We start from the raw sequence: 56,775 nt of genomic DNA on the forward strand, positions 1-56,775 counted from the left end.
CTCCGCCGGATACGGAGACTTACGTCCCACCAGGACACCCTTCCTCGGATCGAAAGATCCATTGTCAGAGTGTCCACACCACCGGGGTCACCTCGTGGTGGTCCGCCACCACCCGAAGACACATGTTTTCTGCCCGGCCTCTCAGGATACGGAGAGGCCCTTTCCCGCCTGGGTGTTTTGAGGGCACTGCATGCCTTTTGCCAAGCCTTGGTGCATAAATGCCTATTTTTGTTTGCCGACGGCAACAAACCTATCTACGGTTGCCTCAAGCAAAAAAATCAGGAGGTAGGTACCCATGGCGGAGAGGACGCAGTACGAAGAGCTGGTGCGTCAGTTCAGTGCTTTCGGCGCTGTGAAGCGGGAGTTGGGCCGCAATTTGCCGCCCGACTGCCTCGGCGGTTCCGTCGCCGTACTGACACTGATCGGTCGCCAAAGTAACATACGTATGAGAAGACTCGCGGAGCTGCTCGCCGTTGACATGTCGGTGACCAGCCGACATGTCACACATGCGGTCGACCGCGGTTGGATCGAACGGTCCCCCGACCCCGCTGACAAGCGCTCGCGCATCCTGCGTCTGACGCCTGAGGGACAGGAGCGGCTCGAAGAGATCGCCGAGCGGACCACTCAGCTGCTCTCTCACCGGCTGAGCGACTGGTCCGACGACGAGGTCGGCCAGCTGATCCTGCTTATGGCCCGTCTCAGGGCCAGCTTCGACGACCACGGTCCGGTCCCCGTACAGCCGGCCAGGAGCGCACCGTCCACCCGTACACCCTTGATCATCACGTGAAGAAGAGGAAGCCCGTGGCAACATCCACACCAGACGGTGTGCGGGCACACACCAAGCACGGAGGAGGCTCCTCCGACGCTGCTCCGATGACGCACCGGCAGATCATGGAGGCGCTCTCCGGGCTGCTGCTCGGCCTGTTCGCCGCCATCCTGTCGTCGACCATTGTCACCAACGCCCTTCCCGAGATCATCGGGGACCTCGGTGGCGGCCAGAGCGCCTACACCTGGGTCGTGACCTCCTCGCTGCTGGCAGTGACGGCGTCCACTCCCTTGTGGGGCAAGCTTGCCGACCTGTTCAGCAAGAAGACCCTGGTCCAGATAGCCCTGACCGTCTTCGTCCTCGGCTCAGTCGCAGCCGGCCTGGCACAGAATCCGGCGACGCTGATCGGCGCGCGGGTGATTCAGGGCCTGGGCGGTGGTGGTCTGTCGGCCCTGTCGCAGATCATCCTGGCCTCGATGATCGCCCCCCGCGAACGCGGGCGCTACTCCGGCTACCTCGGTGCCACCTTCGCCGTCGCCACCGTGGGCGGCCCGCTGCTCGGCGGCGTCATCACCGACACCAGCTGGCTCGGCTGGCGCTGGTGCCTCTACGTCGGCGTGCCCTTCGCAGCCGTCGCACTGGTCGTCCTGCAGAAGAGGCTGCACCTGCCCGTGGCCAGGCGGAAGGTCAAGGTCGACTGGGCCGGCGCCTTCTTCGTCACCGCGGCCGTCTGCCTGCTGCTGGTCTGGGTCACCTTCGCCGACGACAAGTACGCCTGGCTGTCCTGGCAGACGTACATCCTGGTCGGTGCCTCCGTGGTGCTGGCGCTGGTCTTCCTGTTCGTGGAGACGAGGGCCTCCGAGCCGATCATCCCGCTGCGCCTGTTCCGCAACCGCACCATCGCGCTGGCCTCGCTGGCCTCGCTGTTCGTCGGTATCGCGCTCTTCGCGGGCACCGTCTTCTTCAGCCAGTACTTCCAGCTCGCCCGCGGTGACTCCCCGACCCGGTCGGGCATCATGACCATCCCGTTCATCGGTGGTCTTTTCGTCTCGTCCACGCTCTCCGGCCAGATCATCACCAAGACCGGCAAGTGGAAGTCCTGGCTGCTGGCCGGCGGTGTTCTGCTGACAGCGGGTCTGGGTCTGCTGGGCACACTCCGGTACGACACCCCGTACTGGCACATCGCGATCTTCATGGCACTGATGGGTCTCGGCGTCGGAATGACGTTGCAGAACCTGGTGCTGTGCACGCAGAACCAGGTGGCTCCGGGTGACCTGGGCGCCGCCTCCTCCACGGTCACCTTCTTCCGGTCCCTGGGTGGCGCGGTGGGTGTCTCGGTGCTCGGCTCGGTCATGTCCACCCGGATCAGCCACTACGCCGCGGAGACCATCGGGCAGCTCAGCCCCCAGGAGCAGGTTGCGGCCGCCAAGGCCTCCGGCAGCGGCGCGATCCCCGACCTGGACCTGCTGCCGCCGGGGGTGCGCACCTGGCTGGAGAGCGCCTACGGGCACGGCATCGGCGACATCTTCCTGTACGTCGCGCCGGTCGCGCTGCTCGCGTTCCTGGTGACGCTGTTCATCAAGGAGGTCCCCCTGCGTGCCAAGGGCGCCCTCTCCCAGACTGCGGATGCCACGTCCGTGATGGCCTCCTCGGCGGCTCCGCTCCCGGCCGACGGGGCGTCCGAAGTGGCCTCCAAAGCTCCGGCCGAGCAGTCGGCGGCCACGCACCGTCCTGCCGCGGTCGACTCGACGGCCGGCCCGGAATTGGCCGGGGCTGCGCACGACTCCGGCGGCATCACGGTCGGAGGCTGCGTACGCGGCGCCGCGTACGCCCCCGTGCCGGGGGCGATCGTCACGCTGGTCTCCCAGGAGGGCCGACAGCTCGGCCGGTCGGTCGCCGAGGCCGACGGCTTCTACGCCGTTGATGTGCCGGCCACGGGGTCGTACGTCCTGATCGTCGGCGCCGACGGCTATCAGCCCCAGACCTCCAGGATCGCCGTGGTCGACGAACCAGTCGCCCACGACATCCTCCTCACCGACGTCAGCGACGCCGGCCACTGAGCGACGGGCTCCGCGCCCGAGCGGTCTGCGGGACGCGGCACGGGTTGCGGAGACCGACGCCGTATCCGTTTCCATCCCGTTCCTCCCCTCGGCCGACGTCGTTCGACTTCGGCCGGGGGGCGTCGCGGGCCACGGAAAGTGGACCCAAAGGTTCGGTTACTATGAACGGACTTAAAAGTCCGATTGTCACTCCGCCATGAACGGCGGATGTCCGCCCGGCGCCACACACCCGAGAGGGGCGGCATGAGATCTCCGGCGCACCACCAGGGTCCACCATGCGCCGACCTGGGTGTCACGCCCGCTTGACACTGCATCGGGCAGATCGGCCGAGTGTGGCGTTCACCGCGCCGAACTGCCGCACCGAGCCGGGACGCCACAACAGGCCGGGCCCCTCCGTCCCCGTCGGCGGGGCCCACCGCGAGACAATTACGTCACCGGTTAAAATGGTGACGAGGGTTCGGGTGTGCGACGCCGTAGCAACACGTAGTGAAAGGCGAAGGTCGGCTGCGAGATGGACGCGACAGTGCGCTACTCGATCCTCGGTACCGTGCGGGTACTGAGAGGCGACACCGAACTCGAGCCGGGTCCGCCGAAGCGACTGTCCCTGCTGTCCCTGCTGCTACTACGCGCACCCGGCCCCCTCACGCTGAGCGAGGCCGTGGACATACTGTGGGACGACGACCCCCCACCCAGTGCCGTCAACGTCGTACACCGCCACATCGGCGCGCTGCGCCGGACGCTGGAGCCGGAGCTGCGCAGCCGGACACAGGCGAAACACCTGGTACGCGCCGCCGACGGATACCGCCTGCAAGTCGACACCTCCACCTCCGACCTGCTGCGCTTCCGTGCCCTCCGCGCGCAGGCACAGCTCGCGGTCAAGGGCGGCGACCCCGCGCAGGGCGCCCAGGACTTCGTCGACGCGCTGCGTCTGTGGCGCGGCCCCGTTGCCGCCGCCGGCACCCACGTGTCCCAGCACCCCGTCTTCACCTCGGTCGGACACGAGTTCGTGGCGACGGCGAAGGAAGCCGCCGACGTCGTGCTGAGCGCGGCGCCCGCGTTGATCGAGGAGGTCCTGACGGTGCTACGGCGTGCCTTGGACTGCCACCCGTTCGACGAGGCCATCCACTCCCGGATCATCGCTGCCCTGGCGGCCACCGGCCGCCAGGCCGAGGCACTCCAGCAGTTCGAGAGCATCCGCCGCACGTTGGCCGAGGAACTCGAAGTCGAGCCGGGCTCCGGGCTGCGGGCCGCGCAGCAACATCTGCTGCGCCGCAGAGTGGGGCCGCGCAAGGACGCGCCGGAGCCACAGCCGAGGACGGTCCTCAGGCCGGCCCAGCTGCCCGCGGGCTGCGTGCCGTTCGCAGGCCGCCAGGAGGTGCTGCGGCAGTGCCTGGAGCTGCTGCCACTGGAGGACGAGAGGCGCCCGGCGACGATGACCGCAGCCATCTGCGGGATGGCGGGGGTCGGCAAGTCGACCTTGGCGGTGCACTGGGCCCACATGGTCTCCGACCGTTTCCCCGACGGGCAGATCCACATCGACCTCCAGGGCTACCACGCATCCCGGCCGCCCCTCGACCCGAGCCGGGCCATGGCCGAAGTGCTCGATGCGCTCGGCATCGTCCACGGCCCGGCTCAGACTCCCACCGCCCTCGGCGCGGCGTACCGCACCGCACTGGCCGGACGACGCCTGCTCATCGTGCTGGACGACGCCCGTGACTGCGAACAGGCACGTCCGCTGCTGCCCGCCACGCCGGGCTGTCTCGCCATCGTCACCAGTCGACGGCGGCTGGAGGGCCTGGCCGTCACGGACAACGCCCGAGTCATCACGCTGGATCCCATGACCTGCGAGGAGGGTCTCGAACTCCTCGACCGCCGACTGGGCGCCGACCGGATCAGGAACGAACGCCCCGCCGCCGAGGACATAGTCAAGCTGTGCGGAGGCCTGCCGCTCACGCTGGCCGTCGCCAGCACGCGGTCACTGCTTCAGCCGCGGTTCCCCCTGGCCTCGCTCGTGACCCAGCTGCGGGAGGACCGGAACAGCCTCGCCGCCCTGTCCAGTCGCGACGCCCGTACGGATACCCAAAGTGTCTTCTCACGCTCGTACGGAGCTCTGAGCAGTGGTGCCGCGCTGCTGTTCCGGCTGCTCAGCCTTCATCCCTCGCGGGACATCTCCGAGCCAGCCGCCGCCAGCCTGACCGGCACCGACCTGCGCACCGTGCGTGAGGACATCGCCGAACTGGCCGATCACCACATGCTCGTCGAACTCGTTCCGGGCCGTTACACCTGCCACGAGCTGCTGCGCAGCTACGCGGCGGCGTTGAGTGAGGTCCTGGACCCGCCGGGCCTGCGCTCCGACGCCCATGCCAGGATGTTCGAGCACTATCTGTACAGCGCCGATGCGGCGACCGCACTGCTCGCACCGCACCGCAGCACCGTGGTCCTGCCGCCTCCCCGCCCGGGGGTCCGGCCACAGCGGTTCCACGGACGCACGGAGGCCGCCGAGTGGATCGTCGCCGAGCAGCACCTGTTGCCGGCGCTCATCCAGGACATGGGGAACTGCCCCCGAGCCGAATCGTTCCGTCGGCAGCTCACCTCCACGCTGGAGATGTGTCTCGACGAGCCGACGCCGGCTCAGGCGACCTCGTCGAGCGGCTGCGCGGTACGGAGCTTGCGCAGCGCGTTGTGCTGACGGGACTTGACCGTTCCCGTCGGCACGCCGAGAATCCCTGCGGTCTCCTGTATGGTCCGGTCGCACAGGTAGATGTGGACCAGTACTGCGCGGTGTTCGGGGGAGAGCCGGCGCAGTAGATGCTTGGCCACCAGGGCGTCGCGCACCACCTTGGTGCCGTCGCCGCCGGACGCCGGGTCGTTGTAGGTGGTGCCCACTACCTCCCTGCGTGCGTGAGGTTTGCGCACCCAGTCGATGACCAGGTGGCGGGTCACGGTGAAGAGCCAGCCCCGAACCGAGCCCTCCATCCGCATCAGCCGGTCGATGTTCCGCCACGCACGGATGACCGTCTCCTGGACGACGTCCTCCGCGAGCCCGTGGTCGCCCAGCATCTTCTCGGCGTACGAGACAAGCCCGTCCCGGTGTTCCCTCATGATGGTGCCGAGCAGTTCTGCCCGGGTGGTTGTCGTGGGGGGCGTAACCATGGTCCTCTGAGCCGTCCTGGTTCTCTGTCATGCAGCGACCGGAGGCCGATGTAGCCCCCGCGTGCGCAATGTATGCAGAGCCGGCTGTCAGAAGAGTGCCGCACAAGTGACGCGGTGGTACCGCCCCAGCCAGATACCGGAAACACTCGGCAGGGCGGCCGGCCGCACACCCGAAGGACCGGCTGCCACCAGGCGACTTCCCGTCCTGACACTGTTCCCAGTGCACCACCACCGAAACCCGTCGGCCGCCAGGTGTCTCACGTCACGGCCACCGGGTGTCTCCCGTCGCCACGGAACGTCCGGCCGCACACACTCCTGGACACCGCAGGTCCCGCCCCCGAGGCCATCGCACACGGCGTCGCACACGCACAGGGCGACGATGGCGTCGCGGAGTTCCGCGGGCAGCGGACCGTTCCGGCCGGTGGACGGCGCCCCGGGGCGGCCCTGGCCCCACAGCGGCCGCTGCGGACGTGGCCGCTGGGGGACCGGGGATGGCGGCGCGGCTTCGCTTTCGGTGTGTGCACCACTCTCGACGACACCACTCAAGGCCGTGAACGGGCCGTCACCGACCGGGGTCCGGACACGCCGTCCGCGACCGCCTCGCTCCACGGCACCGGCGCCAGAGACTCCGCCAGGCGGGGCTCCACGGACATGACGATGGCCGTGGCACGTGCGGCGGCCTCGGTCCGAGCCGTCCTCCGGGCCTCCAGAACACTCTCGGCGAGATCCCGTGCCGACATCTCCCTGAACCGGTGACCGGTGAAGTGAACCGCCGAGACCCTGCCGTCCGCACCTACGGTGATCTCCACCGCTCCGTTCCTCGACTGTGCGGTGACCGTGAGCCCGCTCAGCTGCTCCCTGGCCCTGCTGAGGGCACGGTGCTGCGCGGCGAACTCGGCGAGGACCTGCTGCAAACGGCCTCCTGGTGACGGGTCCATCTCTGCTCCTGTGCCGGTGAAACCGCCCGGGGACGCCATGCCGTCACAACGGCCGTGCGAGGGCCCGTCGGCGTACTTCGCGGCAGGGTCGAGGGACGTGACGTGCCGCTCGTACCGACGCCGAGGCCGGTGCACCGGCCAGGTCGCGCCGGCGGCTGTGCGCATCGGCTCCCATATGGTCTCGCCTCTCCTCACATCCACTCGGGCGTCCGGCTTCCTGGGTCTCCGCCTGAGCGGAGGAAGGGGCGGGACGAGCGCGAGGTGCCGTGACGCCGGCAGCCTCCCGCTACAGAGGGGAAACGAGATATCGGCACGCCTGGTTCACACCTTCGGCCTCCTGGGGGCCGTCGGCAGGGCTTCGGGGCATTCTCCGGGCTCCGGCCGTCCGCCTTCCTGGCCCGCTCCGACAGGTATGCCCCGTGCCGATACATCACACGTACCATCGGCCTCGGATATGGGACACCCTTGCCCGGCATCACTTCACGGGACCGCATGGTGGCCGCCCGCAGCCCCGGCAGCGGGGCTTCGGCCCCGCGCAGCGCAGACACGGAGCCACGTTGGCCGTGGACGCCACCTTCCTGAGGGCCGAGCTGGACGCGGACGCCATCGTCGTGGGTATCGGTCCGGCGACCACGGAACTCGGAACAATGCGGACAGGAAGGGAACCGCCCCGGTCGTCCTTCCGGTGACCGGGGCGGCCCTTTCGGCGTCGAGTGCCCCTCCCGGCAAGCTTTGCCCCGTCGCGCCGCCCAGCACGCACGCTCGCTGCGTTGGCCAAAAGCCCTGGTAGCTCCGCTACAAGGACTTCCGGCCGCCTTGCGATCGCACGCACCGGCCGACGCTCCTGCCGGGCAAACATCGCCGGTCGCGGCACTAGCCGCGGGCCGTGGCCGCAGGCGCGTTGTACCCCTCCACCCGCAGGGCCGGCCGGCCCGAGGGCAGGGCGGTGGCGGGCCAGGACAGGGTGACCGTGCGGGACTCGCCGGGCAGCAGCCACAGGTAGTTGTCGCCGTAGAGCGTCGGCAGGACCCGGTCGCCGCCGTCGGCGTCCAGCAGGGACAGCCGCACCATCGCCGCGACCGCGGAGCCACGGTTGTGGACCGTGGCGGTGGTCTCCCGGCGGTTCCCGACGCGAGACACGTGCCCGATGGAGGCCCCGACCCTGACCTGCCGGGCGTGGTTGAGGGCGCGCATCGCCTCCGGAGTGCGGTAGCGCCAGTAAGTGTTGCGGGACAACACCCGGCTCGCGCCGTCCTCCAAGGTCAGCCGCAGCAGATGCAGATCGGGCAGGGCATCGGTGAAGGCCACAGTGAACGCCTCCGCCGTGGCCGCCGGTTCGACGTCGACGCGGGCGCTGCGGGCACTGCCGATACGCCGGCCGGCGAGGTTGAACACCTCGGCGGTGACCCTCGCGTGCCGCAGCGGCCGGCGGCCGTGGTTGACCGCGATGACCTGTCCCGAGACCGGGTCGGCCTGGACGTGCAGGGGCTCGCAGGCGACGCGGGCCCCGTAGTAGGCGCCGTTGACGTCGAAGTCGTAGTCGTAGGTCTGCCAGACGGTGCTGTGCCAGGCCGGGTGGGACATCCAGAGCATCAGCCCGCTGGCGTTGTCCCACAGGTGGGCGTTCCATGCCTCGAACATGGCACGGAAGTTCTCGTAGTTGACGAATTGCGCCTTTCGCGCGAAGTCGTCCAGGCCGGACGCGGTGCCGAGGCGCTTCTCGATGGCGGCCTTGTAGTTCTGCGGCGCCTGGTTTCCGCGTTCGCTCCAGTCGTGGTGGTACCAGGCCCCGCCGATCGGCCACTCCTTCTCGTCGCCCACCATGTTCCGGGTGCTCGCGGCGGTGGAGACGACCGGCATGCCGATCTCGGTGTGGAAGCCGAAGTCCTTGCTGCCGTAGGTGGCGGGATCGAAGTACCTCTCCGGCTCGACCCAGCCGTACGGGCCGCCGCCGGTGGCGATGCCGCCCGCGGAGTTGTTCTGGTAGAGGATGCCGGGCGCCTGCCTCTCGACCGCCTGCCGCATGCCCTCGTCGACGGCGGCCGGCGGGTCGCCCTCGTTGGCGCCGCACCAGACGGCGACGCTCGGATGGATGCGGTAACGCAGGACGGTGTCCCGGGCGACGGAGGTGAAGGCGTCGTGGTCTGGCGGGTCCATGGCCCAGGCGTTGGGAAAGTCGTTCCACACCAGGATGCCGTGCTCGTCGCAGGCGGCGTAGAACTCCTCGCGGTTGCTGCTGCCGACCCAATTGCGGATCATCGTGAAGTTCATGTCGCGGTGCATCCGCACGGCCGCGTCCATGCGGTCGGCGGGCATGCGGCGCAGCAGTTCGTCCCAGCCCCAGTTTCCGCCGCGGACCAGGACGCGGACGCCGTTGACGCTGATCTTCAAGGGGTCGGGGGTGTTGGTGACGGTCGTGACGTCGCTCCAGGAGTCCCCGTCGTCGGAGACCTGGATGGTGTACGTCTTCGGGTAGGCCTGCTCCCACAGGACCGCCACCCGGTCGAAGCGCTGCGCGGAACCCAGATCGACCTGGATCCACTGTTGGTCCTCGTATGCGGAGGCCCAGCGGGTGCCGGGGTTCCCGTCGGTGGCGTGAGCTGCCGGGTGGTCGGCCTCCTCGGTGGAGGCGTTCACCGTATGGCGCAGAGCGAGGTCGGTGCCCGGCCGGTCACTGTCGATGACGGTGAGGGACCACAGCGAGTTGCCCCAACTGGTGTGGCGCAGGCCGCAGGCGATACGGACGTGGCGGGCGGTGCGGGGGGCGAAGTCCGTCACGCGCAGGCTGGCGTCGCCACTGTTGAAGGGCAGCGGCACCGCGGTGTTGTCGACGGACTTCGCGTCCCGCCACTGGTCGCCGTCGTCGGAGACCTGCACGACGAAGGTCAGCGCGTACGCCTGTTCCCAGACCAGGTCGACCCGGTCGAAGGACTGCGTGGTTCCGAGGTCGACGCGGATCCACTGGTCGTCCTCGAAGGCGGAGGACCAGCGGGTGCCGGGGTCGCCGTCGGTGACGTTGCCCGCCGCGTGACCGTCCTCGTCGGTGCTGGAGGCCTCGGCCGGCGCGTGCAGGGCGAGGTCGGTGCCCGTGCGGGCACCGTCGAACACGGAAAGGGTCCACAGGGAACTCCCCCAGCCGGTGGCCCGGGTCAGGCAGCGGACCCTGACGTGCCGGGCGCGCTGCGCGCCGAGGTCGACGCTCTGGGTGCAGGCGTCCGCAGACGGCATAAAGGGCAGCGGGGTGTCGTACTCGTAGCCGAACTGACGTATGCCGAAGCGGGTGGTGCGCCGGTCGCTCTCGGCGCCGTCGGACTCGACGGTCAGGGTGAGGTCGTGCAGGGCGGGTTCGCCCAAGCCGTTGGGCCACCACAGGCGGGGGTCGCGCACGCGCAGCCGGCTGAAGGCGTCGGGGGTGAAGGTGACCTCGGTGTCGCCGCCCGCAGGGACGGTCACCGTGCGGGAGACGCGCACGCCGTCGAAGGAGGCCGAGACGGTCACCCGGTGCTCGGCGGAGTCGGCGTTGCGGACCGGGACGGTGATCGTGAGCTCGGCGACCGACAGGTCGGGCAGGCCGGGCAGCGCGGTGTCCACGCGGGGGTCCCCGATCACGAGGTGACCGGTGGAGCGCAGCCGCACGTGGTTCCAGATGCCGGCGCCGCGGTCGCGGACGGCGGGCATCCAGTCCCAGCCCGAGGACGCCAGGTACGTCGGCGAGTTGGAGTTCATCTGGTTGGCACCAGCATCCACCCATGCCTCGCCCGCTGGACCCTTGTCACCGGGGCTGCCGGGCACCGGCATCGGGGTGATCCGCACGGCTAGGGCGTTGCGGCCCCGGTCGGCGAGGATGCGGGTGACGTCGTGCGCGGAGCGGGCGAAGGGGAACGTCACCTCGCCCACCGCACTGCCGTTGAGCCAGACCTCCGCCTTGTGGTTGACGCCGTCGAACTCCAGCCACAGGTGCCGGCCCTTGCCGGTGCGCAGTCCGCGGGGCAGGTCGAAATCCCGCTTGTACCACCAGGAATGCCGGGACAGCGCCTCTGGGACGTGCAGGTTGTTCAGGCCGGCGACGGGGTCAGGCAGCATGCCCTGCTCGACGAGGGAGCCGAGCACGGTGCCGGGGACGGTGGCGGGCAGCCAGCGGCTGGTGTCGACGTCCGGTCCGGACAGGCTCGCGCCGTCGACGCCGGCCCAGTCGTCGAGGGTGAGCGTCCATCCCGACTCCAGCGGCACGGTGCCGTCGGCCGCGACGGCCAGCTCGGGGGCCGCGCCGCGGTGCGTCCCCCAGTCGGTCCAGCCGGTGGCACCGGGACGGTGACCCGCCACGGCGCCGTACACCTCGAACCCGTTGAGGCCGAGCGGATTGGGGTTGGAACGTTTGCGGGCGGTCATGCGCACCCAGCGGGCGGCGACCGGCTCGGGCAGCGGGATGTCGACGATGCCGCCGGTTCCGGCGGTGGTGCGGTACACGCCGGTCCAGGAGTGGTGGTCCCGGGACGTCTCGACGACGAACTCCGTCGCGTAGCTGGAGAGGAGTTCCCTGCCGGTGGTCCCCTGGCGCGGGTTGCCTTCGGAGCGCGGGGTGAACACAGGGTCGCTCGCGTCGGCCTCGAAGGTCAGCCGTATCCGGTCGACCCGGCAGTCGGCCTGGAGATCGACCGAGATCCACTGGGGGTCGCCCGCCTCCGCACGCCAGCCGGTCCCGCGGACGCCCTGCGCGGGGATGCCGTCCACCGCGAACTCGGCGGGTGCGGGCGCGTAGGCCTGGGAGGAGACTTCGACGGGGCGCCAGGCGGCGATCTCCCCGGACGCCGCCGGGGCCCCGGGTCCCTTCGCGGTGCGTTCGGCGGCCCCTGCGGCCGTCGAGAAGCCCGTACCGAGGCCGAACCCGGCCAGCAGTGCTGAGCCGGTGACAACGACGGAGCGCCGGGAGGGGCGCGCGGGCGGCCTCGCCTGATCAGCCATGGGTGAGTCGTCCAATCACAGGTCGGTCCGAAGGACACGCGTGGCACGGCCAAGCGCCTCGTGCAGCCCTGACAACGTTGCCATAGGCTCCGACGGCAAAGGATCCCTGTCAAGGCCCTGGAGAGGCCGGGCTGTTTTTGCCTGAGGTCGGGAGTATTCGCTCCCGTGTGACCGGGTACATGCGTCTTGTCACACACATATGCCGCTGCGTCTTCGTCGCTCCGGCCGCGCACCTGGATTCGCGGCTGTTCACACATATCTCCGACCGCCGAGCACTGGACGAGAAGGGACGCCTGAACGGTCAGGACCGGCCCAGGCACCCTCATCTCGGCGGGGCCGGCTACGTCGCGTTCGCCTCTCCCCCGCTCTTCAGCTACCGGCGTTTGCCGGGCATGTCGCCGTACGCACGGGCAAGACCGGCGGAACGCAAGGCCGCCGACCGGCTCCACAGCCGGGCCTCGTTCGGCTTGCCGGCCTATGACACGTCCGCCGGTCCGCGCTGCGTCTGCGCCACCCCACAGGAGCGATTCGGCTACTCGTGACCCGAGTCCGGGCGGCTTTTGCGGATCGAGGACGTGACGGTGCGGGGGCCTGATCGACGAGCAGGAACCCCTGTACCCGTGGGCCTCTGCGACGGGACCGAGGTGTGCGGGCCCGGCGCCTCGTCCCGGGCGGACCTCACTCGGACAGACCGGGGCAGATTCGGGCCGTGGCACCCTCCCTGTCACACGTATGCACATTTTGGGTGTAGGGTCCCACCATCCCCGAGGCGCTCTTGGATGTCCCTAGCGTTTCGCGTGCCCGCGCGGCGTCCGTGCGCCGCCCCGCCCTCGCAGAATCCCTCTTCCAGGAGCTGTTCACCATGAGCGAGTTCCCCTCGCCGCCGCCCGTCCCCCAGGACCGTCAGTTCGTCCTCGGCCAGCATCTGAGCCTCTCCATCCTCACCTCAGCGGAGGAGACCGACGGCCGTCACGACCTGTCCGACATCACGCTGCCCAGTGGCGCCGGGACGCCGCTGCATCTCCACACCGGCTACGAGGAGCGCATCTGGGTCGTCTCCGGGGCCCTGACAGTCTGGGCCGGTCCGGACACCTTCACGCTGCGGTCCGGCGACTTCTACGCGATCCCGATGAACACGCCCCACACCATCAAGGCCGGAGCGGACGGCGCGCGGACACTCAACATCACCTCGCCCGGCAAGTTCGCGGAGCTGATCCGCCGCAGTGGCACACCCGCTCATCTGGCCACGGCGGACACCGAGTGGGACATGGGCCTGTTCCAGGCCCTCACCGAGGAGCTGGGGGACGTCATCCTCGGCCCGCCCGGAGCCACGCCGGCCGACCTGGAGCGCGCCGCCGAGTGACACGGCCGGGCGTGCGTCACCGCCGGAGCGGACGGTTCTCGCCTGGTGCCCGCCCACCGCACCTGCCTGCGTCCCCCCGCGACACGCAGGCACGTGCACGCATCGACAGGAACGGAACGCCATGCCCAAGGTACTGCGCGACCACATCGTCCGCGTCGAGGCCGAGGTGTACTCGGTCTCGGGCAGCAACACCAACTGGGTGATCGTCAAGGACGGTGACAGCTGCACCCTGATCGACACCGGCTACCCCGGCGACCACGAGGCCCTGCTCGCCTCGCTGGACGCCGTCGGGATGACCCCGGAGTCCGTGGCCGCGATTCTGGTCACCCACGCCCACAACGACCACATCGGCTCGGTCGAACGTCTGCGGGCCACCCACGGTACGCCGGTGCTCATGCACAGGGAGGAGGTACCGCACGCGCGTCGCGACTTCCTCGACCAGGTGTCCATCGGGCAGGTTCTCGCCCAGGCGTGGCGGCCAGGTGTGCTCCCCTGGGCCGTGCACGCCCTGCGCGCCGGGGGAACCACCCCCGTACCCGTGCACGGCCCTCGCCGCTTTCCCGCCCCGGGGGCGCTCGACCTGCCCGGAACGCCCGTGCCCGTGCACACGCCGGGTCACACCAGAGGGCACTGTGCGTACTACCTCCCGGGCAGCGGCATCCTGGTCAGCGGCGACGCCCTCGTGACGGCCCACCCCACCTCGCGTGTCACTGGTCCCCAGTTGCTGCCTGCCATGTTCCACGCCGACCGCGTCCGGGCGCTCGACGCCCTGACCGTCATCGAGGGTGTGGACGCGGATGTCCTCGTACCCGGCCACGGGCCGGTGCACCGCGGCTCCGTGAAGGCGGCGGCCAGCGCAGCACGTGAGCGTGCGGCGCGATAGCTCCGGGACCGGAAACGGCCAGTCGAAACCCGGCAACGGGACGGTGGGTAGCCGCCCAGGGCCCACTCCCCGGGTTGGCAGCGTCTCGGCGAAAACACCGGAATCCGACATGTATCCCGTGAAGGACTGATGCGGGCGGTTCGACGACACCGTTTCGCGGGCATGTCTCTTCTGGAGGTCCATATATGTGCATGAGCCGATCACGGGCACCGAGCGGGCCAGGCAGGGTATTGCCTCCCCGTACGGCACAGGGTGTACCGGCGATTCCTGTCACCGAGACATGCGCAGTCGGCTGTCTGGCGGCGTTGCACTTTTCTGCATATCCGCTACTGCGTGGGTACCATGCGCAGCATCATCCAATACGAGGGAGTGAACGGTTGTGACCAGCCAATCAGCCGCCACGCTCCGAACGCGGTACGTCGAACAAGCCGCGTCGGACCTGGAGACAAACCGTCGTCTGCAGCAGGAACTTGCCGAGAAAATCACTGCGCTGAAGGAGGAGGAAGCCCTCCTGTCGGACATCATGCATCTCGCCGAGCGGTACGAAGGTTCCTCGGACCCGTCCCGTCTGCCCGAGCAGGCACAGCACGAGCCCGCGCTCACACAGGCGAAGCGAGGTGCCGCGGGCACCTCCTCCCTCGGCAGGACGGCGCCCCGGCACTCCGCGCCGGCCAAGGCCTCCGAGAAGACGGCCGCGAAGGGGAAGTCGCGCCAGCCTCTGCTCGGAGATCTGTTGATGGACCTGCTCCGTACATATGAGGAGCCTCGTCTCGCCAATGAACTGCGTGACGAGCTCCTGGAGAGGCACCCGAACCGGACGCCGACGCCACAGGTCGTACGCAACACCCTTGAGTCGCTTGTTGCCAAGGGCCGTATCCGCCGCCACAAGCAGCAGCGCTCGGTGATGTACTCCCCCGTCGGTGACTCCCGAGGCTAGACCGCCACCACGGGGGCCGAGGCTGACCCTCACACCGGTCACCAGGACTGAGTAGGACGGCGTGGGACCGGGCTGAACACGTACCTTCCCTCGTACCAGGGCAGCGCGCGGGAGCGGGTTCGGCTTCCTTTCCCGGGACGGGCCGGAAAGGAAGCCGCTTGTGGGGCACGGGCAGGACGTAGAGGAGCGGTGGGCGAGAACCCGTGCTGTGGCCGAGGAGGGTGGGAACGGGAGCGGCCCAGCCGTCGAACAGAGCCGGAAGGTTCGATCGCACAGCCTCGGTCCGGGTCCGGGGACTTGCGGACCCGGGCGTACACCCCTGTCGTGGCCGCTGTTGCACCGGGCGACGGGGGCTCGGTTCACACCCTGCACGGCCACGGAGCCGTTGCCGACGAGCCGGACTGGGCCAGGGGGCGGGTGGGGACCTCCCCCCGAACGGTAGACACCCAAGATCCGGCTCTGATGAGAGTCGGGAGAGGGTGACCCTTTATGGTGATGAAGGCCTACCCGTCCGAGTTCAAGGCTGACGCCGTCGCGCTGAACCTGTCGGATCCGGACCACACCTAATCCTCGGTGGGGCAGGACCTGGGGATCAGCCGGGAGACACTGCGCAACTGGGTACGTACGGCCCGGGCCCGCGGTGATCTCCGCAGTACCACCGGGAAGAACGTGACCAGCACCACCGCCGAGACACACGAGGCGTCTTCCCGCCGATCGTTGCGTGGGCGCGAACGCCCACGGCATGGTTGCCGCTGCCCCCCGCAGGTGACACACGTATGCCGCGTAGGATGTCTGGCGACTGCGCTGGTCGTCTGCCTGTCTGGTCCTGCGTCCACGCTCTCGTAGAAGGCAGGAACCAGCCTCGGTGAGATGTCAAACGTATTCTCTGAGGCACACCCACCCGATGATCCCCGTGCGCGAGGTGACACTGCGGCCGGGGGCGTGACGTGAATCACGCACCGGATCTCGAACTCTGGGCCCCCCTTTCCAACGTCGTTTCGGTGTCAGGCAGACCCACACAGATGGGGAGACCCCCATGCGCACCACGGCATATTTGACCGACGGCCCCCGGTCGAGCACCGGCCCCCTCCTCCAGGGCACTCACTCCTTCGGAGTGGGGGGGATCCTCCAGCGTTACCACGTCCACGGCACCGGCCCGGTGTGCCTGGTGCACTCGGGAGGCCCTGGCATCTTCTGGGACTACCTGCGCATGCCGGCACTCGAGGAACACTTGACCATGGTGTATCTGGAGCCGATAGGCACCGGTGAGTCCGGTCGGCTCCCGTCACATCCGCATGGCTACACGAGAGAGCGGTACAGCCGCTTCGTTGAGCAGGTGATCAACCGGCTCGGGGTGCCCAAGGTGCATCTGCTGGGGCATTCGCACGGCGCGTTCGTCGCGGCTCACCACGCCCTGACCCGCCCGGGACGGCTGGCCGGCGTCATTCTGTACGAGGGTGCGCCCGTCACGGGCGCGGAGCACGGCACCGAGGCAGCGCGAAGGGTCGAGGAGTTCGCGGCCCGGCACGCCGGTCATCCCGGCCTCCCTGATGTGCTCGCCGCATTCAGCGCGATGTCCTCGATCTCCGACGACGAGTCGACCGTGATGGTCGCCCGGGGCGTGCTGCCGTCGTACTTCGCAGACTACTGGGGCCAGGAGGGGCGGCTGGCCCCGTTCCGGGACGCGGTGCGGGCCACGTACATCTCAGGGCTGGACGAGTGTCTCTCCCCCGAGACCATCGACGACCGCGCCGCGCTCAGGGAGCTGGCTGTGCCGGCACTGGTGGTCGTGGGCCGGCACGACGTGATCTGCGGTCCGCGCTGGGGCGAGGAACTGCACAAGCTGATTCCCGGCTCACGGCTTCGGGTGCTGGAGAACAGCGGGCACATGGGGCACATCGAGGAGCCCGAGCTGTTCGCCGGCACGGTCCGTGATTTCGTCAGTGAGACCGCTGGGCCGGGGGCCGGTGCCGCGTAAGGACGTGGGGACGCACCATCGTGCGGGGACCCTGGCCCGGCGGAGCCGACCCGGCGCCGCCTCTCCGGGAGTTCAGGGCGCCGATGTGGCTATGGCCACCGAACCGCTCTGTGAGCGCGGGGTCTTCGACCCCGGTTTCCTGGGTTCGACGGTGCGTGGGTCGACCGCTTCTCCGGGGGCACCTTCGCGGTAGAGGCCGGCGGGAGAACGCCCGGCTGAAGGGGACAACGAGATCCTCCGGAAAGCCGCCGCCTATTTCGCGCGGGAGACCGACACGGTGATCCGCTTCCGTTTCGTCGACGAACACAGAGGCGCCCACAGGGTGAAGCGGATGTGTGATGTTCTCGGCTGGGACCGCTCCGGCTACTACGCCTGGCACCAGAACAAGGAGGCGCGGCAGGAGAAGGTCAATACGGAGGAGGGTCTGGCCTGCCGTATCCGGGAGATCCATACCGATTCCCGGGGGAGCTTACGGGCCCTACGGATCACCCGGAAACTCCGGGACCAGGGTCACGTGGTGAACCGCAAGCGCGTCGCCCGGATCATGCGGGAGCGTGAAATCGCCGGGATAACGCGACGGAAGTCGCGGTCGCTGACGCGACAGGACCGCACGGCGCCGCCGCACCGGATCTGATCCTGCGGGACTTCACCGCGCCGCAGGCGAGGATCCGCTGCCATCAACGGCTGGACCTCGCGGCATATGACGGAAGTGTCGGAACCTGAGGGGTCACTTCAAGGTGACTTGCCGCAGGGCCGGCGGACCACGAGTCGTATGGCTCAGCACTCCGGGCGAACCAGTGTCATCGGACCGTCATGTGACTGATGTGGGCACACCCCGTCGCACGGCACAGTGGGCGTACCGAGTCCGGCCACCGGGTGTGCGTGAACAGAACAACCGCGCGCAGACTGGCCGTCCGGTCCCGGCCGGCGACGGCCCCGTACTGGATTCGTGTGAAACGTTCCGCAACACAGTTCTAAGTCTTCCGAAGGGTGATTGTCATGTTTGGTGTGATGGGTAAGAGCAGGGGTCGTGTGGTGGCCGGTGTGGTGTCGTCGGTGGCTGCGGTGGGGACGGTAGGGGTGTTCGCGCTGGCGAGTCCGGCCAGTGCGCAGCCGGAGGCCGGTGGGAGCAAGGACCGGCCGAAGCCGACGATCGTGCTGGAGCACGGCGCGTTCGCGGACTCCTCGAGCTGGAACGGGGTGGCCAAGGAACTGCGGGCGGACGGCTATCCGGTGGTGGCCGCGGCCAACCCGCTGCGCGGCCCCGCCTACGACGCCGCCGCCCTGCGCAGCGTCCTGGACCACATCAGGGGCCCGAAGGTGGTCGTAGGACACTCCTACGGCGGCAATGTCATCAGCGAGGCCGCCACCGGCCATCCCGACGTCAAAGCCCTCGTCTACGTCGCCGCCTTCCTCCCCGCCCCCGGCGAGACCGCCCTGGAGCTGACCAACAAGTTCCCCGGCTCCACCCTCCCCGACGCCCTCGACCCCGCCCCCTACACCCTGCCCGACGGCACCAAGGGAACCGACCTCTACATCCAGCAGGACAAGTTCCGCCACCAGTTCGCCGCCGACGTCCCCCGCAACACCGCCGCCCTCGCCGCCCTCGCCCAACGCCCCGTCAGCCAGGCCGCCCTCGAGGAAAAGGCCACCACCGCCGCCTGGAAGACCATCCCCACCTGGGACATCATCACCACCCAGGACCTCAACATCCCCCCCGCCGTACAACGCTTCATGGCCCACCGCGCTCACGCCCACACCACCGAGATCGCCGCCAGCCACTCCGTCGCCGTCTCACACCCCCACCGCGTCGCCCAGGTCATCGAACAAGCCGCACACACCACCACCCACCACTGACCCACACCAACACCAGCAATCACCGGACGAAACCCGCTCATCAGGAACCTGGAAGTGAGATCCCCTCGATGGACATGAAGCTCGAGGTCCTCGTCATACCTGTGTCCGACGTCGATCGTGCGAAGACCTTCCGCACAGAGACACTGGGGTTTCGTCCCGACGCCGGTCGCCGAGCGCCCGCCCGGCCGCTGACCACCGAGTCCCCCGGGGGCGGCCGGGACCGCCCCCGGGTTCCCGTTCGTGCCTGCCCCAGCGCGGCGTATTCACCGGAGGGTCCATGACCGAGAACATCCGCACCTACGACGTCGTGGTAGTCGGCGCCGGCCCGGTCGGGGAGAACGTCGCCGAACGCACCACCGTCGCCGGCCTGAGTACGGTCATCGTCGAGAGCGAACTCGTCGGCGGCGAGTGCTCGTACTGGGCCTGCGAGCCCAGCAAGGCCCTGCTGCGCGCCGCGCTGCTGCGCGCTGACGCCTCGCACGTACCAGGCCTCGACCCAGCCGTCGCCGGACCGCTGGACAGCGCTGCCGTCCTGGCGCACCGGGACCGCATGTCCGGCGACTGGAACGACGAGGGCCAGGTCGGGTGGCTCAAGTCGGCCGGGATCGAACTGCTGCGCGGGCACGGGCGGCTGTCCGGACCCCGTGAGGTGGTCGTGCACACCCCGGAAGGGGACACCATACGTCTGCGTGCCCGGCACGCCGTCGCCCTCTGCACCGGCAGCAGCGCGGCCCTGCCGGACCTGCCGGGGACGGACGGCCTGCGCCCTTGGACCAGCCGGGAGGCGACCAGTGCCAAGGAGGTGCCAGGTCGGCTGATCGTTGTCGGTGCCGGGGTCGTTGGCACAGAGATGGCCACCGCCTGGCAGGCTCTGGGCAGCCGGGTGACGATGCTTGCCCGCGAGGAGCGCCTGCTTCCGCGCATCGAGCCCTTCGCAGGCGAGCTGGTCACCGAGCGCCTGCGGGAAGCCGGTGTGGACATCCGGTTCAGCACGAAGCTCTCCACCGCGAAGCGGGTGGGCGGTCCGGACGGCGAAGTGGTGGTCACCCTCTCCTCGGGCGAGGAGATCACCGCGGACGAGATCCTGTTCGCCACCGGCCGGGCTCCACGCACCGAGGACATTGGCCTCGAGACGGTTGGCCTGGCTCCGGGGGGCTGGCTCACCACGGACGACGCCTTGACCGTGTCCGCCGTACCGGGGGAGTGGCTCTACGCGGTCGGGGACATCAACCGTCGTGCACTCTTCACCCACCAGGGCAAGTACCAGGCCCGGATCGCCGGCGCGGTGATCGCCGCCAGGGCCGGCGGCACGGCCCCCGACACCACTCCCTGGGGGCCGCACACCGCCACGGCCGACACCGGCGCCGTCCCTCTGGTCGTCGTCACCGACCCGGAGGTCGCGGCGGTGGGCCTGACCGCCCAGGAGGCCGTGCGCACCGGTCGTGCCGTCGACGTGGTCGACTACGAGATCGGTCACCTCGCCGGCGCTGTCCAGTACCGCCCGGACTACCGCGGCAGGGCCCGCATCCTCATCGATCGCGACCGCCGTACGGTCGTCGGGGCGACCTTCGTGGGGCCGGGTGTGGCAGAGCTCGTGTACTCGGCCACCGTCGCCATCACCGCCGAGGTCCCCCTGGAGCGGCTGTGGCACGCCGTACCGGCGTTCCCCACCATCAGCGAAGTGTGGCTGCGCCTGCTGGAGACGTACCGCGACCGAGAGGACCAGTAGTCGGCTGCGCCTGTGCGGCCTCCGGTCGCTGCCGTCTGCGACTGAAGCGGCTGAAGGAACAGCTACTGAAAATCTCTTCGGTCGTTTCAGTCACTTTTTGAGGTGGTCAGTCCCCGCTGACCTGCACTTCTTCATGGCGTCCCCAGTCAGCGACGGAGGGCCCAGTCGCTGGCCCTCTTCCTTCGGTCGTTGACGCACTTCTCGCTGATCGCATCATCGACACGGAAGCACGCTCCTTTCGCATGTGCTCCACGCCCTCAAGGGTCGCGCTCGCCAGTCTGTGCCCATCGTTGAGTCGCTGCGGTCGCTGGCAAGGGGTGTACATGGCTGCTGGGCTGGGCTTCTCTCGCAGCGACCCACGCCTGCCCGCCCTGACAGCTTCAGCTGCCGGACAGTCGCTGGTGGACACCGGTCGCCGCCGGATCCGGCAGAGTGGTGGTGGCGCCACCCGCAAATGGGCGTAGGCGTCACCTGCAGCGATTCTGCCCGGCATCCCCATCACCGACGACGTCTACCTCACCGGCCTGGCATCGCTGTGCTCGCAGCCCTGCGCGGACAGCGGAGCCCCCGCGGACGACTCGGCCACTCTGCGTGTGCGCACCCCCTCCGGCGGGTTCCACGTCTGGTACCGGGTCGCGGACCACTGTCACTGGCAGCCCTCGGTCGGAACCAGCCCCGGCCGGGCCCTGGCCTGGCAGGTCGACATCCGTGCCCACGGCAGCTATATCGTTTCGCCCGGTAACCTCGCCGACGCCGGTCCTGTACCCCGTCGGCGACACCAGACCGAACGTTCCGAAGGCGGCACCCCCCTCCAAGCCATGCGGCAACTGGGGATAATGCTGCCGCTGTGACGTCGGCCCGGCGCCTGCGCCGCCGCTCCCCGGGATTCCCCTTTACCAGGCCGCTGGCGTACCGGGGAGACAGAGTACTCGTCGAAATCTGGACATCTTTTGTCCAGGGTGATTGCATGGGCCGTACCGAGCCTCGAGCGGGCATGGCTAGTCGGCGGACACCACCGGGCCGCACTTGCATCGTGGCCGTTGGAGGTAGCCCGATGAACGACCTTGACCCGAGAACCTCCCGAGAATCGATGGCGTTGATCGGCCGGGACAGCGATCTGGAATTCGTTCGCTCCTTCTTCAACGACGCCGTTGTGCAGGGGGGAGCGCTGCTGCTGTCGGGCGAGGCCGGAGTGGGCAAGTCCGCGCTGTTGGACGCGGTGGCCGTGGCAGCGACGAACGACGGAGCGAGGGTCCTTCGCGCGGAGGGTGTTCAGTTCGAGGCGGACATCAGTTACGCCGGCCTGAATCAGCTTCTCGTGCCTTTGTTTGATTCCTTCGACGTGCTGGACCCGGTGCACCGGGACGCGTTGCAAGTGGCGGTGGGGATCGGTGGTGGCCCCACGCCGGACCGTCTGCTGACGTCCACGGCGGTGTTGCTGCTGTTGCGTGAGACCGCGGCGAAGAAACCGTTGCTGCTGATCGTCGACGACCTGCCATGGCTGGACCGGGCCACGAACGCCGTGCTCGGCTTCGTCGCCCGGAGGCTGGTCGGCAGTCGCATCGGCTTTCTGGCGGCCTCGCGCACGGGAGCCGACAGTTTCTTCGACGCCAGCGGCCTGACCGAGTACCGGGTACAGCCCCTGGACGCCCGGGCATCGGCCCAGCTGCTCGCCCACGCCCACCCTGATGTCTCTCCCGCGGTGCGGCGCCGGGTCGCGGCGGAGGCGCGCGGCAACCCGCTGGCACTGGTGGAGCTTCCGGCGGCGCTGACCGGTGCGCAGCGGAAGATGCTGGCCGCTGTCCCGGCCGTGCTGCCCCTGGGGGAGCGGTTGCAGGCGCTGTACGCCTCGCGGGTGGCTGCGTTGCCCGAGCGGGTCCGTCAGCTGCTGCTGATCGCGGCGCTGGACGGAACCGGTGATCTGGCGGTGATCGAGGCGGCCGGGGCGGGGCGGGCCGTGGCGGACGAACTCGGACCCGCCGAGCGCGACCGGCTGGTGACGATCTCGGACCTGACCCGGCGGCTGAGCTTCAGGCACCCGCTGATCGGTTCGGCGGTCGTGGAAGAGGCGACCACCGCCGCCCGCAGGAAAGCGCATCGGGCGCTCGCCGACGTCCTGACCGACCAGCCGGAGCGCCGCGCATGGCACTTGGGGGAGGCTGCCCCCGGTCCCGACGAGGCGGTGGCGGCCCTGCTGGAGCAGACCGCACGGCACCGGATCCGGCGCGGTGACGCTCTGGGGGCGGTGGCGGCGCTGACCCGGGCGGCCGGGCTGAGCCCCGCGGCGCCCGACGAGAGCCGGCGCCTGGCGGAGGCTGCCTACATCGGTGCCGACGCCGGCGGCGAGCTGGAGGACGCCTCGCGGCTTCTCGCGGGGGCGCGGCTGGTGCACCCCACCGGCCGGGACTCGCTGCACGCCGCGGCGGCGTCAGCGTTCCTGTTGATCAACCGGGACGGTGACATCGATACCGCGCACCGTCTGCTGGTCGGCGCGATCGAGGCCGGCGACCACGGCTACGACGCCAACGACAGCGCCCTCGGTGAGGCCCTGCACACCCTGATCCTGCTGTGCTCGTTCAGTGGTGACCCCAAGATGTGGGAGCCCTTGTTCAGGGCGGTGGACCGGCTCACGCCCGAAGTACCCGAACTGCTGTGGGTGACCATCCGGACCTTCGCCGATCCCGCACGCACCGGAGCCGAGGCACTGCCGCGGCTCGGCGCCCTGCTCGCCGGGATCGAGTCCACCTCCGACCCCGCGCGTGTGATGCGCATTGGTATCGCCTCGCTCTACGCGGACCGGCTCGCGGACCTGCGGGACGCGTCGCGGCGCGTGGTCGAGCAGGGCCGGGCCGGCACGGCTCCTGTGCGCCGCCACCTGGGCGCGCTGATGGATCTGTGCCTGGACTACTACCACCACGGCCGGTGGGACGCCGCGGCGGAGCTGGCCCAGGAGGGCCTCGCCCTGTGCGCGGAACACGACTACCGGTTCTTCACCTGGTACTTCCACTACGCGCAGGCGCTGCTGGCGGCCGTACGGGGCGACGCCGAGACCAGTGCCGCGCTTGCCGACGAGATCGTCAGATGGTCGGCGCCGCGCGGGGCGCGGGGCGCCGTACACTTCGCCTGTCACGCCCGGGCCCTGGCCGCCATCGGCCGGGGCGACTTCGAGGCAGCCTTCCGGCACGCTTCCGCCCTGAGCCGGCCCGGGACCCTCGCCCTCTACGTGCCGCATGCCATGTGGGCTTCCATGGACCTGGTGGAGGCAGCCATCAAGACCGGCCGGAACGAGGAGGCCGCCGCACACGTGGTGGCGATGCGTGATTCCGCGATGGCCGCGCTCTCACCCCGCTTGGAACTGCTAGTGCGGGCCGGTGAGGCGCTGACCACGCCGGGTGACGCCGCTCTCGAAGCGTTCGAGCGGGCCCTGTCCCTGCCGGGCCCGGAACGCTGGCCCTTCGACGTCGCACGTGTGCGCCTCTTCTACGGCGAACACCTAAGGCGCAAGCAGGCGCCGATGGAAGCCCGGCAGCACCTGGCCCGGGCGCGGGACGAATTCGAACAGCTGGGCGCGGCGCCCTGGGCGGCGCGCGCGTCTGCCGAGCTGCGGGCGAGCGGTCAGGCCGACCCGGCCGCGGCGACAGCGGGCCCGGTGTCTCTGACGGCCCAGGAACGGCAGATCGCGACCTTGGCGGCGACCGGACTGACCAACAAGCAGATCGCCGAGCGGATGTTCCTCTCCCACCGGACCGTGAGCACCCACCTGTACCAGATTTTCCCCAAGCTCGGCATCTCCTCCCGGGCCGCACTGCGCGACGCCCTCGCCGATCTCGACGCGAACGGCGGGCGCTGAGCCCACGATGCCCCCGTGCAACAGCGCCCCGCCGGGGCGCTGTTGCACGGGGGCATTCCGTCTTACGCCCCTTCGGAACGGGAGACGGTGACGGCCGGACGGGTGCTCTGAATTTCCGCGAGCTCGGCCAGGGTGCCTTCGCGTCTGGCCTTTCGCCAGCCTTGCTTGGCGAACATGCCGTTGAAGAACAGCTGGACAGGTTTGACCGGCGGGGCGGTGAAACCGGAGGTGGTGTGGGGGGCGTACACGATGGTGCCGCCGGTGACCTTCAGCCATCCGGTGCAGATGCGGTTGGACAGCCCGACGGCCTTCGGGCCGAAGGAGTGCGCGGTGAAGCCGGCCCGGCGACCCCCCTCCGGCAGCAGCCCAGGGGCGGTCTCCAGGCGCAGGCCCTGTGCGTCGTGGCCGGCGACACGGGCGGGCACGACACACGGGTAGCCGTCCGCCCCGCGCCAGGACAGCAGTTGGTGGGGCAGCTTGGTCACCTGCCCGTACAGCTTCCGGGTGTCGACCCGCGGACCGGTCCCCTTCGCCGGTGCTTCCTGCGCATCCGGCTGCTGCCCGGGCCAGGAGGCACCGGACACGGACAGGCCGCCTGCCGCGTGTCCGTCGGGCCAGGAGGCGATGCGCCGGACCGCGATGTCGATGACCACGCGGTTGTCGAGGTAGTCACCGAGTACCCAGTCCCAGAACCGCCCGGTGGGCATAGCCCCCAGGAAGCGCTCGATTCGTGGCTTGAGGGCGTCGAGGACCTCGGGTGAGGGTGTGAGGGGGACAGTGGCGGTGCCCTGCGCGAGGACGAAACCGTCGGTGGTCGCGAAGCCGTGCTCACGTGTGTGGTAAGCCATGGCCACGTGCGGGTCGCGCAGGATATGTCGCAACTTGCCGTTGAAGGCCAGCGACGTGGTCACCCCGACGGATCCCAGGTGCCGGTCGACGAGCCCGGTCGGGGAGACCGGAATGGTCACAGTGCCTCCGGCCGGAGTCCCGTACGCGAAAGCGGTGACCAGGTCGCCCGCCATCACTTCCTGTGCCTCGTCGGACCAGGGCACCACATAGGGCCGCTTCTGAGCGGGGATAGGTTCGACCATGAGCGAAACTATAAGCCCTCACGGACACGTATGAGCTCACCGGCGGCCGTGCACAGGACAGTTGGATCACACGTTGCCCGCTTCCCGAGTGTGCCGTTCCCCGCGAACGTGTCGTAGTCGTAGCCGGTGCCCGGCCGGCCGGACTGGCCGAAACCGCGCCGGTCGTAGGTGATGACGCGGTGGCCGGTCGAGAAGGGCCGCGGACCGCTGCTCCTACGACTGTCCACTGGGCGGATAGCCGTGGATGAGGACGACCGGCCGCCCGGTGCCGTGGTCCTCGTAGTACAGGTCGATGTTGGTGGAGTTCGCCTGGCCGACGGTGATGGGCATGGTGTTCCCTTTGCAGATGGGTCACAGGCCCGGAGCGGTGTCGCTGACCGTGCCGCACGCCGAGCATGACCTGGGACGGCACGGCTTTCCCCCACGGCCGCCCTTCTTTCTGGTGCGGTGCCCCCTGTGTGCAGTCAAACGAGGGATCAGTAGAGCGTGTGTGGGAGCGTCGGTGCCACACATGACCGCGGGCGCTCGTGCCGTGCCGCCCGCGGTGCCTCCTGCTCCTCCGATCCGTACCTCCGGGCTACTTGGCCTTGAGCGGCCCCTGGAAGGACTTGCGGAGGGACGAAGGGCCGACGAGCGGCAGCAGCGCGGCCAGCATCTTGCCCTTGAACGCCGCGGGTTCCCGGGTCAGTTCGACATCGACACGGGTCCCCTCACCCTCGGGAGTCGTGCGGAAGACCCATCCGCCGCCGGCGCCGAAGAGCTTGGAGTCGAGGGTGGTGACGGTGACCTTGCCCTTCTCGGCGTCCCACTGGTAGCGCGCCCGCTCCCAGGCCGCGCTGGTGCCCTCGGTCACCTCGGCCCAGGTGTCACCCAGCTCGTGGACGATGAAGTGTTCCGCGTCGATCGATGGCCAGGCCTCGGCGCGCGTGGGGCTGAAGTCCGTCAGCACAGCCACTACGTCCGCAGGGCTGAGCGTGGAGTTGAGGTGGAAGCGAGTGACAGACATGTGAGCCCCTTCGGGGAAAGTAACCGGCTTGAACGGTGATGACTTTGGCATGAGGGAAAGTAACCTGTCAAGGAGGTGACTTCGATTGGGTGCCGATGAGGCCCCGTCAGGGGGCCGGTCGCTCGGTACCGGTGTGGCCTTCCGGAAAGGCCAGGTACCGCAGGGGGTGTGGTAGTTCTCCGGGGCGCCGGTCGCGTCGGTGGCTGCGATCGAAGGTCAACCACCTCTGCAGAGAGGTCGCGCGGTGTCGGGGAAGCGTACATCGGCGCCGGATCCATCCCGGTTTCGCCGGGCGTGTCGATGGGTCCCTCGGTATCCATGCTCATGCGCCGGAGCGCGGGGTGCATCCGTCATATGACGGCGAAGTGTGTGCTGTGAGGTGTCGAGAAATTCGTCACCCCTTTGACTGGTGACTCAAATGGATGCACGCTGATGTCACCGGGACGGCCCTGGCAGGCAGTCATATGCTGGCCCACTCGTCGGTCAGATGACCGATCCCGTGGGCCTCCGGCCGGCCGGAGAATGGTTCGTCAAGACGTAGAACAAAGGGAGGCCCGGCCCAGCATGTCCATCATCAGGAGTTCACTCTCGCCCGAGGACCGGCGGGTGACCGGGGACGCCCTCCAGGGCACCCTGGTCGACCTGCTCGATCTCTCCCTGCTGGCCAAGCAGGCGCACTGGAACCTCTACGGGCCGCGGTTCCGCTCGATCCACCAGCAGCTCGACGAGGTCGTGGCCACCGCCCGGGACTACGCCGACCAGGTAGCCGAGCGTGCCGCGGCACTCGGGATCAGCCCGGACGGACTGGCGGCGACCATCGCGGAGACCAGCGGCCTGCCCGCCTTCCCACCGGGCTGTGTCCCGGACACCGACGCGGTGCGTGCGCTGGTTGCGGCGTTCTCGACGTTGATCGCACGGATGCGGGTCCGCATCGAGGGGACCGGGGCGTCGGACGCGGTCAGTCAGGACCTGCTGATCGGTCTCACCGGCGCGATGGAGAAGCAGCACTGGATGTTCCAGGCCGAAAACAGCGGGTGACCCACGGCGCGGTCCGCGCCCCCGCGGAACACGTACACGAAACCGCGTAACCAGGAGGAGTCATGGGAATGAAGGGCCAGGACCGCAGGCGCAGGCGCCGGGGCCAGGACAAGGACGCCGCGGCGTTGCAGGCCTTCCTGAGCCGGGTCGACCACGATGGCCGGCGCTCACCCGACACGAAGATCGAGGAAGCGACCCTGAGGGCCGGTCAGCTCGCGGCCGTCGCCTGTCTCAGCGCGGCCCTCTGACCGACGCGTCCACATCAGTCACCCCTTGCCGCTCCCTGGTCCGGAGCGGCATTTCTGCTCTCCCGGCCGGTAAGCGCAGCAAGCGTGAACACATGTGAGGGGCCGGCCGTCACGCCTGCTGGGCAAGGAGGGGCAGGCATCGACGCGCTCTCTGGCGGCCGCCTCGCTCCCGGCCGGACGACATCGTGGTGGACGGACCCGGCGCGCGCGGGGACCGCTGAGCGGCTGGACCGGGGAACACCGGGACGTACCGGGGCGGGTGGCGCCGGCAGACCCCGCACGGCTGCGACAACCCGGCCGTGCCCGAGGTACCGTTGTTGTCCGGCGGCATGGCTCAGGCCCCGTTCGCCCGCGTTCCCGCGTCGCCCGGTCCGGCCGGGGCCACATCGGCCCGTGCCCCCTGCACGTCTACGTCGGCGACTTCGCACCGCCGCTCGGCATCACCCTGGTCGCCGACCGGCTGTCCGGACTGATGCTCACGGTCTCGTCGGCCGTCACCCTCTCCGTCCCGGTCTACTCGCTGGGCCAGGGCACCGCAGGACCGCGACCGCGAGGAGCGCGGCCGGCTGCGGGCCGACCGTGCTCTGCAGGACAGAGGGCGGGATGCCACGTACTGCCTTCCGCCGCAGGCCCGGCTTCGGGCACCTCGGCGCCGACGGGCTCGTACTCGGTCCGACCACCGATGTCATCGCCCAGGTGACCCGAGCGGGGGGCGGTTCTGAAGGCGGGCTCTCATCTTCCGGCCCGACCTCCGGCCGCACCGCCCGGCCCCGGGTCTCGGGCGGGCGGGCGGGCCAGTTGCCGCCGGCCGCGGTCGGCCGTTCAGATGGTGATCGTCTTGTATTCGGTGTAGGTGCCGAGGCCGACCGCGCCGTACTCGCGGCCGATGCCGCTGGCCTTGAAGCCGCCGAACGGGCCGTCGAAGGCGACGGAGGCGCCGTTGACCGTGACGGTTCCGGTGCGGATACGGCGCGCGACCTCCAAGGCGTGGGTCTCGTCGGAGGACCAGACGCCGCCGGAGAGGCCGTACTCGGAGTCGTTGGCGATACGGACGGCGTCGTCCTCGTCCTCGTACGCGATGACGACCAGGACCGGGCCGAAGATCTCCTCCTGCGCGATCCGCATGGAGTTGTCGACGTCGGCGAACACGGTGGGCGTGACGTAGTTGCCCTTCTCCAGGCCCTCGGGGATCTGCGGGCCGCCGGTGACCAGGCGGGCGCCCTCCTCGATGCCGAGCCGGATGTAGTTGCGTACCCGCTCCTGCTGGTCGGCGCGGATCATCGGGCCGATGAAGGTGTCGGGGTCGTTCGGGTCGCCCACCTTCAGCGACTGCACCAGCTCCTTGAGGGCCGTCACGACCTCCTCGTACCGGCTGCGCGGGGCCAGGATCCTGGTCTGCGCGATGCACGCCTCGCCGTTGTTGAGCAGCGAGCCGAACTTCAGGCCCGCGACGGCCTTGTCGATGTCGGCGTCGGGCAGGATGACGGCGGCGGACTTGCCGCCCAGCTCCAGACTGACCCGCTTGAGCTGCTCGCCCGCGATCGAGGCGATGCGGCGGCCGGCCCGCGTCGAACCGGTGAAGGCGATCTTGTCGACCTCGCGGTGCGACACCAGGTACTCGCTGGTCTCCCGGTCCGCGGGCAGAACGCTGATCACACCCTCCGGCAGACCGGACTGCTCCAGCAGTTCGGCCAGGAAGCCCAGGCTCAGCGAGTTCTCCGGGGAGATCTTGAGGACCACAGAGTTGCCCGCGAGCAGGGCGGGGATGATCTTCGAGGTGGCCGCGGAGAAGGGCGAGTTCCACGGGATGACCGCTGCCACGACGCCGATCGCCTCACGGCGCACGACGCTGCGCGAGGGGGACGCCGGGTCGGTGGGCACCAGGGTCTCCTCCCAGGCGAACTCCTCCGCCGCCTTGAGGTAGGCGTTGGCCTGCCGGGTCAGACCCGGCTGCCCGGCCCGGGTGAACCATCCCGCGGAACCGTTCTCCAGCGAGATCAGGTGGGCGGCCTTCTCCGCGTTCTCCTCGCGTAGCGCGTTGAACCGCCGCAGGACCGCGACCCGCTCGGCCGGCGGGGTCGTACGCCACACACCTGCCTCGAACGAGGCGCGCGCCGAGGCGACCGCGCGGTCGACGTCAGCCGGCCGCGCCTGCGCCGCACGGCCGACCACGGACTGGTCGTGGGGCGAGGCGATGTCGAGCAGCTCCGGGTTGCTCGGCTCCACCCAGGATCCACCGATGAAGAGCCGGTCGTAGGTGATCATGTGCGTTCCCTCTTTCGCGGTTTCCTGCAGCTTCGCTAACAGCCACTTAAGTGTAGCACTTATATCGATAGAGCGCACATGTCTGTGGTTTTAAAGGAAAAATGTTCCCCATGAGAGTTACTCTTGAAGGTATGAGAGCCGACGCAGCACGCAATCTGGAAGCCGTTCTGACCACGGGTGCGCGCATGCTCGCCGCCGATCCGGGCGTGAGTATCGCGAGCATCGCGGCGGAGGCGGGTGTGGACCGGCGCACGGTCTACCGGCGTTTCACCTGCCGTGAGGACCTGCTTGCCGCTGTCTACGAAGCCCGCCTGTCGGCCATCGAGTGGGCCGTCGAGGACGCACGGCTGCGCGAGGCTCCGGTTGCCGTGGCGCTGCACCGCTACGTCGAGAACATCATCGGCGTCAACCGTGCCTGGCCCGTCGATCTCACCCGCATGCTCGCCGACGACTCCGTACGGGTCCGTCGCGACGCCGCCGTCCGCGAGGTGGGCCTCTTCCTCCACCGGGCCACTGACGAAGGGCTGCTGCGCCCCGGGCTCCCGGAGGGGTGGGCGAGCGTGCTGCTGCCCGAACTTATCAACCTGGCGTCGCACCAGCAGGCGCATCTCGGCCCCGGCCAGGCGGCCGACGTGGTGATCGACACGTTTCTGCGCGGCACGGGAGTGTGAGTGCGGCGAGGGCTGTCCGCGGCGGGGCGCCGCGGACGACGCCGACGGCCGGCACCCGTGCGGGTGCCGGCCGGTCGCATGTGCTTCCCGGTGGGTCGTGTGCGCGTCGCCGGGTGGGTCAGGCGGCGGGGGCGGCTACGTTCTCGGCGATGTCCTCGGCTGCGGGGCCGGCTGCGGTGCCGGCCTCCTGGCTGTTCTGCCGGGACGGCTTGAGGTACAGGGCGAGGAGGATGCCGACGGCGAGGGCGGGTGCGATCCAGAGATACCCGGCGGCCGTGGCGTGCGCGAAGGCGTCCAGTGCGGTCTCGCGCAGGCCCTCGGGCAGCCGGGCGATGCTGTCGGGGCGGGCAGCGTCGAAGCCGCCGGCGGTCGGCAGTCCATGGGTGCGGCCGGCGAAGCCGCTGCTGAGCAGGGTGCCGAAGACGGCGACACCGAAGGCCGCGCCGATGGACCGGGCGAAGGTGACCACGGCGCTGGCGGCGCCGAGGTCGGCGGTGGGCACGCTGTTCTGGACGGTGGTCAGCACCACCATGGGCACCATGCCGATGCCGACCCCCGTGATCAGGAAGTAGATGCTCAGGACGAGGGTGCCGGTGGCGGCTCCGAGGGTGCTCAGGAGGATCAGCCCGGCGAGGTTGGCGAGCAGGCCAACGAGGAGGATCGGGCGCAGCAGACCGGCGTGCGCGGCCCAGCGTCCGGCCAGGGACTGGCTGACGACCAGGCCCAAGACCAGGGGCAGCAGGTGGACGCCGGAGAGGGTGGCCGAGACCCCATGGACGATCTGCAGATAGGTGGGCAGGTAGACCAGGACGGCGAACATGGCCGCGTTGGCGACGAACCCGATCAGCGAGGAGAAGACGACGGTCCGGGAGGCGAACATGGCCGGCGGCAGTACCGGGGCGGCGGCACGCCGCTCGACGGGCACCAGGAGTACGGCCAGCGCCACGGTGATGACGATCAGGCCGATGACGGCCGGGGAGCCCCATCCCCAGCGCTCACCGAACGACGCGACCAGGACCAGTCCGGTGGCGATCGCGGCCAGCATCAGGGAGCCCAGGTAGTCGATGCGGAGCTTGGCCCGCTTGCTGATCGAGGGCAGCGCACGGGCGGCGATGACCAGGGCGACGGCGCCGACGGGCAGATTGATGAGGAAGGCCCACCGCCAGGAGAGCTGGTCCGTGAAGACACCGCCCAGCAGAGGGCCGACGATGCTGGCGACGCCGTACACCGAGCCGAACATGCCCTGGTAGCGACCGCGTTCACTCGGGGCGACGATGTCACCCACCAGCGCGAAGGTGAGCACGATCATGCCGCCGCCGCCCACGCCCTGCAGCACGCGGGCGCCGATCAGTTCGGGCAGGTTCTGCGCCAGGCCGCAGGCCGCCGAGGCGATCAGGAAGATTGTGGTCGAGACCAGGTACAGCCGCTTGCGGCCGAACATGTCGCCTAGTTTGCCCCACAGCGGAGTCACCGCGGTCGACGCGAGGAGATACGCGGCACTGACCCACGCGATGTCGTCGAACCCGTTCAGGTCCACGGCTATCCGCGGCAGTGCCGTCGAGACGATTGTCTGGTCGAGGGCCGCGAGGAGGACCGCCAGGATCAGGGCGCTCATGGCGGCGGCCGCTCCTGGCGCCTTGGGTGACGCGGAATTTGCCTTCGGCATCGGGCGTGCCCTTCCGGAAGTGGTGGTGAGGTGGGGCCGAGCGCGGCAGGACGGTCACGACTACAGCCGACTGAAGCTATCTGTCACTTCACTGTAACACTTAAGGTATTAGGCTCCACATTGGTGACGCTTTAGAAGTCTCAGGCTTCGCATCTCGCCACTGGGCTCGGTGCTGTGAAAGCTCCCGTGGCGGCCTGAAACGGGAAGTGACACGAAGTTGCACAAAGTGGAATGACCGATTGGAGAGGCAGTTGATGAAGCTGTCGTCCGCGACGGCCTCGGCCGCACCGTCCAGACCCTGCCCGCCCACCTGCGTGGCTCCCTCACCTGGGGCCAGGGCAGCGAGATGGCGCGTCACAAGCAGTTCACCATGGCCACCGGAATGCCCGTCTACTTCTGCGACCCCGCCTCGCCCTGGCAACGCGGCTCGAACGAGAACACGAACGGGCTGTTGCGGCAGTACTTCCCGAAAGGCACCGATCTGAGCTGCCACAGTCCCGAAGACCTCGAACACGTCGCCCAGGAACTCAACGGCCGCCCACGCAAGACGCTCGACTGGGATACCCGAGCCGAGCGTCTACGTGATCTACTCACCACCTGAAACCAAGTGGTGTTGCGACGACCCGTTGAACCCAAGATGTTTCCCGGGGGTCGTCGTTCTTAACCTCGGCGGTGGGCGTGCCGCCGTTCCTCACCCTGGTCAGCGACCTCGCCGGGTCGGTGCAGCAGAAGCGGGCCGTGCCCGGAGCCGTACGACGCGCCGGGCGGGTTTCGCCACGGGCGCCGCGGCGGGGCGGACCGTCAGGCGGTGCGGTAGCGCACCGGCAGCGACAGGAGGCCGCGCATCATGCCGGAGGGGATCCACGCGAGGGAGTCCACAGGGACGGCCAGCTCCAGTTCGGGTACGCGGGAGAGCAGGGCTCCCAGTGCGATGGAGACTTCGAGGCGGGCCAGGGGAGCGCCGAGGCAGTAGTGGATGCCGTGGCCGAAGGCCAGGTGGCGGGCGTTGGGCCGGGTGACGTCGAGTACGAGGGGGTTCTCGCCCCGGGCCTCGGAGGCGCCGTGGCCGGCGGATCCCAGGGCGATGGTGACGACGCTGCCCCGGGCGATCGTCACACCGCCCAGCTCGAAGTCCTCGGCCGCGTAGCGGTTCGTGGAGCGCTCGACGGAGGTGTCGTGGCGCAGGAACTCCTCGACCGCGCCGGGCAGCAGTTCGGGCCTGGCGCGCAGCAGCCGGAGCTGGTCGGGGTTCTGCAGCAGGGCCAGGGTGGCGTTGCCCAGAAGGTTCACGGTGGTCTCGTGGCCGGCGATGATCAGCAGCATCGCCGTGCCGACCACTTCGGCCTCGGAGAGCCTGCCGTTCTCCTGGTCATGGGCCATGACCAGTGCGGACAGCAGATCGTCCTCGGGGGCGCGCCGTTTGGCCAGCAGGAGGTCGCGCAGCAGTCCGCGCAGCCCGACCAGTGAGGAGCGGTGCTCCGGAGAGGCCACCTGCAACGCGTGGGCCGACCAGTTGCGAAAGTCCTCGCGGTGTTCCTGAGGGATGCCCAGGAGTTCGGCGATGACCGTCACCGGCAGCGGCCCGTTGAACGCCTCCACGAGGTCCGTCTCGCCGGCGGGCGGCAGGGCGTCGAGCAGGTCGTGGGCGATCCGCTCGATGCGCGGCGCCAACTGTGCCGTGCGCCGGGGCGTGAAGGCACCCGCCACCAGGCGACGGAGCCGGGTGTGCTTCGGCGGATCGGCGTCCAGCATGTGATCGACGAGTCCGACGCCCGGCTGGTTGAGGATGAACCCGGCGGCGGCGAGCTGTTCGGCAGCGGGTCCGGAGTCCTTGAGCAGGGCCGGGTGGGTGAGGGCCTCCCTGGCCAGGTCGTGGCCGACGACCACCCAGCCGGTAAGACCTCGGTGGTATTCGGCCCGGTGGATGGGGCCGAGGGCCCGTAGCCGGGCGTACTGTCCCGGCGCGTCCGCCTTGAAGGCCGGGTTCAGGACCACTCTTTCGTCCGCCATCGGGCACTGCTGCTGTTGTGGGCTCATATGGGTCTCCCCGATCGGCGGCGCCGGTTGGTCTGGAGTGGCGCGGTGAGTGGCGCCGGTGTGTGCGGCGGCGTGGTCCGGCCGCTGTCTTCAGAACGGTTGTGGTCTCGGGGGAGTTCACTCCGGCGGGTGCCCCGTGCCCCCGGCGGTCAGTTGTCGCTGTTGAGGATCGACAGGACGCGCAGCGCCTCCAGGTAGATCCACACCAGTGTCAGGGTGAGACCGAAGGCCGCCAGCCACGACTCCTCGCGCGGGGCGCCGTAGGCGATTCCGTCCTCGATCTGCTTGAAGTCCAGGGCGAGGAAGCAGGCGCCGAGCAGGATGCCGGCGATCCCGAAGACGACGCCGAGGGCGCCGCTGTCGAAGCCGAGGCCGTGGCTGGCTCCGAAGGCGGAGAAGAGCAGGTCAGCCACCAACAGGATCGCGAAGCCGGTCGCGGCGGCGAGCACGAACCCGTAGAACCTGCGTGTGACACGGATCCAGCGCATCCGGTACGCGATCAGCACACCCGCGGAGACCGCGAAGGTGCCCAGCACCGCCTGGACGACCACACCTGGCGAGATGTAGGTCGATGTGACGCTGGAGATGACGCCGAGGAAGACACCTTCGAGCGCGGCGTACCCGAGGATCAGCGCGGGGGAGGGGCGGCGCTTGAAGGACTGGGCGAGTGAGAGGACGAAGGCGACCAGGGCCGCGCCGACGGCGATACCGTACGACCGGCCGATGTTCGCCTCGTCGACGGGCAGCAGGACCCAGGACAGTACGGCCGCCACGGCCACCGTGCCCAGTGTGGCCGCGGTGCGGACGACGACGTCGTCGATCGTCATCACGCCGCCGGCGGCATGGGGATCGTCCTTCACCGGGCTCGGGAAGCCGTCCGTGACATAGGGGTTGACCGAGAGGCCGGTCTGCCGGGCGCCGGCGGCGAACGGTTCTCCCGCGATGACGCCCCCTCGGCTGTCGTCGCGTTCGAAGCCTCGCCGGGAGAAGATCGGGTTGCTGCTGTTCACGTCGTTCCTCCTTGTCCGCCGCCCGCGGCGGCGACAGGTGTGCGGTGACACGCACGTTCTTCGGGCGGTTCGACGGAAGGCGGTGGCCGGCCCGGGCGGAGAGGGACTCTCCATTTGTCACCACTCTGGCAGGTGACGGATGGGAAGGCAAGCGATATCACCGCTTCTACCGGTGACGATTTGGCCCACCGGTGTCAGGAGAGCGCGTCGACCTCCCGGACCGCGGAGGCGAAGGCGTCGGGGCGTTGCTGGGGGAGGTTGTGTCCGGCGCCCGGGACCACGTGATGCACACGGGTGCCCGGGAAGTGGGGCGCCGAGGACGTTCCGTCGGTCCACGGGGTGACCCCGTCGGCCTGGCCGTCGAGAGTGACGGTCGGCACGGTGATCGGTGGCTGCTCGGCGAGTCGTGCCTCGATGCTGTCGTACCGGGGGTCGCCGGGCACGGCGCCGAGCCGGTGGCGGTAGCTGTGGATCACGACGTCCACGTAGTCGGGGTTCGTCCACAGGGCCGCTGCGACGTTGGCGGCGCGCCCGCCCCAGTCGTAGCCGGCGTAGAGGGCCCGGCGGATCCCGAGCGCGTCCAGGAAGGCGATGTGGTCGGCGCCGAGAGCGCCCTGCTGGCCGGAGCGGAGGGTGTCCCCGTGCCGGAACCGGGTCTCCCCGTGACCGCGTAGGTAGGGGACGAGGCGGCGGTAACCGTGCCGGGCCAGGGCGGGGGCCACTTTGCTGTAGGACCCGACGGGGTCGAACGGCCAGCCGTGGCTGAGGACGACGGGGGTGCCGTCCGCGGGACCGACCTCGTGGTAAGCGATGTTCAGGAGCGGTGTACGGACATGACGTACCGGTCCCAGTCCCCGGTTCCGCCCGCCGGTTTCGCCCCGCCCTGCCCCGGCAGCCGGGGCGCCGCCCGCAAGGACGCCGCCGAAGCCGGCCGCCACCGTGGTCATCGCCTGGGTGAGTGTTCGCCTGCCGATCATGTGGGTCGTCTCGCTCTCGTCGCGGACTGGGGGAGAGGCGGACAGTTGTACCCGCGTCACCTGTCTGATCGGTGACGAGATTGCCGGGCAGCGCAGCCCCTGTCAAGGAAGTGAGGGTTCTTGCGTCGCTGCTCGTCCGCCGTACGTGCGACGGGGCGGAGGGTGTGTGGTGGAACGCCGGGGCCGCGTGGCCGGGCTTGCCCTTCCGCGGGACATGTGCGCAGGCGGGAAGCGGGGGCGTACCGAAGCGGTCGCCCGCACAACGGGGGAAGTGTGGGCGACCGCCTCTTCCCCGCTGCCAGGGCCCAGCCAATCACTGCCCCGGCAACAGGAGTCGTCACCGGGGCAACGGGCTTGGACCGGTGCAAGGTTCACGGTCCGGTCAAGAAATCCGGCCGCGGCAGCCGGCCCACTCCCGCCCCACTCTTCGGCGCGGCGGCCGGACCACGGGCAGGGAGGCACATGCGGCGCCGGCAACTGCTGGCTTTTCCGGCATCCTGAACCTGCTGAGCCCCGGAGTGACGGATGACGAACGGACTGTCGGTCACGGGTGGTCCCGGGGCGTCCGCCACGACGTGCCCTGGACACTGGACTTCGAGCGCCTCGCCGCGGTGACCTCGGCCACCGCGACGACAGCCGTCTCCTGGCCCGGCGGGGCAGTCCTTAGGGGACGCCCGCCGTAACGGGCCGCGATCAGCGCCATAGCAGGGCGTCGGCGGCCTTCTCCCAGGGATCCCCCAGGATGATGTCGGCCAGCGCCTGCGCACATCCGGCCAGGAGCCGTTCGCCCTTCTCCGCGGTCGCCGCGCGCGCGTTGCCCGCCACACCGGACTCGGTGATCCGGTCGAAGGACACGGCTATGTACACCGGGTCGGTCGACTCCGCGGGCAGGGTAATCCCCGGACCCCAGGCCGCGTCCAGGTTCTCGGTGCGCACCAGTTCCGGGAAGGCGGCCATCATCAGCGAGGTCTCGCCCTCACAGGCGTGCATCAGGCCGGGCTGGGCCTCCAGGGTGTCGTGCACCACCTCCCGGCCGGCGGTGAAGTAGCTCGTGCACGCGAGAGGGACGGAGAGTTCAGCGGTCAGTTCGGTCGTCAGGGCGTTGAGGGCGGTCATGTTCCCGCCGTGGCCGTTGACGATCAGGATGCGGGAGAAGCCCGCCCGCAGAACGGACCGGCAGATGTCCCGCAGCAGAGCGTGCATGGTGGACAGGGACACGCTGAAGGTGCCGCCGAAGCTGATGTGGTGCTCCGACAACCCTGACCAGACGGACGGCGTCACCACGACCCCGGTGTGCTCGGCGGCGATGACGGCTGCCCGGCGGGAGACCTCCGCCGCGAGGAGGTCGTCCACGCCGGTGGGCAGATGAGGGCCGTGCTGCTCGGTAGCTCCCACAGGTAGCAGTACGACCGCGTCCCGCGCCGCGAGCTCCCGCAGTTGTGGGGCTGTCAGTCGGTTCCACAGGACTTCGTTCATCAGCGGGGTGATGCCTTCCTTGAGCGGCCCGCAGGCCGGGGCTGACACGGGCGGTGTCTGCTGGAGGGGCGGCGAAGCGCTCCGGGTCAGAGGTGGTTGGCGTCGACGACGGCTTGGGCGAAGGCGGTGGGGGCTTCCTGGGGGAGATTGTGGCCGATGCCCTTGAGGGTGCGGTGGTCGTAGGGGCCGGTGAAGTGGGCCCGGTAGGAGGAGCCGTCGCCGGGGGGCGGAGTGAAGGGGTCGAGCTCGGCGTCGAGGGTGATGGTGGGGGTGTGGATGGGGGGACCTGTGAAGAGGCGCTTCTCGTAGCGGTCGTAGCGGTGTTCGCCGTCCGCGAGGCCCAGGCGCCAGCGGTAGTTGTGGATGACGATGGCGGGGTAGTCCGGGTTCTTGAAGGCCTCGGCTGTGCGCTCGAAGGTGGCGTCGTCGAAGTTCCAGGTGGGGGAGACGAGGTCCCAGACCAGGCGGCACAGTTCGGGGCGGTACTTGTCGTCCTCCATGGCGGCGCGGCCGCGCTCGGTGGCGAAGTAGTACTGGTACCACCAGGTGTGTTCGGCCTGGGGGGCGATGGGCGCCTTCTGGGCGTCGACGTTGGTGATGATGTAGCCGCTCACCGAGACGAGGGCTTTGACGCGTCCGGGCCACAGGGCGGCGATGATGTCGGCGGTGCGGGAACCCCAGTCGAAGCCGGCGAGGACAGCCTTGTCGATCTTGAGGGCGTCCATGAGGGCGATGATGTCGAGCGCGATGGCGGACTGCTGGGCGTTGCGGAAGGTGCGCGCGGACAGGAAGCGGGTGGGGCCGTGGCCGCGGAGGTAGGGGACGATGACGCGGTAGCCCTGGTCGGCGAGGAGGGGAGCCACGTCGACGAAGCTGTGGATGTCGTAGGGCCAGCCGTGCAGGCAGATGACGACGGGGCCGTGGGCGGGGCCCGCCTCGGCGTATGCGACGTCGAGGACACCGGCGTGTACGTGCTTGATCCGGGAGAAGGAGGTGTGGGTGCCCGGGGTGATCGCAGGCACGGTCGGTACCGGATGCCCGCCACCCGATCGGGCCCGGGACGCCGCGGAGGCCTGGGACGCCTGAAGGCCGGTCAGCGAGATCGCCGCCGCGCCTGTGCCCAGACCGACCGCCTTGCTGAACGTACGCCTGTTGATCATGTGAATGAAACCCTTCGTCGTTCAGTGAACCGTCGTTGTGTGTGTCCGGCCGCCAGCCTGACCGCTCCTGATCAGCCGGACGGCGTCTCGAGAGTCCGGAGCAGAGCCGCTACGGCTCGTCCCAGTCCAGTCCTTCCATCTCCGTCCCGGCGGGCACCAGTTCGTAGGAGTGACCGAGCCATTCAGCCAGAGGAGGGGCGGGCATCTCGAAGAGTGCCGTCAGGTCGTGGGAGTCAAGCCGCAGCCATGCCGTGGTCCGCTCGTCCAGGTGCGCGGGCCACACCTGGACGTCACCGAGGCCGCTTATCCAGAACAGCCCCTGGTAGAGCAGGTCGCGGCCGATGAGCCAGGTGCTGCGCGGAGTGCCTTCGACGAGGAACGTCACGGACACCACCAGGGGAGCCCCCGTGTCGAACCGGAACTCGGCCTGCACGGTGTGCCGGGCGAACGCGTCCAGCATTCGGTGGATGCCCAACGACAGCACGGGAAGTTCCCGGGGTGCCGCTCTATGGGCCCGTACACCGGGTCGGTTACCGCTCATTGACGGGGTTTCCTTCCCTGTGTGGTGTGGTGGGGCGGGCGTCACACACTCTCTTCCGGCGGGTGGCAGAGCGCATCAGTCAGTTGACGGTGAGAAGCGGCCCCTGCCATCGTCGGCACGTGAACACCGGCCGACCGGGGCGGCTCCGGGGAGCGGACGCGGGCCGCCCGGAACATTGAGTCATTCGACTGTTTCGGGCGGGCCGGATCTGGACCACCCTTGAGTGGTCGCCCGCTTGCCAGTGCCGGGTGCTCATCCACGCTCGGAGGGCTCAGCCGTGAACCGTACTCCCGTCGTTTTCATCCATGGCGCGTGGCTGCACGCGCTGTCGTGGGAGCCGTGGGCCGAGCATTTCACCAGCCGGGGCTTCTCCACGTTCGCTCCGGGATGGCCCGGGGAGTCGGCGACGGTACGGGAGACGGCCGAGGAGCCCGGGGCGCTCGGGGAGATCGGCCTGGACGCCCTCACGCACCATTACGGGCGGATCGTGCGGTCGTTCCACCACTCGCCGGTGCTCGTCGGGCACGCGGTCGGCGGTCTCATCGCGCAGCATCTCGTCGGTGCGAATCTCGGCCGGGCTGCCGTCGCCATCGCGCCGGCTCCGATCAACGGCGTCCCTTTAGCGGCCTCACCCGCGCGCCTGTGGACCCCGGGCTCCGGGGATCCGGCGAGCGGCCACGGACGGACGGTGTCCCTGCCGCGCGAGCAGTTCCGGCACGTCTTCGCCAACGCGGTCGGACAGGAGGAGTCCAGCCGGCTCTTCGAGCGCTACGTGGTGCCCGCCTCGCGCCGCCTGTTCACCGACCTCGGCTGCGGCGGCGGCGCCCGGCACCCCCGGGCCTCCGCGGACACCGGCAACGCGGCGCGCGGGCCGCTTCTGCTGGTGTCCGGCCAGGAGGACCGGATGGTGCCCGACTCGGTGACCCGCGCGGTGTACAAGCTGTACGGCGACTCCCCGGCCATGAGCGATCTCAAGCAGTTCGCGGACCGTGGCCACTCCATGGTCGTCGACAGCGGCTGGCGTGCGGTCGCGGACTACGTCCTGGCCTGGCTGGACGCCCACGGCATCAACGCGGTGCCTACGGAACACTGAACGGTGCCCGCGGCGTACGGGCACGCGTGTGAGGGGTGCTTCCGCCGCCTTACTCGTGGACCAGGTCGCAGGAGATCCAGGCGCAGGCGCCCTCCAGCAGCGGCGCTCCGTCGTGGCCCGGCGACCAGTGGATGCCGCGGAACTTGTTGCCGCCCGACCGGGCGAAGGCGGCGGCGAGGTGCTGCTGCTCCTCGGCCAGCACGTTGATTCCCGGGGCGGTCGGCGGGTCGGGAGCCGCGTCAGACCAGAGGGCTGACGGGCCGTTCGTCACCCACCAGGGCGCGGCCGTACATCTCCCGGGCGAGGCCCGGATTCAGCGTGGGGTGACGGGCCCCCGTCTTCAGGTCGCGCCAGTGGCGCTGGATGACCTTCGCCCGGGAGAAGCCGCTTGCCCCGTTCACGGTGAGCAGCAGTTGTACCGCCTGGCGCAGACATGTGGAGGCGTGGCCCACGTCCATGCGCACGCGCGCCCGCTCCAGAAGGGTGGGAGCGGCCGAGGAGGCCGCCGCCGCGTCGACCGCCTCGGCGGAGCGCATGAGGTGCAGGGAGGCTGAGTCGATCAGCGTGGCCGCCTCGGCGAGAGACGCCTGGACGCTGGGGGAGTCGGCCAGGCGGGCGTGCAGGGACATACCCATCGGCTTGCCGCCCTCGACGGTCTCCAGAGTCAGCTGGAGGACGGCGCGGGCTGCCCCGAGCAGCGGCGCCATGGACGTCAGCGTCACGGACCCCGGCGGGACGCGGTACAGCGGTTCGCGGCCTTGCTCGACACTCGCCGCCACGTCGGCCAAGTTCCGCGCCCTGTGGTGGGGGATGAAGACGCCATCGGCGACGAACGTGTCGCTGCCCGTGCCGCGCATGCCCGCCATGTCCCATGTCTTCTCGATGGCCAGATCGCTCGTCCGCACGAGTGCGAGCCCGGGAACGGACCCTTCTCCGTCCGGGCAGGCCAGCGGGACACCGAGCACACCCCATTCGGCGTGGTGGCAGCCGGACGCCCAGGACCACCGGCCCGAAACCAGGATCCCGCCCTCGACGGGCTCCGCGGAGGACTCCGCGGAGCTGAACGCACCACACATCGGCACGTCCGGGCTGTTGCCCCAGAGCTCGAAGCGGGCCTTGTCCCCGAAGGACGCGGCGATCTGCTGCGCGCCGTAGGAGAGCATGACGACCCAGGCGCTGGACGGGCATGCGAGGCCCAGCTCGGCCAGGACGTCCATGCAGGCGGTGATCGGGAGTTCGTGTCCGCCCAGATGTCTGGGGGTACCGAGCCGGAACATACCGGATGCCAGCAGCGCCCGTGCGGTCGCGGGGGTGAGCCGGCTCTCCCGCTCGGCGGCGTCGGCTTCGCGGTGCAGGAGGGGAGAGAGGGCACGGGCGGCTTCGACGAGCGGACGGGTCGAGTCGGCGGTGGGCGGGGTGTTCTTCAGTGGTTCCAACCGATTCATCACTGCTCCAGCAAGGCCTAATCGGACTCGTTAGTCCACTTATCTACTCCCGATACACGGATCCGGGTGGGTGGAAGGTTCACGCACCGGGGTGGTGGCTGGGAAGGGGCATGCAGGCACAATGGATGGGTGAAATCCGTGGAGACCAGCCCCAGTCCCGTCGAGTCCGCCGCGCCCCCGCGACGGGCCGACGCCCGTCGCAACCACGAGCGCGTCTTCGCGGCGGCGCTGGACGTCTTCCAGGAGGCGGGGCTCCAGGCCACCGTGCCGCAGATCGCCGAACGGGCGGGGGTGGGCAAGGCCACCGTCTACCGCAGCTACCCCGCCAAGGAAGACCTTGTGGCGGCGGCCGTGGACAGCCGACTGGCCCACCTGCGGCGGCTGACCGCTCCCGCGCTGGCCCAGGGTGACCCCGGCAGGGTCTTCGGTGACTATGTGCTCTGTCTCTTCGAGGGCCTCGCCGACGACCGGCTGCTGTCGGAGGTGCTGGCGGACGCGGGCTTCAGGAGCGTCTCCGGACTGCTGGCCCAGTTGTCGGATCTGATGGAGGCGGCCAAGTCCGCCGGTACGGTCCGCGCCGACGCCACGGTCCTCGATCTGCGGGTGGTGCTGTGTGGCGTGGCGGTCCAGCTGATCAGGATCGCCGAGCGGGACCCCGCGCTGTGGCGCCGGTACGGCGAGCTGACGCTCCAGGCGTTGCGCCCCTGAGCTGCGGGCCGGGTCGGCCTCATCCCCGACGGCCTTCGAGCCTCGGGACCTCGATGGCCAGGTCCACCGTGCCGGACACCGCCCGGGGCAGGGCGGCGCCGAAGCGCAGGGCGATGGCGAGCATGGGTGTGTTGCCCGCGTCGGTCATCACTGTGATCGTGTGGCTGCCGTTCCGTGCCGCCTCGTTGGCGGCGCAGTGGGTGAGCAGGGTGCCGACGCCGCGGTACTGCCATCCGTCCTCGACCAGCAGGCCCAGCTCGGACACGCCCTCCGTTTCGGTGCGCATCAGATGGGAGACGGCGATGACGCCGTCCGGGTCGTCGTGGAGGCTCATGAGCCAGGTCGCGCCCAGGGCGGGGTCCGTCAGACGCGCCCACTCCGCGTGCCCGAGCCTGTGCCGCGGTGCCTGATAGCGGTGGTACCGGGACGCCGCGGTGCACCGCAGGTGCATGGCGTTGACCCGGTCGAGGTCCTCCGGGCGGCCACGGCGGAGGTGTGTCGTCTCGCCGGTCGCGACGACATGCACGCTGCCCTCGTCGAGTGCGGGGGCGGAGCGCTGGCCCGGACACATGATGTCACCTGTCAGTCGTGATGAAGTGGCGGTGCGCACAGGCTGGGGTCCGTCGATGGGACACGGCCCGCCTCATGTGTGTGACCAAACGTCTCGGCGCTGCTTGTATGTTCCCCGAGGAGATCCGAAGACATGCGGTCACACATATTTCGCCTTCGTGTCGGCCGTGGGCAGTCTTCATCGGCAGCGGCGTACCGGTCCAGGGCCGGGACGGGGGTGTGGAGAAGATGCTCCGGGACAGCGTGATCCTCTACGAGGACGGTACGCCGCGCACCCACTACGTCACGACCAGCACCGCCGTCGAGGTTGACGAGGAGGTGGGCACCGCCACCGCGCGCTCCTACGTCACGGTTTCAAGGCCGTGCCCGACTTTCCGTTGCAGCCCGTGGCCGCAGGGCGCTACAACGACCGGTTCGAGCGCCGGGACGGTCAGCGGCGGTTCACGGAGGGTCAGCTCCGCCTCAGCGGCAGCGAGCCGCTCGTTCAGTGCGGTCGGTTCGTCCCGCGGCCCCTCCACCCGACGCCGGGCCCAGCCCTCCGCACCACGCAAGGGACTTGCCGGAACTCGTGCGCCGCCTCCAGTAGGCGTTCACGGACGTCAAGGGCGTGGCGACCGCGGGCACCTCCGGCAACAAGGTGCTCGCCGACGGCGCCGGCCAGAGTGCCCTGGGCAGGCTCGACCGGGACGTCCTGTCCCAGCCGGGCCTGCGGACCGCGTTCCTCTTCGAGGGCGTCAACGACATCAAGGCCCGCACCGGCGTCACCGCCTCCGACATGACCGCCGAATACCGGGAGATCGTCCGGAGCGCGCACGCCGCGGGAAAGTGCGGGTCGGTGCCACGGTGGGGTCGTTCAAGGGTTGGTCGGAGTGGGACCCGGCGGCCGAAGCCGTCCGGCGGGATGCCAACGACTTCGTCAGAAACAGCGGGGAGTTCGACGCCGTGACCGACTTCGACCACGTCCTGCGCAGCGACCCCGAGCGTGTCCTGCCGTTCTTCGACAACGGCGACCACCTGCACCTCAACGCCAAGGGCAGGCAGGCGCTCGTCGACGCGGTGGACCTCACCGCCCTGGACTGCGTCAGCGGTGAAGGTCCCCGAGGTGGTCCAGCAGTGCGTCCCGGGTCGGTCCAGGGTTCTCGAAGACCGCGGCGTGACCGCCTGGGACCGTCTCCAGCCGTGCGCCGTCGATGCCGTCCGACAGTTCCACGGAGTGCTCGGGGGCCACGAACCGGTCGTCCCTGGACGCCACGACCAGGGTGGGCACCGCGATCCTGGCCAGGTCCTCGCGCACGTCGATACCGAGCGTCAGGGCGATCTGTTCCGCGGTACCGGGAGCGGAGTGCCCGCCGAACTGGGCGACGACCTGCTGGACGGCCTCCGTCGGCAGCGACGCCAGGTAGTTCTCGGAGAAGGACAGAGCGGTCAGGTACGCGCCCAGGTTCTCGTCGCCGCGGGCGTACAGCGACGCCCACATCTCGAGGTTGAGCCGCATCGTGGCGCGGGGCCGTGCGAAACCGACGACGGTGGCCAGACCGCGCACGGGCCCCGGATGACGGGCGGCCACCCGGACGGCGAGGGCCGCACCGAGGGAGGCGCCGGCCACCACGAACTCGTCCAGCCCGGCGTCCCGGGCCGCGTCCAGCACCTGGTCGGCGACCGTGTCGATGTCCAGCGGACCGTCCGGCAGCGGGCTCTTCCCCGACCCCGGAAGGTCGGGCATGACCACGGTGTTATCGGCCGCCAGCGCGTCGAGGAGCGTCCCCCAGCTCCCCACCCCCGTGCTGCTAGTGCCGTGCAGGAGCACCAGTCCGGGGCCGTTGCCCAGGATCTCGTAGGCGAGCATGTCCGTAGCCTTTCATCGGTCCTTTGCCACGGAAACGGAATCGGGCACCATCCGGGTTCACACACCGACGGCACCGCATGCCGCCCTCCCACGTAACGGACCACCCGGACAAACGAGTGCCTTAATGTATCTATGGTGCGCGGGTGTCTTGCTGCGGAGAGAAACCGGACATGACCGAGCTGTCGACCGAGCCCATGGCGGAGTACCGGCTCGGAGATCGACTGGACGGTGCGGGCGGGAGAACACTGGGCGCTGCTCGGCGCCAACGGTGCGGGGAAGACGACCCTGCTGAAACTGCTCGGCGCCACGCTGCACCCCACGTCAGGCAGCGTCGAGGTGCTCGGCTGCCGGCTCGGCCGGCTGGACGTGCGCGAACTGCGCGCCCGCATCGGCCATGTGAGCACCGCCCAGCACGTGCCTCCGGACGCCGACGCGTACACCGTCGTGCTCACCGGGCACAGCGGCACGGTGCAACCCCTGTGGCGTTCCTACGACGACGAGGTGCGCGAACGCGCCCGTACCCTGCTCGCCGAGTTCGATGTCAAGGACCTGGCCGACCGGCCCTACCGGGTCTGTTCCGGCGGTCAGCGGGCTCGCGTCCTGATCGCCAGGGCGCTGATGGCCGAGCCCGCGCTGCTGCTGCTGGACGAGCCGTTCAACGCGCTGGACCTCCCCTCCCGCGAGGACCTCGTGGAGACGATGCACCGCATGGCCCTGCGCCGCCCGGAGCTGGCCACCGTGACGTGACCCACCACCTGGAGGAACTGTCCCCGGCGGTGGACCAAGTCCTGCTGCTGCGTGAGGGCCGTGTCCTCGCCGGCGGACCGGCGGACGGGGTGCTGACTGGGTCGTGGCTCTCGGAATGCTTCGCCCGACCCGTGCGCGTGGCGCGACACGAGGGCCGGTGGGCGGCCTACTCGGTCGGGCTGTGGGCGGCCTGACAGCGCTTCCGGCAGGCTTCGCTCACACATATGTTGCCCGGTACGGCGGAATGTCCTGCCGGAAGAAAAGGTGTTTCGTCTGTAATCGTGCGACCGCTCGCATGTGTATGTTTGCGCGGTGCGGCGCCCTGGGACACGTATTTTAGGTTCCCTCTGCATCACCGGCTTGACGGGTGACGATGGATGCCGCCATGATGACGTCACCGCCTCAGCAGGTGATGCAGGACGGGGGGTGTGTTCCCCCGGCCCGCTTCCCGCGCCGGGCACACCCGCCGAACCACCCACACAGGGAGAGGACCGCCATGTCAGTCACCTACACCGCAGTCGTCAACGTCGACGGAGAGGGCCGCAACGGCGGCCGCGTCCACTCCAGCGACGGCCTGCTCGAGACCAGCCTCTCCGTGCCCAAGGAACTCGGCGGAGCCGGCACCTCCACCAACCCCGAACAGCTCCTCGCCGCGGGCTGGGCCGCCTGCTTCCTCGGCGCCCTCCGCCGCGCCGCCACCCTCCGCAAGGTCAAGCTCACCAGCACCACCATCGTCGCCGAGATAACCCTCACCCACGGCGACGACGGCGAATTCAGCCTCTCCGCCACCCTCAGCCCCGCCCTCGGCGGCGTCGACCAGAACACCGCCACCGAACTCGCCCACGCCGCCCACCAGATCTGCCCCTACTCCAAGGCCACCCGCGGCAACATCCCCGTCACCATCAACGCCACCGCCGCCTGAGCTCGACTCTGTCGGTGATCTTGGAGTTTCACGGTCTGGCAGCATGACCAGCGGGCATGCTCGGGGCTGTTACGAGTCCCGATGAAGTCGTAGAGGTGTCCGTTGTCGCTCTGTCCCCGTTCCGGTGAGCAGGTCCCGTCTCTGACCGTGCAGATCGCGCGTGCGAGCAACCCGGACGGTACGACAGCGATATGGGTGCGAGACCGGCTGGACGGGCCCCGGCTTCCGCCACAGTGTGCTGGCCGACTTCCGTGACCGTCTCACCGAGGGCGACCGCGCCGATCGCCTCCTCGACTGGCACTGGCCCGGCTCAAGGAGGCCGGACTGGTGCGCGAGCGCACCACGCAGCGCACCGACTCCACCCACGTCTTGGCCGCGGTGCGCGACCTGACCCGTCTGGAGCTGATCACCGAGGCGGTGCGCGCCGCGCTGGAAGAAGGGTTCCCGCCGCCCCGGCGGCGGCAGCGGGGACTCCTCCCACCGGCACATCCTGGTCACGATGCTCATGGCCGGTGAGCGCCACCTCACGCGCCGCCCCCGCGGTGTCGTCGCTGACCAGGGTGCGCCAGCCGCCCTCCCGCAGCAGCTTCCGGCACTGCCCCAGCGCGTGCACGTGGCTGCGTACGCACTCCACCTGCTCCAGGGACGTGCCGGGGACGCCCATCAGGTCGAAACGGATGGCGAGGAAGTACTCGGCGACGATGAACAGTCCCGACTCCGGCAGCAGATGGGGTGCACGTCCGCGACGCGGCCGGCCGCGGAGTTGTCCACGGGGATCACCGCGACGTCGGCGTTGTCGAGGGCACGGCGTCCAGAACCTGCTCGGAGCCCGTGCAGGGCAGCTCACGGCCATCCGGGAACAGGGCACGGGCCGCTGTCGCCGAGTTCGATCCGAGTTCGCCCTGATACACGACGGACGTCACCGATTTCAGCCTTCCGCTGGGGATCTCTGGCCGCCGGGCGGCAGAAGGTCCACCGCGAAGCGCATGTAGTGCAGTATCGGCGAACTCTGCTCGACCAGATGAACCAGAGGGTCCCGGCCCCCGCCCACCGGGAGGGGCAGAGCGTGCTCGTACGCCGCCGCGACGACGTGGTGGATCAGGCGGGAGGCCCGTCGGGCCTGGGCGGACAGGACCTCGGCGCTCCCCGTCCCGTCTGCCCGGCCCGCGAATGGTGCGCCGTGCACCCTCGCTTCCAGGCTCAGCCGCTCGTCCCGCAGCATGGCTGCCAGGCCGGCCGCCGCGGCAGCGGGCGGCCCGCCCCGCGTACGCGCTGAGGCGGAGACCGCGGCGCTGGAAGCGAGGCCGGCCAGCGCGTCGGTCAGACGCCGGGCCGCCCCGAAGGCCAGACCCGTGACCGCCGTCCAGACGAAGGCCGCGTCGTCCGTCCTGAGCGGTGTCCCCGTCGAGTACGTGGCGAAGCCGGTCGGCACCCGCACACCGTCCAGCCGGAAGGTGGGGCCGGCCCCCTCCGCGTTCCCCACGGCACGCCGGCCGCGCAGCGCTCGGGGCAACATGGCCGACGTGACCGCGAAGAGGTCAGGGGCGTCGCCCGCCCCGTACTCCGAGTCCCGCCGGGCTCCGGTGAGCGGCAGGGCCAGCCATGACCCGGGGCCGGCACCCGGCGGTAGGTGCCACTGCCCGGACAACGCGAAACCGTCCTGGACGTGCCGGACGACGGGAGGGGCACCCGGGGCCTCGGCGGGAACGGCCGCGGGCAGCGACGCGGCCCAGTTCCACGCACGCGTGAAGGCCGTCCAGGCCGCCGACGGGTCGGCGTACCCGTCGAGTTCGAAGAAGTCGAGCACCCGCGACAGGCTGGTCTCCGGCCCGACCACTCTCGGGTAGTCGCCGTGCGTGGTGGTGGTCGTCGTGTTCTCAGGCAGCTCGCTCATCAGCCTCGTGTCCTGTCGTCGTCACGACGATGTTGTCCAGTTCCTCGCCGCGCGCGAACCGGTGCAACTGGCGTCGCAGGAAGTTTGCGGTCATCACCGGGAAGGCGTCGGTGAAAGCACCCACGTGCGGAGTGACCAGCGCGCCCGGGAGGCGCCAGAGCGGGTGGTCGCCGGGCAGCGGCTCCGGGTCCGTCACGTCGAGCGCGACCCGCAGCCGGCCGGCGCGCACCTCGCGGACTACGGCAGGGGTGTCCAGCAGTTCGCCGCGGGCCACGTTCACGAGCAGGGCGCCGTCCTTCAGCAGGGCCAAGGCGCCCGCACCGAACATGCCACGCGTCCGCTCCGTGAGCGGTGCGCAGAGCACTACCGCGTCTGCCGTCGGCAGCAGCACGCGCAGCTCCGCCGCCCCGTGCACATGGCCCGCCGGGGTGGGGCGGCCGGTACGGGCCACCAGGACGACCTCGCAGCCGAAGACGCCGAGCCGGGCGGCGACGGCCGAGCCCACGGCGCCGTAGCCGACCACCAGGACGCGCTTGCCGTACAGGGTGGACCGGACTTCGGGCCGCCAGCGCGCCTCGGCCTGCCGGGTCAGGAACCGGTCGATCCCGCGTGACAGGTTCAGCAGCAGGGTGACGGCCAGCTCGGCGGTGGCCTCGCGGTGCACACCGCGCGCCGTAGCCAGCCGTGTTCCGGCGGGCATCGTGTCCAGCAGGGGCACCATGTGGTCGTATCCGGAGCTGAGGAGCTGCAGGACCCGCAGCCGGCCCATCCGGGGCAGCACCCGGCTCAGGACGCGCTCCGCGCCGGGCACCGGGGGGCCGACGAGAAGCGTGACCTCGCCCGGGTCGCCGGGAAGCGGGCCGGCACCGTCCCAGTAGTGGTAGGAGGGCCCCTCAGGCAGACCGGCGATCTGCTCCCTGCGATACGGGAGCCACACGGTCGCGCCGTCGTCCATCGTGCATCAGCTTCTTCCGGGTCTTGCGGTGCGGACGGGCACGAGCCGTGTGCCGCGTCCGCGCGCGGAAGATATCAGCGGTTCTGTCCCTGTCCGCGCGGTGGCAGGCGTCCGGGCCGCGTCGGCCGACACCCTTCCCGCACTCGCTGTGTGAACGTCCTGTCCGGAGGGCGAAGTTCACGTGAGGCCTGTCACAGGGGCGTCGGCCGGCACCTGTTCAGGCGGCGGTGGCGTTGATGGTGACGGGGATGTTGCCGCGGGTGGCCTTGGAGTAGGGGCAGATCTGGTGGGCGGCGTGGGCGAGTTCGGTGGCGGTGTTCTGGTCGACGCCGCCGAGGGCGGGGCTGAGGGTGGCGGAGAGGCTGAATTCGCCGTCGTCGCCGTGGGTGAGGGTTATCTCGGCGACGATGGTGGTGCTGGTGAGCTTGACCTTGCGGAGGGTGGCGGCGCGGCGGAGGGCGCCGAGGAAGCAGGCGGCCCAGCCCGCGGCGAGGAGCTGTTCGGGGTTGGTGGAGGTGCCGGCTCCGCCGAGTTCCTTGGGCACGGAGAGGCTGGTCTCGAGCAGGCCGTCGCTGGAGTGGACGCGGCCGCCGTTGCGGCCCTCTCCGTCGACGTTGACGACTGCGGTGTAGGTGACTGCCATGGCGGTTCTCTCCCTGTGTGGGTGGTTCGGCGGGTGTGCCCGGCGCGGGAAGCGGGCCGGGGGAACACACCCCCCGTCCTGCATCACCTGTTGAGGCGGTGACGTCATCTTGGCAGCATCCACCGTCACCCGTCAAGCTGGTGACGTGCGAAACGTATGTGCGAACGAGACACCTGTCGCTACGTTGACGAGTCACACCCACCCGTGGGGCCGCCGGGGGCGGAGTCGGACTTAAGGTGTGGAACATGACTCACCGCAAGGGCCTCGTCCTCGACTTCGGGGGCGTCCTCACCACCCCACTGGTCACCGCCGCACTCGCTTTCGAACAACGCGAGGGACTCGCCACGGGGACCCTGCTCACCGGTCTCTATCTGGACCCCGAGGGCATCCGGCTCACCCAGGAGCTGGAGCGTGGCGAACTCACCCAGACGGAGTGGAACACGGTGGCAGGTCACAGCCTCGGCATCCCGTCCGACAACCTCATGGGCCGCATCTTCGCGGACCTGCGCCCCGAGGCGTCCATGATCACCGCTGCGGCGGCGGCCCGACGGGCCGGTGTCAGGGTCGGCATCCTCTCCAACTCGGTCGGTCCGCACCCGTGGAACCTCTACGAGGGGCACGAGGTGGACCGGCACTACGACGCCGTCGTCCTCTCCGAAGAGGTCGGAATGCGCAAGCCCGACCCGGAGATCTTCCGGCTGGTGCTCAAGAAACTCGGCCTGTCCGCGCAGGAGTGCGTGTTCGTCGACGACACCGCACACCACCTGCCGGCCGCGGCGGAGCTGGGATTCGCCGTCGTCCACGCGGAGGAACCGGCGAAGACGATCGGCGAGCTGGAGGCGTTGCTGGGTGTGCCCCTGTCCGCCGGGAACTGAGCGGCGTCGGCAGTACTCGAGTCGCGCGGCGATCGGCGCGGAGGCCTGCTGACGCTCGCCGTGGCACGTGTCGGCAGGGGCCGTCGCCCGGGTACGGGGTCACCGGCCGGGGTGACCCGGAGATACCTATAGTTGTGGGGACCATCGATCCGGTGGGTGAGCTCACGGCATGCGCGGGCTCATGAGCCGTCCCGCACAGGAAGTACACACATGCGACTAGGTATGGCCCTTCCGACCTTCGGTCCGGACGCGGGCCCGGAAGGCATAAGCAAGGTCAGCCGCACCGCCGAGGAGATGGGATACGACTCCCTCTGGAGCGGGGACCGCGTACTGGCCCCGGTCACCCCGAGCGTGCCCTACCCGAGCGGCGACGGCGTGATGCCGCGGGTCTACGAGAACCACTTGGACCCTCTGGCGGCGCTGTCGTTCGCAGCGGCGCACACCAGCAGGGTCCGCCTGGGAACCAGCACGCTCAACGGCCTGTGGCAGCCGCCGCTCATGCTCGCCAGGTCGCTGACCACCCTCGACCTCCTCTCCAGGGGACGTCTCGACGTCGGTCTCGGCTTCGGCTGGATGCCCGAGGAGTACGCCGGGGTCGGCGTGCCCTGGGAGGGCAGGGGCGCGCGACTGGAGGAGACGCTCGACATCCTGGAGGGTTACTGGGGGGCCGATGACGTCTATGCCCACCGGGGGCCCTTGTTCACCGTCCCGGAGACCAAGGTGGGGCTCAAGCCGCACCAGCGGCCCGGGCCCCCCGTGCTGCTGGCGGCGTTCGGGCCACGGGGACTACGTCGTATCGGACGGCGGCTCGACGGCTGGCTGCCCGTGGCCATGCCGCTGCCGTATCTCATGGACATGTGGTCCACCGTCGTCAGGGAGGCAGAGGCGGCCAAGCGCGACCCCTCCGCACTTCGTATCGCGCTGCGCGTCAATGTCGAGCTGGCCGACACCGTGGCCGACGCCGAGGACGTACCGCGTCGGGGCACTCTGGACCAGTACATCGACTATGCGCGGGCCGCCGCCGAAGCCGGTGTGCACGAGCTGTTCGTGGACTTCGGACAGCAGTCCGTCACGGTCGGCGAGGCCGTCGACCTGGCCGGCCGCTTCCTCACCGGCGTCCGCGCGGGCTGACGGCGCGCCGACGGACCAAAACGGCGGCGCCCGGTGACGCGCACCGCCCGTGAAACGATGGCCCGCCGGGGAGCGTGAAGTCCTGCGGTGCGCCCGTCCGTCTGCGGGATGACGGAGGACCGGCGAGGGTCCTTCGACGGCTCGGTTCACATATCACCATATCGCTCGTTCGATCGGTGATCCGTAAAAAGTGATACCGCTGGGTCGGTCCGCCCTTCTCACAGGCGGGGGTCCCTGCACAGACCGTCCATGACGATGTTCAGGACACGGTCGCCGACGGGCTCGCCGCAGGTGTTCCAGACGTACGACATGAGCACGAGAACCTCGCCGGACGTGACGTCGGTACGCAACTGCTCCGCCTTCCTGCACGCGGCCAGGAGCTCGTCCAGGGCCCCGCGGACCCGCGCGGAGTGCGGGCCGTGCGACTGGAGGGCGGCTCGCACCGCCTGGGAGGCGGCGCTCCCGGTCCGCCCGTGGGCGGCGAGCTGTTCGAGCCACCGGCGCAGTGCCTCCCGGGGTTCGTGCCGGACGAGCAGGGAGGCGGTGTCGAGCAGTGCTTCGACCTCACCCGTGTACAGGGTCAGCAGCAGGTGTTCGCGGCTGGGAAAGTGCCGGTACACCGTGCCCGGGCCGACCCCGGCCAGTTCGGCAATGGGCTTGAGCGTCAGGTTTGGGTCCTGAGCGAGGGCATGGCGTGCGACCGCGATGATGCGTGCGCGGTTCACCTCCGCGTCGTATCGCATCGGGCGACGGGTGGGAGGCGTCATCGGGCGGTCTCCGATCGGTGACAGTGGGTGTCTCGCCGCCGGAACGGTCACACCCGCGCCCACGGCGTCGGTCAGACGGCGTGGATCGTGCCGGTGCCGTTCCGTCACTCGGTCCTTCGGCCGACAGCTCCGCGTACACGCCGTCGGGTCCGGTGGACGTGGCGGCGGTGAGCATGAAGTCCTCGGCAGGCACGCCCGAACCGGCGTCGTCCACGGTGACGAGAGCGAACGTGTGTGTGGCGGACCGGCGGGCGGGTGCGGCGACATGGCCTGCCTTCCGGTGAAGGAGGGAAAATGGAGGAGGGGCTACGGTAACAGAGCAGGTTGCTGCCGTGGATAGATACATGTGGACACCTGAGTCGTGGTCCGCCCCCCCTGTGGAATCCCATGTTTCCAGCCTATGCGGGCCACGGGGCCGCGTCTTTCTGGCGGACGGTACGACCATGACCTCGCCCCGTCAGGCGCTACTCGCGGTGACCACCTTCGTGCGGGAGGACCTGGAGGACGACGCCGAGTGGGAGGCCCTGGTCGAGTTCGGCCGGGAGTTCCGCACCGATCCGCGGGGCGGCAGGACATCCACGCGAACCTTTGGATGGCCAACATGGATTTCGAGGACTTCTCCGCCATAGCCGCCGAGGACCCCGAGAACGTGTACCGGTCCTCGTGGGACGCGGCGGCCTGAACACAGACAGAGAGCGGTTCTGCCGATGTCCGCCATCCGTCTCCTCGACGATGGCGACCGCCCTCTTCGACGAGGTCCTCGCCGCCGCACCGGATCCTTGGCTTCCTGGAGCGCAACTCAGTGAGTGGCCTGGGTGGGCGCGGTCCTCTTGCGGGCACGGTAGGCGGCCGCCTTGATCTTGTTGCCGCACGAGTCCATGTCGCACCACTGCCGCCGCTTGCCGCGGGACAGGTCGATGTAGACGCGGGTGCACTCGGGGTTGCCGCACTCCTTCATCAGGGGCATGTCCGGCCCGCTGAGGAGCTCGACGGCGTGCCGGGCGACGGTGGACTGAGCCTGCTCCGGTGTCGCCTCGGTCCGGCGACCCGACGGGGTGAGCTGTGGCGTCGCGGGAGCCTTGCGTGCGGCGTCGTTGAGCACGTCGAGCGCCCTCTCGTCGAACTTTTCCCCGAGGCGTCGGGCTGTGACCAGCTCGTATATGGCCTCTCGTACGATCGTGGCCTGCTGAATGTCGGCCTCCTCACCGGGGAGGATCGTGTCGATGATGCCGGACTCCAGGTACCAGGCGTCCAGCCGGTCAGGGGTCACGAACATCTCGAAGCGTTTCGAGCGCCGGGCACGCAGGGTGGCGGCGAAGTCGAGGGCGGGGTTGCCGCAGACGAAGACATGATTAAAGTCCACGTCACCATTTTGACAGGTGATTGTGGTGGGCCGCAAGAACCATCACTGGCCGAGGTGGTGCCCTCTTGGGGAGGCTGTCCTCTCTGTCGCTGTCGGGGCCCGCGTACGCGCAGGTCAGGGGCGGGCCGTCGCGCCGGTGACGGAATGCCGCGTCCCGTCCGGGTCCAGTCGCATTTCCCGGCCCTGCCAGTGCTTACGCAGCCAGCGGTCGTGACTCGCTACCACGATCGCGCCGGGACCGGATCCCAGGGCCTCCTCCAGTTCGTCGCACAGGCGCGGGGACAGGTGGTTGGTGGGCTCGTCGAGCAGCAGCAGGTGCGGCGGGCGTGCCACCAGGAGGGCCAGCGCCAGCCGACGGCGCTGGCCGACGGAGAGATGACCCACCGGTTTCAGCAGGTCCGCCTCATGCATGAGACCCAGCGAGTCCAACGGGACCGCTTCCGCGCGCTCGGCACCCAGCGACAGTTCGTAGACGTCCCGCACCGTGTGTTCCGGGCGGTCGAACACCGTGTCCTGGGCGAGCAGCCCCACCGTCAGCCCGGGCCGCCTGCGGATCTCGCCCTCGGCCGTGAGCCGTCCGGCGAGCACGGCCAGGAGGGTCGACTTCCCGGCCCCGTTCCTCCCTGTGACCAGCAGGCGATCGGCCGGCGACACCTCCACACCGTCCACGGCGAGCCGACCCGGCACCCGTACGCCGTGCAGGGACACCAGGTGGGCATCCCGGTCCTGCGAGCCCGCCGCGCCCTGTGCGCCTCGGGTGCTGTACACCGCTTCCGCGGAGAGCACCGCGCCGGCGAACCGCAGCGGGCGCGGGGGCTCACCGACCTGGGTGCGCTCCAACTCCTCCAGCCGGCGGGCCGCGTTGCGTACGCGTCGTGAGATCTGGCTCTGCACCCGGCCGGCCCGGTGGCCGTACCCCATCTTCTCGTTGTCGCGCCGCCCCCGGTCCGGCGCGAGGACGTGCGCCGTCACACCGGCCGAGTGACGCAGGGACTCCAGCTCCTCCTGCTCCTCGGCGTACTGCCGTTCCCAGCGCTCCCGCTCCGCACGCTTCCCGGCCAGGTAGGCGCTGTAGTTGCCGCCGTAACGGACCGGTCCGTGCACGGCCGGGTCGAGGTCGATCAGGTCGGTGCAGACGGCGTCGAGGAAAGCCCGGTCGTGGCTGGCAAGCACCACGACACCGGGAAGACCTCGCACCTGTTCCTCGACGAACGCGGTGGCGGCGTCGTCGAGGTGGTTGGTCGGCTCGTCGAGCAGCAGCGCCGACGGCCGCCGGACGAGCAGCGCGGCCAGTGCGAGGCGTCCGCGCTGCCCACCGGACAGGGAACCGAGGGTCCGGTCGTGTGCGAACGCGCCGAGCCCGAGGCCCTCCAGTACGACGGCCGCGTGCCGGTCGGCGTCCCAGGCCTCCCGGTCCTGAGCCTCTTCCAGCCGCTTGCCGTACGTGTCGAGCAACTCGGCGTATCCGGGGTCGTCCTCCGCGGTGCGGGCTAGTTCCTCGGTGAGCCGTTCGAGGTCAGCGAGGACCTCTCGGGCCTCTCGCAATGCCTCTTCCAGAACCACGGCGATGGTCGACGTGGCGTCGAACGACATCTCCTGTTGCAGGAAACCCAGGTCGGACGGGCGCGTGACGCCGCCCGCGTCGGGCTCGTCCGTCCCGGCGAGCAGGCGCAGCAAGGTGGACTTGCCGACACCGTTCTCCCCGATCAGGCCGATGCGGTGACCGGGGGAGGCGGTCAGGGAGACGCCGTCGAGCACCCGTCGGCCACCCAGGTTACGGACAAGGTCGTGGGCGATCAGGGCAGGCTGGGGCATGGAAACCGTCCAACGTGGTCGGGAGGGGCCCGCCGGGCGCGATGCCTCGGACGCGGGTCACGTCGACACGCCGTCGGCTCACACCTCGGGGGCCCCCGTCTCCTTCAGCGCGCCGTCGGCCAGGCGCAACCACCGGTTCACACCGATCTCGGTGAGGAACCGTTCGTCGTGGCTGACCACCACGAACGCGCCCTGGTAGGAGTTCAGGGCGCTCTCCAGCTGGCCCGCGCTGACCAGGTCGAGGTTGTTCGTCGGCTCGTCGAGGAGGAGCAGCTGCGGGGCCGGTTCGGCACACAGGATGCAGGCCAGGGTGGCGCGCAGCCGCTCACCGCCGGACAG

45 protein-coding genes and 8 pseudogenes (1 of these 53 only partly in view) are annotated in these 56,775 nt (G+C 69.9%); 26 read left to right on the top strand and 27 right to left on the bottom strand.

The genetic code is table 11. The features are described 5' to 3' along the window. Nucleotides 1-295: 295 nt before the first annotated feature. The 3 genes from ACFU5K_RS14865 (at nt 296) to ACFU5K_RS14875 (ending at nt 5,515) form a co-directional block, all read left to right on the top strand. Nucleotides 296-787: a MarR family winged helix-turn-helix transcriptional regulator gene (locus tag ACFU5K_RS14865; protein ID WP_384060873.1), complete on the top strand. Its 492-nt coding sequence runs from the start codon at nt 296-298 to the stop codon at nt 785-787. An 86-nt stretch (nt 788-873) separates the two neighbouring features. Continuing rightward, complete coding sequence (locus ACFU5K_RS14870) at nt 874-2,826, top strand: MFS transporter (RefSeq protein WP_384060876.1); 1,953 nt, start codon at nt 874-876, stop codon at nt 2,824-2,826. Between the two features lie 511 nt (nt 2,827-3,337). Further along, a complete protein-coding gene (locus ACFU5K_RS14875) occupies nt 3,338-5,515 on the top strand; it encodes a BTAD domain-containing putative transcriptional regulator (RefSeq protein WP_384060879.1) in 2,178 nt (725 codons plus the stop codon). Here ACFU5K_RS14875 and ACFU5K_RS14880 read toward each other — a convergent pair. Together ACFU5K_RS14880 and ACFU5K_RS14885 are read right to left on the bottom strand one after the other, a co-directional pair. Continuing rightward, a complete protein-coding gene (locus ACFU5K_RS14880; RefSeq protein WP_384060881.1) occupies nt 5,458-5,979 on the bottom strand; it encodes a sigma-70 family RNA polymerase sigma factor in 522 nt (173 codons plus the stop codon). The genes ACFU5K_RS14875 and ACFU5K_RS14880 overlap by 58 nt on opposite strands. Before the next feature lie 542 nt (nt 5,980-6,521). Further along, a complete protein-coding gene (locus tag ACFU5K_RS14885; RefSeq protein WP_384060883.1) occupies nt 6,522-6,893 on the bottom strand; it encodes a YbaB/EbfC family nucleoid-associated protein in 372 nt (123 codons plus the stop codon). Nucleotides 6,894-7,409: 516 nt separating this feature from the next. Between ACFU5K_RS14885 and ACFU5K_RS14890 the strand changes: the two are divergent. Beyond that, a pseudogene (locus ACFU5K_RS14890) lies at nt 7,410-7,567 on the top strand (6-carboxytetrahydropterin synthase); the annotation flags it as partial. A 223-nt stretch (nt 7,568-7,790) separates the two neighbouring features. On the opposite strand, the gene ACFU5K_RS14895 reads toward ACFU5K_RS14890, so the two are convergent. Then, nucleotides 7,791-11,879, bottom strand: a complete 4,089-nt coding sequence (locus ACFU5K_RS14895; protein WP_384060887.1) for a discoidin domain-containing protein — start codon at nt 11,877-11,879, stop codon at nt 7,791-7,793. Nucleotides 11,880-12,058: 179 nt separating this feature from the next. Between ACFU5K_RS14895 and ACFU5K_RS14900 the strand changes: the two genes are divergently transcribed. From ACFU5K_RS14900 to ACFU5K_RS14925, 6 genes and pseudogenes are all read left to right on the top strand, one after another. Then, nucleotides 12,059-12,421 carry a hypothetical protein gene (locus ACFU5K_RS14900; protein ID WP_384060890.1) on the top strand — a complete coding sequence of 121 codons (363 nt, stop codon included), beginning with the start codon at nt 12,059-12,061 and terminating at the stop codon, nt 12,419-12,421. 320 nt (nt 12,422-12,741) lie between these two features. Then, nucleotides 12,742-13,242, top strand: a complete 501-nt coding sequence (locus tag ACFU5K_RS14905; protein WP_384060892.1) for a cupin domain-containing protein — start codon at nt 12,742-12,744, stop codon at nt 13,240-13,242. 121 nt (nt 13,243-13,363) lie between these two features. Then, on the top strand, nt 13,364-14,125 hold the full coding sequence (locus ACFU5K_RS14910; RefSeq protein ID WP_384060895.1) for an MBL fold metallo-hydrolase: 762 nt from the start codon (nt 13,364-13,366) through the stop codon (nt 14,123-14,125). Between the two features lie 379 nt (nt 14,126-14,504). Further along, entirely contained in the window at nt 14,505-15,062 is a 558-nt protein-coding gene (locus ACFU5K_RS14915; protein WP_384060898.1) for a hypothetical protein, read from the top strand. Between the two features lie 489 nt (nt 15,063-15,551). Beyond that, nucleotides 15,552-15,794: pseudogene (locus tag ACFU5K_RS14920) on the top strand (transposase); the annotation flags it as partial. 304 nt (nt 15,795-16,098) lie between these two features. Next, nucleotides 16,099-17,040, top strand: a complete 942-nt coding sequence (locus ACFU5K_RS14925; RefSeq protein ID WP_384060901.1) for an alpha/beta fold hydrolase — start codon at nt 16,099-16,101, stop codon at nt 17,038-17,040. A gap of 72 nt (nt 17,041-17,112) precedes the next feature. Here ACFU5K_RS14925 and ACFU5K_RS14930 read toward each other — a convergent pair. Next, nucleotides 17,113-17,244, bottom strand: a pseudogene (locus tag ACFU5K_RS14930) (DUF6009 family protein); the annotation flags it as partial. Between the two features lie 127 nt (nt 17,245-17,371). Between ACFU5K_RS14930 and ACFU5K_RS14935 the strand changes: the two are divergent. From ACFU5K_RS14935 to ACFU5K_RS14955, 5 genes are all read left to right on the top strand, one after another. Further along, nucleotides 17,372-17,674 carry an IS3 family transposase gene (locus tag ACFU5K_RS14935; protein WP_384060904.1) on the top strand — a complete coding sequence of 101 codons (303 nt, stop codon included), beginning with the start codon at nt 17,372-17,374 and terminating at the stop codon, nt 17,672-17,674. A gap of 377 nt (nt 17,675-18,051) precedes the next feature. Beyond that, nucleotides 18,052-18,897: an alpha/beta fold hydrolase gene (locus tag ACFU5K_RS14940; protein WP_384060906.1), complete on the top strand. Its 846-nt coding sequence runs from the start codon at nt 18,052-18,054 to the stop codon at nt 18,895-18,897. A gap of 277 nt (nt 18,898-19,174) precedes the next feature. Beyond that, complete coding sequence (locus tag ACFU5K_RS14945) at nt 19,175-20,626, top strand: dihydrolipoyl dehydrogenase family protein (protein WP_384060908.1); 1,452 nt, start codon at nt 19,175-19,177, stop codon at nt 20,624-20,626. 593 nt (nt 20,627-21,219) lie between these two features. Further along, complete coding sequence (locus ACFU5K_RS14950; RefSeq protein WP_384060911.1) at nt 21,220-21,477, top strand: bifunctional DNA primase/polymerase; 258 nt, start codon at nt 21,220-21,222, stop codon at nt 21,475-21,477. Nucleotides 21,478-21,680: 203 nt separating this feature from the next. Then, nucleotides 21,681-24,476, top strand: a complete 2,796-nt coding sequence (locus ACFU5K_RS14955) for an ATP-binding protein (RefSeq protein WP_384060913.1) — start codon at nt 21,681-21,683, stop codon at nt 24,474-24,476. Between the two features lie 62 nt (nt 24,477-24,538). Here ACFU5K_RS14955 and ACFU5K_RS14960 read toward each other — a convergent pair whose 3' ends face one another. The 3 genes and pseudogenes from ACFU5K_RS14960 to ACFU5K_RS14970 all read right to left on the bottom strand — a co-directional run bounded on the left by ACFU5K_RS14960 (nt 24,539) and on the right by ACFU5K_RS14970 (nt 26,573). Continuing rightward, entirely contained in the window at nt 24,539-25,567 is a 1,029-nt protein-coding gene (locus ACFU5K_RS14960; protein ID WP_384060916.1) for a hypothetical protein, read from the bottom strand. A gap of 95 nt (nt 25,568-25,662) precedes the next feature. Further along, nucleotides 25,663-25,897, bottom strand: a pseudogene (locus ACFU5K_RS14965) (alpha/beta fold hydrolase); the annotation flags it as partial. A gap of 247 nt (nt 25,898-26,144) precedes the next feature. Next, nucleotides 26,145-26,573: a hypothetical protein gene (locus tag ACFU5K_RS14970; protein WP_384060919.1), complete on the bottom strand. Its 429-nt coding sequence runs from the start codon at nt 26,571-26,573 to the stop codon at nt 26,145-26,147. Between the two features lie 564 nt (nt 26,574-27,137). Here ACFU5K_RS14970 and ACFU5K_RS14975 point away from each other — a divergent pair. After that, the gene (locus ACFU5K_RS14975; RefSeq protein WP_384060922.1) at nt 27,138-27,611 is read left to right on the top strand and encodes a Dps family protein; all 474 of its coding nucleotides are present in this window, start codon (nt 27,138-27,140) and stop codon (nt 27,609-27,611) included. A 62-nt stretch (nt 27,612-27,673) separates the two neighbouring features. Next, entirely contained in the window at nt 27,674-27,859 is a 186-nt protein-coding gene (locus ACFU5K_RS14980; RefSeq protein ID WP_384060925.1) for a hypothetical protein, read from the top strand. Between the two features lie 822 nt (nt 27,860-28,681). Here ACFU5K_RS14980 and ACFU5K_RS14985 read toward each other — a convergent pair. Beyond that, nucleotides 28,682-30,124: an aldehyde dehydrogenase gene (locus ACFU5K_RS14985; RefSeq protein WP_384060928.1), complete on the bottom strand. Its 1,443-nt coding sequence runs from the start codon at nt 30,122-30,124 to the stop codon at nt 28,682-28,684. Nucleotides 30,125-30,309: 185 nt separating this feature from the next. Here ACFU5K_RS14985 and ACFU5K_RS14990 point away from each other — a divergent pair, with 185 nt between their 5' ends. Next, nucleotides 30,310-30,795, top strand: a complete 486-nt coding sequence (locus ACFU5K_RS14990) for a TetR/AcrR family transcriptional regulator (RefSeq protein WP_384060992.1) — start codon at nt 30,310-30,312, stop codon at nt 30,793-30,795. Nucleotides 30,796-30,913: 118 nt separating this feature from the next. Here ACFU5K_RS14990 and ACFU5K_RS14995 read toward each other — a convergent pair whose 3' ends face one another. Continuing rightward, entirely contained in the window at nt 30,914-32,410 is a 1,497-nt protein-coding gene (locus tag ACFU5K_RS14995; protein WP_384060931.1) for an MDR family MFS transporter, read from the bottom strand. A 316-nt stretch (nt 32,411-32,726) separates the two neighbouring features. Here ACFU5K_RS14995 and ACFU5K_RS15000 point away from each other — a divergent pair. Beyond that, nucleotides 32,727-33,062 (top strand): annotated as a pseudogene (locus ACFU5K_RS15000) (IS30 family transposase); the annotation flags it as partial. A 200-nt stretch (nt 33,063-33,262) separates the two neighbouring features. Here the strand turns inward: ACFU5K_RS15000 and ACFU5K_RS15005 are convergent. From ACFU5K_RS15005 to ACFU5K_RS15030, 6 genes are all read right to left on the bottom strand, one after another. Then, nucleotides 33,263-34,498, bottom strand: a complete 1,236-nt coding sequence (locus ACFU5K_RS15005) for a cytochrome P450 (protein WP_384060932.1) — start codon at nt 34,496-34,498, stop codon at nt 33,263-33,265. 149 nt (nt 34,499-34,647) lie between these two features. Continuing rightward, the gene (locus ACFU5K_RS15010; protein WP_384060935.1) at nt 34,648-35,508 is read right to left on the bottom strand and encodes a Bax inhibitor-1/YccA family protein; all 861 of its coding nucleotides are present in this window, start codon (nt 35,506-35,508) and stop codon (nt 34,648-34,650) included. Nucleotides 35,509-35,702: 194 nt separating this feature from the next. Beyond that, nucleotides 35,703-36,485 carry an alpha/beta fold hydrolase gene (locus tag ACFU5K_RS15015; protein WP_384060994.1) on the bottom strand — a complete coding sequence of 261 codons (783 nt, stop codon included), beginning with the start codon at nt 36,483-36,485 and terminating at the stop codon, nt 35,703-35,705. Nucleotides 36,486-37,178: 693 nt separating this feature from the next. Then, nucleotides 37,179-38,009 carry a creatininase family protein gene (locus ACFU5K_RS15020; protein WP_384060939.1) on the bottom strand — a complete coding sequence of 277 codons (831 nt, stop codon included), beginning with the start codon at nt 38,007-38,009 and terminating at the stop codon, nt 37,179-37,181. Nucleotides 38,010-38,047: 38 nt separating this feature from the next. After that, a complete protein-coding gene (locus ACFU5K_RS15025; RefSeq protein WP_384060941.1) occupies nt 38,048-39,121 on the bottom strand; it encodes an alpha/beta fold hydrolase in 1,074 nt (357 codons plus the stop codon). Nucleotides 39,122-39,230: 109 nt separating this feature from the next. Continuing rightward, nucleotides 39,231-39,605 (bottom strand): SsgA family sporulation/cell division regulator, encoded by a 375-nt coding sequence (locus tag ACFU5K_RS15030; RefSeq protein WP_384060997.1) that lies wholly within the window; start codon nt 39,603-39,605, stop codon nt 39,231-39,233. A 334-nt stretch (nt 39,606-39,939) separates the two neighbouring features. On the opposite strand from ACFU5K_RS15030, the gene ACFU5K_RS15035 reads away from it, so the two are divergent. Further along, complete coding sequence (locus ACFU5K_RS15035) at nt 39,940-40,755, top strand: alpha/beta hydrolase (RefSeq protein WP_384060944.1); 816 nt, start codon at nt 39,940-39,942, stop codon at nt 40,753-40,755. Between the two features lie 49 nt (nt 40,756-40,804). Here the strand turns inward: ACFU5K_RS15035 and ACFU5K_RS15040 are convergent, their stop codons facing one another. Beyond that, nucleotides 40,805-40,957 carry a flavin reductase gene (locus tag ACFU5K_RS15040; protein ID WP_384060947.1) on the bottom strand — a complete coding sequence of 51 codons (153 nt, stop codon included), beginning with the start codon at nt 40,955-40,957 and terminating at the stop codon, nt 40,805-40,807. Nucleotides 40,958-40,994: 37 nt separating this feature from the next. Beyond that, complete coding sequence (locus ACFU5K_RS15045) at nt 40,995-42,200, bottom strand: acyl-CoA dehydrogenase family protein (RefSeq protein ID WP_384060950.1); 1,206 nt, start codon at nt 42,198-42,200, stop codon at nt 40,995-40,997. Nucleotides 42,201-42,329: 129 nt separating this feature from the next. Between ACFU5K_RS15045 and ACFU5K_RS15050 the strand changes: the two genes are divergently transcribed. Continuing rightward, a complete protein-coding gene (locus ACFU5K_RS15050) occupies nt 42,330-42,908 on the top strand; it encodes a TetR/AcrR family transcriptional regulator (protein WP_384060953.1) in 579 nt (192 codons plus the stop codon). A gap of 19 nt (nt 42,909-42,927) precedes the next feature. Here ACFU5K_RS15050 and ACFU5K_RS15055 read toward each other — a convergent pair whose 3' ends face one another. Beyond that, complete coding sequence (locus ACFU5K_RS15055; protein ID WP_384060956.1) at nt 42,928-43,479, bottom strand: GNAT family N-acetyltransferase; 552 nt, start codon at nt 43,477-43,479, stop codon at nt 42,928-42,930. Between the two features lie 585 nt (nt 43,480-44,064). Between ACFU5K_RS15055 and ACFU5K_RS15060 the strand changes: the two are divergent. Then, a pseudogene (locus tag ACFU5K_RS15060) lies at nt 44,065-44,564 on the top strand (GDSL-type esterase/lipase family protein); the annotation flags it as partial. On the opposite strand, the gene ACFU5K_RS15065 reads toward ACFU5K_RS15060, so the two are convergent. Continuing rightward, a complete protein-coding gene (locus ACFU5K_RS15065; protein ID WP_384060959.1) occupies nt 44,560-45,324 on the bottom strand; it encodes an alpha/beta fold hydrolase in 765 nt (254 codons plus the stop codon). The pseudogene ACFU5K_RS15060 and the gene ACFU5K_RS15065 overlap by 5 nt on opposite strands. 216 nt (nt 45,325-45,540) lie before the next feature. On the opposite strand from ACFU5K_RS15065, the pseudogene ACFU5K_RS15070 reads away from it, so the two are divergent. Both ACFU5K_RS15070 and ACFU5K_RS15075 read left to right on the top strand, forming a co-directional pair. Continuing rightward, nucleotides 45,541-46,265 (top strand): annotated as a pseudogene (locus ACFU5K_RS15070) (ABC transporter ATP-binding protein); the annotation flags it as partial. A gap of 302 nt (nt 46,266-46,567) precedes the next feature. After that, nucleotides 46,568-46,993 carry an organic hydroperoxide resistance protein gene (locus ACFU5K_RS15075; RefSeq protein ID WP_384060961.1) on the top strand — a complete coding sequence of 142 codons (426 nt, stop codon included), beginning with the start codon at nt 46,568-46,570 and terminating at the stop codon, nt 46,991-46,993. A 442-nt stretch (nt 46,994-47,435) separates the two neighbouring features. Here ACFU5K_RS15075 and ACFU5K_RS15080 read toward each other — a convergent pair. The 4 genes and pseudogenes from ACFU5K_RS15080 to ACFU5K_RS15095 form a co-directional block, all read right to left on the bottom strand. Then, nucleotides 47,436-47,916, bottom strand: a pseudogene (locus ACFU5K_RS15080) (prephenate dehydratase domain-containing protein); the annotation flags it as partial. A 5-nt stretch (nt 47,917-47,921) separates the two neighbouring features. Continuing rightward, complete coding sequence (locus tag ACFU5K_RS15085) at nt 47,922-48,887, bottom strand: hypothetical protein (RefSeq protein WP_384060963.1); 966 nt, start codon at nt 48,885-48,887, stop codon at nt 47,922-47,924. Then, on the bottom strand, nt 48,871-49,842 hold the full coding sequence (locus tag ACFU5K_RS15090) for an NAD(P)-dependent oxidoreductase (protein WP_384060965.1): 972 nt from the start codon (nt 49,840-49,842) through the stop codon (nt 48,871-48,873). Before ACFU5K_RS15090 ends, ACFU5K_RS15085 begins: the two co-directional genes overlap by 17 nt. 217 nt (nt 49,843-50,059) lie before the next feature. Then, nucleotides 50,060-50,485 (bottom strand): organic hydroperoxide resistance protein, encoded by a 426-nt coding sequence (locus tag ACFU5K_RS15095; RefSeq protein ID WP_384060967.1) that lies wholly within the window; start codon nt 50,483-50,485, stop codon nt 50,060-50,062. Nucleotides 50,486-50,730: 245 nt separating this feature from the next. On the opposite strand from ACFU5K_RS15095, the gene ACFU5K_RS15100 reads away from it, so the two are divergent. Continuing rightward, nucleotides 50,731-51,360 carry an HAD-IA family hydrolase gene (locus ACFU5K_RS15100; protein ID WP_384060969.1) on the top strand — a complete coding sequence of 210 codons (630 nt, stop codon included), beginning with the start codon at nt 50,731-50,733 and terminating at the stop codon, nt 51,358-51,360. Nucleotides 51,361-51,582: 222 nt separating this feature from the next. Next, the gene (locus ACFU5K_RS15105; protein ID WP_384060971.1) at nt 51,583-52,491 is read left to right on the top strand and encodes a TIGR03619 family F420-dependent LLM class oxidoreductase; all 909 of its coding nucleotides are present in this window, start codon (nt 51,583-51,585) and stop codon (nt 52,489-52,491) included. A gap of 218 nt (nt 52,492-52,709) precedes the next feature. On the opposite strand, the gene ACFU5K_RS15110 is transcribed toward ACFU5K_RS15105, so the two are convergent. The 4 genes from ACFU5K_RS15110 to abc-f form a co-directional block, all read right to left on the bottom strand. After that, the gene (locus tag ACFU5K_RS15110) at nt 52,710-53,234 is read right to left on the bottom strand and encodes a TetR/AcrR family transcriptional regulator (protein WP_384060972.1); all 525 of its coding nucleotides are present in this window, start codon (nt 53,232-53,234) and stop codon (nt 52,710-52,712) included. 823 nt (nt 53,235-54,057) lie between these two features. Continuing rightward, a complete protein-coding gene (locus tag ACFU5K_RS15115; RefSeq protein ID WP_384060974.1) occupies nt 54,058-54,621 on the bottom strand; it encodes a CGNR zinc finger domain-containing protein in 564 nt (187 codons plus the stop codon). A gap of 114 nt (nt 54,622-54,735) precedes the next feature. Further along, nucleotides 54,736-56,436 carry an ABC-F family ATP-binding cassette domain-containing protein gene (locus ACFU5K_RS15120; RefSeq protein ID WP_384060976.1) on the bottom strand — a complete coding sequence of 567 codons (1,701 nt, stop codon included), beginning with the start codon at nt 56,434-56,436 and terminating at the stop codon, nt 54,736-54,738. 78 nt (nt 56,437-56,514) lie between these two features. Beyond that, a protein-coding gene (gene abc-f / locus ACFU5K_RS15125) for a ribosomal protection-like ABC-F family protein (protein WP_384061000.1) crosses the window boundary here: on the bottom strand, nt 56,515-56,775 show its 3' portion. It continues 1,374 nt past the right edge of the window; 261 of the gene's 1,635 nt are visible here — the last part of the coding sequence; its start codon lies beyond the right edge, outside the window; it ends in the stop codon at nt 56,515-56,517.

This window comes from Streptomyces sp. NPDC057428, assembly GCF_042803195.1.
Lineage (GTDB): Bacteria > Actinomycetota > Actinomycetes > Streptomycetales > Streptomycetaceae > Streptomyces.

What these genes read in the sequence shown, in the direction of transcription:
- ACFU5K_RS14865 (WP_384060873.1), top strand. Translation starts at nt 296, where the DNA reads ATGGCGGAGAGGACGCAGTACGAAGAGCTGGTGCGTCAGTTCAGTGCT.
- ACFU5K_RS14870 (WP_384060876.1), top strand. Translation starts at nt 874, where the DNA reads ATGACGCACCGGCAGATCATGGAGGCGCTCTCCGGGCTGCTGCTCGGC.
- ACFU5K_RS14875 (WP_384060879.1), top strand. Translation starts at nt 3,338, where the DNA reads ATGGACGCGACAGTGCGCTACTCGATCCTCGGTACCGTGCGGGTACTG.
- ACFU5K_RS14880 (WP_384060881.1), bottom strand. Translation starts at nt 5,979, where the DNA reads ATGGTTACGCCCCCCACGACAACCACCCGGGCAGAACTGCTCGGCACC.
- ACFU5K_RS14895 (WP_384060887.1), bottom strand. Translation starts at nt 11,879, where the DNA reads ATGGCTGATCAGGCGAGGCCGCCCGCGCGCCCCTCCCGGCGCTCCGTC.
- ACFU5K_RS14900 (WP_384060890.1), top strand. Translation starts at nt 12,059, where the DNA reads ATGCGTCTTGTCACACACATATGCCGCTGCGTCTTCGTCGCTCCGGCC.
- ACFU5K_RS14905 (WP_384060892.1), top strand. Translation starts at nt 12,742, where the DNA reads ATGAGCGAGTTCCCCTCGCCGCCGCCCGTCCCCCAGGACCGTCAGTTC.
- ACFU5K_RS14910 (WP_384060895.1), top strand. Translation starts at nt 13,364, where the DNA reads ATGCCCAAGGTACTGCGCGACCACATCGTCCGCGTCGAGGCCGAGGTG.
- ACFU5K_RS14925 (WP_384060901.1), top strand. Translation starts at nt 16,099, where the DNA reads ATGCGCACCACGGCATATTTGACCGACGGCCCCCGGTCGAGCACCGGC.
- ACFU5K_RS14935 (WP_384060904.1), top strand. Translation starts at nt 17,372, where the DNA reads ATGTGTGATGTTCTCGGCTGGGACCGCTCCGGCTACTACGCCTGGCAC.
- ACFU5K_RS14940 (WP_384060906.1), top strand. Translation starts at nt 18,052, where the DNA reads ATGGGTAAGAGCAGGGGTCGTGTGGTGGCCGGTGTGGTGTCGTCGGTG.
- ACFU5K_RS14945 (WP_384060908.1), top strand. Translation starts at nt 19,175, where the DNA reads ATGACCGAGAACATCCGCACCTACGACGTCGTGGTAGTCGGCGCCGGC.
- ACFU5K_RS14955 (WP_384060913.1), top strand. Translation starts at nt 21,681, where the DNA reads ATGAACGACCTTGACCCGAGAACCTCCCGAGAATCGATGGCGTTGATC.
- ACFU5K_RS14960 (WP_384060916.1), bottom strand. Translation starts at nt 25,567, where the DNA reads ATGGTCGAACCTATCCCCGCTCAGAAGCGGCCCTATGTGGTGCCCTGG.
- ACFU5K_RS14970 (WP_384060919.1), bottom strand. Translation starts at nt 26,573, where the DNA reads ATGTCTGTCACTCGCTTCCACCTCAACTCCACGCTCAGCCCTGCGGAC.
- ACFU5K_RS14975 (WP_384060922.1), top strand. Translation starts at nt 27,138, where the DNA reads ATGTCCATCATCAGGAGTTCACTCTCGCCCGAGGACCGGCGGGTGACC.
- ACFU5K_RS14980 (WP_384060925.1), top strand. Translation starts at nt 27,674, where the DNA reads ATGGGAATGAAGGGCCAGGACCGCAGGCGCAGGCGCCGGGGCCAGGAC.
- ACFU5K_RS14985 (WP_384060928.1), bottom strand. Translation starts at nt 30,124, where the DNA reads ATGATCACCTACGACCGGCTCTTCATCGGTGGATCCTGGGTGGAGCCG.
- ACFU5K_RS14990 (WP_384060992.1), top strand. Translation starts at nt 30,310, where the DNA reads ATGCTCGCCGCCGATCCGGGCGTGAGTATCGCGAGCATCGCGGCGGAG.
- ACFU5K_RS14995 (WP_384060931.1), bottom strand. Translation starts at nt 32,410, where the DNA reads ATGAGCGCCCTGATCCTGGCGGTCCTCCTCGCGGCCCTCGACCAGACA.
- ACFU5K_RS15005 (WP_384060932.1), bottom strand. Translation starts at nt 34,498, where the DNA reads ATGAGCCCACAACAGCAGCAGTGCCCGATGGCGGACGAAAGAGTGGTC.
- ACFU5K_RS15015 (WP_384060994.1), bottom strand. Translation starts at nt 36,485, where the DNA reads ATGATCGGCAGGCGAACACTCACCCAGGCGATGACCACGGTGGCGGCC.
- ACFU5K_RS15025 (WP_384060941.1), bottom strand. Translation starts at nt 39,121, where the DNA reads ATGATCAACAGGCGTACGTTCAGCAAGGCGGTCGGTCTGGGCACAGGC.
- ACFU5K_RS15045 (WP_384060950.1), bottom strand. Translation starts at nt 42,200, where the DNA reads ATGAATCGGTTGGAACCACTGAAGAACACCCCGCCCACCGCCGACTCG.
- ACFU5K_RS15055 (WP_384060956.1), bottom strand. Translation starts at nt 43,479, where the DNA reads ATGTGTCCGGGCCAGCGCTCCGCCCCCGCACTCGACGAGGGCAGCGTG.
- ACFU5K_RS15065 (WP_384060959.1), bottom strand. Translation starts at nt 45,324, where the DNA reads ATGCTCGCCTACGAGATCCTGGGCAACGGCCCCGGACTGGTGCTCCTG.
- ACFU5K_RS15075 (WP_384060961.1), top strand. Translation starts at nt 46,568, where the DNA reads ATGTCAGTCACCTACACCGCAGTCGTCAACGTCGACGGAGAGGGCCGC.
- ACFU5K_RS15085 (WP_384060963.1), bottom strand. Translation starts at nt 48,887, where the DNA reads ATGAGCGAGCTGCCTGAGAACACGACGACCACCACCACGCACGGCGAC.
- ACFU5K_RS15090 (WP_384060965.1), bottom strand. Translation starts at nt 49,842, where the DNA reads ATGGACGACGGCGCGACCGTGTGGCTCCCGTATCGCAGGGAGCAGATC.
- ACFU5K_RS15095 (WP_384060967.1), bottom strand. Translation starts at nt 50,485, where the DNA reads ATGGCAGTCACCTACACCGCAGTCGTCAACGTCGACGGAGAGGGCCGC.
- ACFU5K_RS15100 (WP_384060969.1), top strand. Translation starts at nt 50,731, where the DNA reads ATGACTCACCGCAAGGGCCTCGTCCTCGACTTCGGGGGCGTCCTCACC.
- ACFU5K_RS15105 (WP_384060971.1), top strand. Translation starts at nt 51,583, where the DNA reads ATGGCCCTTCCGACCTTCGGTCCGGACGCGGGCCCGGAAGGCATAAGC.
- ACFU5K_RS15110 (WP_384060972.1), bottom strand. Translation starts at nt 53,234, where the DNA reads ATGCGATACGACGCGGAGGTGAACCGCGCACGCATCATCGCGGTCGCA.
- ACFU5K_RS15120 (WP_384060976.1), bottom strand. Translation starts at nt 56,436, where the DNA reads ATGCCCCAGCCTGCCCTGATCGCCCACGACCTTGTCCGTAACCTGGGT.